Here is a 55,565-nt window from a genome sequence, read left to right on the forward strand (position 1 = left end):
CCGCCACCGTCAATCCGACCACGTCATGGCGGTCGTCGGCAAAGGCCATCAACAGCGCCAATGCATCGTCAACGCCCGGGTCGGTATCAATCAGCAACGGTATCTTCTTGCTCATCTTCTGCTTCACTCTGGTTGGCAATGGAGTCTGTCATCTCAACCATGACAGTGGAAGCACACGATCAGGCCGATGCGTCATGCCGATGCATAGCGCACCGCGCCGCCAATCCAGCGGCGAACGATGCGGTCGGCCAGCTCCGGGGACTCAACCAGCAGCCGCTCGGACAGGGCATGCACCATCGGCAGCATGCCGGCATCGCGGGCCAGGTCGGCCACGCGGAACTCGGCCAGACCGGTCTGGCGCGTCCCCAGCAGTTCGCCGGGACCGCGCAGTTCCAGGTCCTTCTCGGCGATCAGGAAGCCATCGGAGGTATGCCGCATGGTTTCCAGACGCTCACGCGCCATGTTGGACAGCGGCGCCTGGTACATGAGCACGCAGCTGGACGCCGTCGCACCGCGCCCCACGCGCCCGCGCAGCTGGTGCAGCTGGGCCAGGCCAAGACGCTCGGCATTCTCGATGATCATCAAGGAGGCATTGGGTACATCCACGCCAACCTCGATGACGGTGGTGGCGACCAGCAGGTCGGTCTGGGCGGATTTGAAGGACTGCATCGCCGCTTGCTTCTCGGCCGCCTTCATCCGCCCGTGCACCAGGCCGACGCGCAGTTCCGGCAATTGCGCGGACAACGCTTCGAAGGTGTTCTGTGCGGCCGTTGCGACTACTTCATCACTTTCATCGATCAGGGTGCACACCCAGTAGACCTGCCGCCCCTGCTGGCAGGCGACGCGGATGCGTTCGACCAATTCGGGGCGGCGCTCGGCACTGATGACGATGGTCTGCACCGGTGTGCGCCCCGGTGGCAGCTCGTCGATGGCCGACACGTCCAGATCGGAATACGCAGCCATCGCCAGGGTGCGGGGAATCGGCGTGGCGGTCATCACCAGTTGATGCGGCACGATGCCGGCGCTGGCGCCCTTGTCGCGCAAGGCCAGACGCTGGTGCACACCGAAGCGATGCTGCTCATCGACGATGGCCAGCGCCAGATCGTTGAACACCACCGCCTCCTGCATCAGGGCATGCGTCCCCACCACCACCTGCGCATGGCCGGACGCGACCTCCTCCAGCACCTTGCTGCGCGCCTTGCCGGTGACCTTGCCGGCCAGCCAGGTCACGCGCACGCCCAGTGGCTCCAGCCATGCACGCAGATTGAGCAGATGCTGCTCGGCCAACAGCTCGGTCGGCGCGGCCAGCGCGACCTGCTTGCCGCGCTCCACCGCCAGCATGCCCGCCAGGGCGGCGACCACGGTCTTGCCCGAACCGACATCGCCCTGCACCAGACGCAGCATCGGATGTGCGCGCGCCAGATCCTTGCGGATCTCATCGAACACACGCTGCTGCGCGCCGGTGAGCCGAAATGGCAGGGACTCAAGCAGGGCTTTCACCAGCCCGTCGCGGCCACGCAGGGACGGGGCGCGATGCTGCTGCAGGGCGATGCGCTGCCGACGCAGGCTGAGATGGTGGGCGAGCAGTTCTTCCATCGCCAGACGCTGTTGTGCCGGGTGCGTGCCGGCTGACAGTGCCGCGATGTCGGCGCCCGCCGGCGGGCGGTGCATGGCCAGCATCGCGTCATGCAGCGATGGCAGGTTGAGATCGGCCAGCAGCGCGGGCGGCAGCAGTTCCAGTGTGGCAGCGTCGGGCAGCCGATCCAACGCCTGACTGATCAGCTTGCGCAGACTGGCCGGGCCAATGCCCTCCACCGCCGGATAGATGGGATCGAGCACATCGCCGAGTCCGGCATCTTCGCCATCGCCCAGCACGCGGTAGCTGGGATGGACGATCTCCAGACCATGCTGACCCGGGCGTGGCGTGCCGTAGCAGCGCAGCCGCGTGCCCACAGCGAACTGTGCCACCTGCGCGGCCCGGAAATGGAAGAAACGCAGTACCAGCGTGGCGCCGGAGTCGTCGCTCACCGCAACGCGCAGCACCGGGCGATAGCGGAAGCCGCGCTCCACCGCTTCAACGCGGCCTTCCACCTGCGCCGCAATGCCAGCCTTCAAGGCACGGATGGGCAGCAGCGTGGTGCGGTCCTCGTAACGCAGTGGCAGATGCAGCCACAGATCCTGCAGCGTGGTCAGCCCCCGTGCTTCCAGCTTGGCGGCCACCCGCGGCCCCACGCCCGTCAGATGACTGAGAGGTTCGGCAGACAGATCAAGGGAAACGGCATCACGGCGGGCAGACATGCGACAAGAATGCCGTCCCGGACACAAAACAGAAACCCCGACGCCCTAAGACGCCGGGGTTTCCTTTCCCCAACAGTGTTGAAAGCCTGAGGCCGGGCAGTCTGTGATTGCGCCGGGAAGACTGCCCTCACCCCAACCCCTCTCCTGCTTGCGGGAGAGGGGCTCAAGCGGCATTGCGTTAGAACTTCACCGTCATTTCCAGGCCGTAGGTGCGCGGATCGGTGATGGTGGCGCCAACCACGCCCAGCGGATCGTGTCCGTAGGTGTTCAGGCCGCGCACGTACTGCTTGTCGAACACGTTGTTGGCATACACCGCCCAGTTCCAGTGCTTCAGCGGTGAGGTCCAGCCCACGCGTACGTCGGTGCGCTGTTGTGATTCACCAATGTTGAGCACCTTGCTGATACCGCAATCGCCCTGCAGGTCGGAACCGGCGTTGCAGCGGGTGGCGCCGCGATAGGCCTGGCGCAGCGAGAAGCGCAGCTGACCATTGCCGCCCAGATCAGCCACGTACACCGCGCCAGCGGACGCAGTGAAACGCGGCTCGCCGGTCGGAGCCCCGTCCAGATCAACGCCTTCCGGCGTCACGTAGTTCTTGTACTTGGAATCTATCCATTCGGCCGCCGCATCCAGAGTGAGGCCCTCGGTGACCTTCCAGCGCATGTCGAAGTCCACGCCGGTGGCCTCCAGATCGCTGGTATCGAACACATAGACCGGGATATCGACCGGGTTGGTCGGATCCGGATCGATCAGGCGGATCGCCTGGCGGTTGTCATATTGGTAATGGAAGACGGAGACGTTGTAGGAGAAGCGATCGAAGCTCTGCTTCAGGCCGATTTCCAGGTTCCAGACGTCCTCGTTCTCGAAGGCCGGGCCGATCTGCAGCGCATTGAAGCCACCGGCCTTGTAACCCTTGGCCAGTGAGCCGAACACCATGGTGTCGTCATTGAGGTGGTAGTCGACAACGAAGCGCGGGCTCCAGTCACTCCAGCTCTTCTTGTCGCGTACCAGCTTGCCCTTGTTGACCATCGCCGGTGGATCGATGAAAGCCATGTCAAAGGTCAGCAGCTCGCGGGTGATCGGAATACCCATGCCGGCCAGTGCCTGGAAGAAGCCCAGTGCCTCCAGCGCGCCAAGCTTGGCCTCCAGCCCCGGTGCATTGCGCGGCGTATTGAGCCAGCTGAAGTCCTTCTCGTCACGGGTGTAACGCAGGCCGAAGGTCAGGTTGAGGCGATCGGTGGCTTTCCAGATCACATCACCAAACACCGCATAGGAGGTGGTGTCCAGGGTGTTGTTGAAGCGTTCGTTCCACTTCTCGCCGACCAGTGAAATCGGAATGCCGTTCATCTGCGCCAGCATCGAGGTGAATCCGAACAGGCTGCCATCTGGTGTCGGCGCGATGCCCATGTTGCGCACGATGTTGTCCACCGCCTCGGTATTGGTATTGACCTCACTGGTCTGCCGCGCGTCCTCGTTGAAATAGCTGGCACCGGCCACCCAGTCGAAGCGCTCGTTGCTGCCGGAGAACTTGAACTCCTGGTAGAAGGTCTCGTTGTTCTCGGTATTGACCGAGTCCACATACAGGTCGAAACGGTTGGTGCCGTCTTCCTCGGTGTGGTTGGTGGAGTCGTATTGACGCCAGGAACTGGTGGAAGTGAAGTTGCCCCACGTCAGCGCGTGATCGACGATCAGACTGACACCGTCGAAGGTGCGCCATTCGGCGTTGTCGGCATCGCTGTACGTCTTGACCTTGCGCGGGTCGAGATAGTCATCCGGATCCACCGGCACCGGTGGCCGCTGCGGGTAGGCCGGCAGCGCCACGATGCCAGTTGTAACGCGGCCATTCTGGTCCAGGCTTTCATGGTCCCAGGTGACATAGGCCGTTGTGTTGTCGCCGAAGCGGGTCTGCCAGGCAGCGCGCGTGGCCCAGACATTCTCGCCGCCCAGGTCCTTGCCGGTGGCACCATCCTGGAACCAACCATCACTGTTGTTTATCAAGGCATTGAAGCGCAGCGCGGAATTCTCACCGGTGGGGATGTTCCACATCGCATCGGCGTACTTCTTGCCGTAGTTGCCCACACGTACGGTGGCGCGCGCCTCGGTCTCGGCCTGTGGCCGGCGGGTGACCAGTGAGATCGCGCCGGCAGCGGTATTGCGGCCGAACAAGGTACCCTGCGGCCCCTTCAGCACCTCGATCCGCTCCACATCGACGAAGGGCAGCAGCACGCCACCGCCACGCCCACCATAAACACCATCGACGAAGATGCCCACTGCCGGGTCGGTACCGATACCGAAGTCGTCGGTCTCCACGCCGCGCAGCCGGAACGAGGGCTGGGTTGGCTGCACCGCGCTGATCACCAGGCCAGGCACGAGCGAATCGATGTCACCGAGGTTCTCGGCGGCCACGTCGCTGAGCAGGTTCTGGTCCACTACCTGCAGTGCAATCGGCACATCCTGTATTTCCTGCTGCCTGCTCTGCGCAGTGACGGTGATCCGATCCAGTGTGGTGGCCGCATCCTCCGTGGCCGACTGCGCCATCGCCGTCCCGCTCGCTCCCAACACCATCAGCCCGGCAATCGCCCGCTGCACGCCTGTTACCAGACTCCGTTGTTTCACTCGCATCGCCTCTCTCCCAAAGCAGTGGGTGAAAGCCGGCTCAGATGGCCGGCGGTCCCGTCTTGTTGACCGGCACCGCGCCGGCCGTCGTATCGCAACTTCCTTCCAGCGCGTTGATCCATTCGCGGATCAAAGCCACGCCTTCCTTGTGAACTACCGCCCTGCCCACTTCCGGCATCATCACCGCCGCATCATCGCTGTCCATGCGGTAGGCGATGATCGACGCATCGGCGTCGCCCGGCAGCACGTCATACAGCCGATTGCCGGTGCCCTTGCCTGCCGCGATGGGCTGCTTGCAATGGCCCAGCTTGAGAAGGTCATTGGTCGGCGCATCCAGCCACAACCCCGACGTGATGGCGGGGCCGGTGCGGCTGTGGCAATGGCCACAATTCACGTCCAGATAGGCACGCGCACGCGCTTCCAGCGGCGCTTGTGGGTTGGTGGCATCGGCCAGATGCGGCAGTTGTGCAGCGGCCGGCACACCCGAGAGATAGCCCACCCGCGCCAGATGCGCCAATTGGTTCTCGCGCCCGTCGGCATAATCGAAATCGCGATTCAGGTGACGCGCCTTCGGCCCGATCGGCAACAGCTTGCGCGAACGGTTGTCGGTGATGTGGCAGCCGCCGCATTGGTTCTGGTCCGGTACCTGATACGAGAACGCTTCGCGCGCGCCGGCGTCATCCACCAGCTCCAGTTCCACGGTTGCGCCGGTGCGCTGGAGCGTGGCCGCCGTCTGCTCGCGGTTCCACACATAGGGCAGCGCCACCCATCCTTCCTTGCGATGCACCAGCAGCCGGGTTTCGATCAGCCGCACCTTTGACAGATCCAGGCTTTCATCCTGCAGCACCGACTGCGACGGCGGCGTGCGCGCGACCGACTTGCCGTCCGCAGCGCCAGTGGCCGGCAGCGGGTAGTAGAAGGTCTTGCTGAGAATGGTGCCGACCGGGAAGTCAAAGGCATGCTCGGGTTGATAGCCAGCGGCTTGCCCCTTCGGCATCCACACCGTACGCAGCTTGTGCGCGTAATCGCTGAACAGCGGCGTGTTCAGGTCGTACGGCACCACGCCTTCATTGAGCCGCAGCTTGCCGCCATCGATGCGCAGCACATGCCACTCATCCAGCGTCGGCGGTTGCCCATCGGCGAAAAATTGCACCGGCGGCTTGCTACATCCAGCCAGCGCCAACAGCAGCCCGGCCAATACCCCCATCCGCACCATCAACTTCTGCATGCCAAGCCCTCAACCACGCTTGAGGTCGATGGCCGGCAGACGCGGCAGCTCGCAGTCGAACGGCTTGGCATCCTTGCTCGGGTTCTTGTAGCCCCCCGGACCATCGGCGTTCACCACCCCATTGACGTTGCGCAGGCAGATCTGCGGGCCGGTCTTGACGCCATCCACCATACGTTCCTTGTTGTAGTAGCCATCCCACAACACGTCCGGGAAGTTACCGGTCAAGCCATACATCGCCACTTTCAGCGCCTTCAGGTCGAACCCGTCCGGTGAATCGCCACCACCGGACAAGGTGTTGTTGTGCACGTAGATGCGCTCGGGGTACGGATCGAAGTTTGGCGATGCGCTGCTGTCCTTGTAGCCGGTGGAGTACACGCTGGAGATGATGATGTTGGTGGTGGCGTTGTCACGCACCTCGTTGTCGAAGACCTCGATGTCATCGTTGGAGTTGATGACGATGCCCGACCCCGCCGGCACGCTGGCCACCGGCGTGCCCTTGGCACCGAAGTTGGCGTGGTTGTTGGCGATGACCTTGTTGTTGAACACGCGGATGTTGGCGCCCTGCTGCGACAGGCCCGGCATGTTGAACACCAGGATGCCGCCGGTGTTGCCGGTTGCCACGTTGTCGTACACGTCGGCATTGCGGGTGTTTTCCACCTCGATGCCGGCCACGTTCTGCTCGGCGCGGCTGTTGCGCACGATCACGCCGTCGGACTGGCCGACGTAGATGCCGGCGTCGGAAGCGCCGATGGAGATGGTGTTCTCGATCAGCACGTTTTTTGTCAGCACCGGGTAGATGCCATAGGCGCCGTTCTTGGTGCTGGGCCCGCCGGTCCACTGCACCTTGATGCCACGGATGGTGATGTGTTCGGACTCGCTGATCTTCAGCCCGTCGCCCTTGGAATCCTCGATGGTGAGGTTCTCGATGGTGAAGTTGTCGCCATTGACCAGCAGGCCCTCGGCACCGGCCTTCTGACCCTTGAAGCTCAGTACGGTCTTGTCCATGCCGGCACCACGGATGGTGACGCCGTCGGCGCGCAGGCTCAGGCTGCGCTCGAACTGATGCTTGCCGGCGGGGATGTCGATCACGTCGCCCGGCTTGGCATCAAGCAGGCGTTCCTGCAGCGTGGCCGCAAATGCCCCGTCCGCCGCAGCGACCTCCGGGCCCTGTGCCGCCTGCTTCTGGCAGCCGGCCGCCAACACACTCAATGTGGCGGCAATCGCCAAGGTAATGCTGCGCTGCATGAATCCTCTCCCCATACGCCTGCAGATGGTGGGATGCAGTCTGGGCTTCAGGAAGTGTTCACGCGAAGGGCAAGACCGGCATACTTGGGGGGGTAAAGCGGACAAGCTTGAGGGGGCTTCGATGCATCGGAAATCAGGAAATGGCGACCGGCTGTCCATCGCCAACGTTCCAACCAACATGCTGTGCGGGCTGCTACTGCTCGCCGCCGAGTACAACGTCAACAGTGAAAACTGGCTGGCGGGGCAACGCCTGAGCATTGAGCAACTCAACGATCCGCTGACCCGTATTTCCTATCGGCAGGCGATCGAGGTGATCCGCCGCGCCTTGCCCACCCTTCCCATCGACGGCGTTGGCCTGGCCATGGGCGGCAACCAGAACGGCGGCAACTTCGGCCTGTTGGGTTTGGCCATGAAAACCGCACCCACCTTCGGCGATGCAGTGCGGATCGGGCTGGATTACCAGCGCAATCTCGGCCCATTGATGGCGCTGTGTCTGGAAGACCAGGACGATCAGACCCTGGCCGTCATCGCCACCGCACCGGAAGAGGCGCATGACCTGCTGCCGTTCCTGTGCGAGGAGATGTTCTCCAGCATCCTGATGTTGGGCCGCGAACTGGCCGGTGACACGTTCGCCCCGTTGCGACTGGAGCTGGGCTATCCGACGCCACCGCACGCGGAGAAGTACCGCACGCTGTTCCGCTGCGACATTCAATTCGAACAACCCCGCCACGCGATGGTGTTGGGACGGCACTGGATGGAATTGCCCTTTGCCAGCTACAACCCGGTGACCTCGCAGCAGGCCTTGTCATTGTGCCGCGCGCAGTTGGCCACGCTGTCATCGCGCGGCGAAACCACCGCGGCGGTGGAACGCCTGCTGCGTCCACAATTGCGCGACAACCCACAGATGAGTGAGGTAGCGCTGGCCCTGCACCTGAGTGAACGCACCCTGCGCCGGCAGTTGGCCGACGAGGAAACCAGCTTCAGCGAAGTGCATGACCGCGTGCGCAGCGAACGTGCGCTGGAGCTGCTGCAGGACGCCGAGCTGGCGATTTCCGCCATCGGCAATCAGCTGGGTTTCAACGACGCGCGCGAGTTCAGGCGCGCGTACAAACGCTGGACCGGACAGACGCCGAGCGAGACCCGGCGCCATCTGGCCTGATGCCCGATCAGTCGAGGATCATCACCGCATCGACTTCGAACGCGGCGCCCTTCGGCAGGCCCGACACTTCGATGGTGGAACGGGCCGGGAACGGCGCCTGGAAGTACTCCTGCATCACCGCATTGACCTTGGCGAACTCGCCCAGGTCGGTCAGGTACAGGCCCAGGCGGACCATCTTGTCCAGCGAACCGCCGGCTTCTTCGGCCACGGCCTTGAGGTTGTCGAACGCACGGCGGGCCTGCGCGGTCACGTCGCCGGCGACGATGTCACCGGTGGCCGGGTCCAGCGGGATCTGGCCGGAGAAATACACGGTGTTGCCGGCGCGCACGGCCTGCGAATACGGGCCGATGGCGGCCGGGGCGTTGGCGGTGTTGATGATCTGGCGGGACATGGACAGCTCCACTGGGGAAAAGGTTGGCCATTGTAGCGCCCGCCCATGGCACCGACCGGCACCGGGCCCTGCCAATCATGCACATGGACAAATCTTCACCACCCTCTGGAGAAGCCCGCCCCGCAAAGGCCCGCGCACCTTATCCACAACTTCTGCGCCGGGTACCGCACATGCATTGTGGAAAACCGTGCCTGCCAGATGAAAGCCCGGCCAACGCTCCTTGCAGGAGCGGCTCAAGCCGCGAGGCTGACGATTCTGTCGCCATCGATCAATCTGCGATTGCGGGTGATCCGGCGATCGCGGCCTTCATTGGCTTCGCGGCTTAAGCCGTACTACAAAACCAGCGTCACCCCAGCCCGCGAAGCTTTCGCAAGCAACTGGATAAATTTTCACCACACTTTGAAGAGCCCCGCCCCGCAAGGGCTGCCGGCGGTTATCCACATCTTGTGCGTGCATTGCCGCACATCGATTGTGGAAAACATGCGGGCGCCGCGCGGCATTCGCAGGTCCACCGGAAGAGCGCCGCCATGCGGCGCTGGAGTACTGGCGCAGCAACCGCCTGCCAAGCATGGCTCGGCAATGGATCAGCTAAGCCTTCCGCGCGGCCGACTTACTGCCGGCGCACTGACTGCACCACCGACAACCTGCGCAGGCGACGCATCACTTCCGCCAGGTGATTGCGGTCACGGACCTGGATGTTGAAGCACAGCACCGCCGCATTGAAATCGCGGTCCAGGTAATCCACGCGCTCGATGTTGGAATGGCTCTGCGCGATGGCCGCAGCCAACTGCGCCAGCACGCCGGTGCCGTTCTCCACTTCCACCACCAGTGCGGTGTCGTAGTCGCCGACCACGCTGGTGTCCCAGCCAATCGGCACCCAGCGGTCCGGCGTCTTGCGCAGCTCGGCCAGGTTCGGGCAATCCAGACGGTGCACCACGATGCCCTTGCCGGCCGTGTGGTAACCCATGATGTCGTCGCCGGGAATGGGCTGACAACAGTTGGCGAAGCTGACCACGCCACGCTCGCTGCCGTTGATCAGGATCTTCTCCTGCATGCGGCTGGCGTGACCGATGCCGCCGCGCAGTTCGGCATGGGCCATGAGCGCCTGCGCAGCCTGCGTCGGCATCCAGTTGCCCAGCGCCACGTCGGCCAGGAACGCTTCCAGACGCGGATAACGGTGTTCGTTGAGGAACGCATCCAGACGCCCCTTGGGCAGGCGTTCGATGGAGCTGTCCATCGCTTCCAGCGCGCGGTCGAGCATGCTGTGGCCCAGCTGCACCGCGTCTTCGTGTTCGAGCTGTTTGAGCTGGTGGCGGATGGCGGTGCGCGCCTTGCTGCTGACCACGAATTCCAGCCACTGCGGCTTGGGCGAGGCCGAGCGCGCGGTGATGATCTCCACGCTTTGCCCGCTCACCAGACGCGTGCGCAACGGCACCAGTTTCTTGTCCACGCGCGAGGCCACCGCGCGGTTGCCCACATCGGTATGCACCGCATAGGCAAAATCCAGCGCGGTGGAGTTGCGCGGCAGCGCCAGGATCTTGCCCTTGGGCGTGAACAGATAGACCTCGTCAGGGAACAGATCGACCTTGACGTTGTCCAGGAACTCCAGCGACGAACCGGCGGTGCGCTGCGAGTCGATCAGGTCCACGATCCACGCATGCGCACGGCTCTGCGCACTGTTGGGCGTGTCACCGCCGAATTTGTAGGTCCAGTGCGCGGCCACGCCGCGTTCGGCGATCAGGTCCATTTCCTCGGTGCGGATCTGCACTTCGATCGGCGAGCCATACGGCCCGAACAGCACCGTGTGCAACGACTGGTAACCGTTGGCCTTGGGAATGGCGATGAAGTCACGGAATCGCCCGTCCAGCGGTTTGAACGTGGCATGCACCGCGCCCAGTGCGTGATAGCAGTTGGGCACGTTGCGCACGACCAGGCGGAAGCCAAAGACATCCATCACCTGGTCGAAGCTTTTGTTCTCCTCGTGCATCTTGGTGTAGATGCTCCAGGGCGTCTTGATGCGACTGATCAGGCGGTGCTCCAGCCCTTCGCGCGCCAGACGCTGCGACAGCTGCACTTCCACCTGCGCCATCGACTCACGCCGCACCACCGGCTGGCTGCGGATGTGCTTCTCGATGATGGCGTGACGCCACGGATACAGCGCGCGGAAGCCCAGGTTCTGCAACTCGGACTTGATCAGGTTCATGCCCAGGCGCTGGGCGATGGGCGCGTAGATGTCCAGCGTTTCCAGGGCGATGCGGCGCCGCGCCTCGGCACTCTGCGCGCCCAGGGTGCGCATGTTGTGCAGGCGGTCAGCCAGTTTGATCATGATCACGCGCAGGTCGCGCGACATCGCCAGCAGCATCTTGCGGAAGCTCTCGGCCGCCGCTTCCTGCCGGTCGCGGAACTTGAGCTTGTCCAGCTTGGTGACGCCATCCACCAGGTCGGCCACGGCCTGACCGAACTCGCCGGCCAGCTCCTCGCCGGTGAGCGGGGTGTCCTCGATCGTGTCGTGCAGGATCGCAGCGATCAGCGCTTCCACATCCAGGCCGAGCTCGGCCAGGATGCGCGCCACGGCGACCGGGTGGGTGATATAGGGCTCGCCGGACTTGCGGGTCTGGCCCGCATGCGCGGAGGCGCCGACTTCCCAGGCACGACGCAGCAACGGCAGCTGCTCGGCGGGCAGGTAGCTGGCTGCGCGTTCGAGTTGGAGTACATAGTCAGGTACCGCCCCGCCCGCTGGCGTGGCTACCTGGGCGGTGGGGCCTGGGTTCATGCCGGAAGACTATTCCAGCGGGCGTACTTCGGCAAACCCTACAAAGCAGAACAGCCCGCACAAGGCGGGCTGTTCCAGACATCCAGTGACGCGTTTGATCTAGGCGATCACTCGTCGTTCTTGGACATGTCTTCGTCGGCGACCACTTCAGCGGCGGCCCACTCCAGCGCTTCACGCTCGATGCGCTCGCGCTCGGCCTTCTCGACTTCCTCGATCAAGGTGTTGTCGATCTTGCGGGCGGCGATTTCGCGCAGCGCCAACACGGTCGGCTTGTCCTCGGTTTCGCTGTTGTCGATGGTCGCCTGGACACCATTGGCCAACTGGCGGGCGCGCTTGGACGCCATCATGACCAGCTCGAAACGGTTGTTAACGACTTCCAGGCAATCTTCTACGGTAATGCGGGCCATGCGGGCTCCCGGCGACCTGCACGGCCGCTCGAACGAATGAGGGAAAGGGGACGGATTGTAGGGGCTGGCCCGGTCGGAAATCAAGTCGACGCCTGAACAGGCCCTTGCGAATCAATCGCTTGCTTGGCTTTCCGGGTCCAACAACGAGGCAATCAGCTGGGCATGACGCTGTTGTTGGGGTTCCCGACGCAGGCGGCTGGCGGCGAAAATCGCGCACATTTCGCCTACGGCGGTGTCGAAATCCTCGTTGACGATGACGTAGTCGAACTCGTCGTAATGCAGCATCTCCTCACGGGCGGCGGCCAGGCGCTGGGCCATGACGGCCTCGCTGTCCTGCCCCCGCTTGCGCATGCGCTCATCCAGCGCCTGTCGCGATGGCGGCAGGATGAAGACGCTGACCGCGCCAGCCACCTTGTCACGCACCTGTCGGGCGCCCTGCCAGTCAATCTCCAGCAGCACGTCCTTGCCCGAGGCCAGCTGCGGCTCGACCGACTGCCGGGCGGTGCCCTTCCAGTCGCCGTGCACCAGCGCGTGTTCGAAGAAATCACCGGCAGCGATCATCCGCTCGAACTCGGCGGCGCTGACGAAGTGGTAGTGCTTGCCATTCTCCTCGCCCGGGCGCATGGCCCGCGAGGTGAAGGAGATGGACAGGGAAATATGCGGATCGCGCGCCAGCGTGGCGTTGACGATGCTGCTTTTGCCAGCCCCGGACGGGGCGGCGACGATGTAGAGAGTTCCGCGCATGGAACCGCTGGGCCACTTGAAATGGCAGCGAAGGATATCACGCGGTTGGCGGGGGCCCGTCCGAACCGTCATGGGCGGGCATTGCTGGAAGCTCGATGCGGCAGCCTGGGCCGGAACGCGGAAGCCCCTGCGCTCCTGCAGCAAGTTGATGGGAAGTATCCCTTCTCCCGCCTGCGGGTTAGGGATTGTTGCTTACGAGTCATTGACTCGTCCAAGACTGAACGCCCAGTGCCCTGCGCTGGGCTGGGGCGCGGAGCGAGGTGCCCCGGAGGGGCGGATGCGGGAAGCCTCTGGCTTTGGAAGCTAAAAGCTGCCCTCACCCCAGCCCCTCTTCCGCACGCGGGCGAGGGGCTTCGATCCTGCACAGAACCGGAAAAGGGCTCGGCTCCTGCACTCGGCTCGGCGCCTGCGCGGGCAGCAACACCCGGCACGCGCTTACTCGATGTTCTGCACCTGTTCGCGGATCTGGTCGATCAGCACTTTCAGCTCCACCGAGGCGTTGGAGGTGCGGCTGTCCACCGACTTGGAGCCCAGCGTATTGGATTCGCGATTGAACTCCTGCAGCAGGAAGTCCAGGCGGCGACCGACCGGCTCGCGCTGCTTGAGCACACGGCGGATTTCGCTGATGTGGCTGTTCAAACGGTCCAGTTCTTCGTCCACGTCGAGCTTCTGCAGCCACATCACCAGCTCCTGCTCGGCGCGGCCCGGGTCAACCGGATGCGGCAGGTCGGCCAGGCGGGCAGCCAGCTTGGCGCGCTGCCCTTCCCGGATCAGCGGGATCAGCTCATGCACCTCGGCGGCGATGCGCTCGATGCTGTCCACGCGCTCGCTGATGGCCGTGGCCAACTTGTCGCCTTCACGCTCGCGGGAATCCACGAAGCCATTCAGCACCTCGTCCAGCAGGGCCATCGCCTCAGCCTGCAGCGCGGCGGCGTCGGTGGCCTCCGTGCGCAGCACGCCGGGGTACTGCAGCAGTTCGGTGAACTGCACCCGCATGCCCGGAAAGCGTGAGTGCAGGCGCAGGGCCAGATCGCCCAGCTGCTCGACCAGCGCGTTGTTGACGTTCAGCGTCGCAGCCGCCTCAGGCACCCGCAGGCGCATCACCAGATCCAGCTTGCCGCGGCTGATCCGCCCGGCCACGCGTTCGCGCAGCTGCGGCTCCAGCGCGCGCAGTTCTTCCGGCAGCCGTACCCCCACTTCCAGGAAACGGTGGTTGACCGAGCGCATCTCGCAGCCGAGGGTGCCCCAGGGCGTGACACGTTCACCGCCGGCATAGGCAGTCATGCTTCGAATCATGTGGAATTCCGGTGCGTTGCAAAGGGCGAATGGTACCCTAGGCGCCCCCGGACGCTGGCCAATTGACCGCCCGGGCGCCCCCTGCACACCTTCGCAATCCGGACTTCCCATGACCTTTTCCCGTCCCAGCGGCCGCCAGGCCGATCAGCTGCGCACCGTCACCATCGAACGCGCCTTCACCCGCCATGCCGAAGGCTCGGTGCTGGTGAGCTTCGGTGACACCCGCGTGCTGTGCACCGCCAGCATCGAAAACCGCGTACCGGGTTTCCTGCGTGGCAAGGGCGAGGGCTGGGTCACCGCCGAATACGGCATGCTGCCGCGCGCCACCCACACCCGCTCGGACCGTGAAGCGGCGCGTGGCAAGCAGGGCGGCCGCACGCTGGAAATCCAGCGCCTGATCGGCCGCACCCTGCGCGCCTGCATCGACCGCAATGCGCTGGGCGAGCGCACCATCACCCTGGACTGCGATGTGCTGCAGGCCGATGGCGGCACCCGTACCGCGGCCATCACCGGCGCCTATGTGGCACTGGTGGACGCGGTGAACGTGCTGCTCAAGCGCGGCGACATCAAGCGCAACCCGATCTTCGGCGCGGTCGCGGCGGTGTCGGTCGGCGTGTACAAGGGTGAGCCGGTGCTGGACCTGGATTACGCCGAAGACAGCGATTGCGATACCGACATGAACGTCGTCATGAACGACGGCGGCGGCTTCATCGAGCTGCAGGGCACCGCCGAGGGCCATGCTTTCCGTCGCGATGAACTGGACGCGCTGCTGGTGCTGGCCGAAAAGGGCATCCGCGAGCTGTTCGACGCCCAGCAGGCGGCATTGACGCAGGCATGAGCCGGCGCATCGCCCTGGTCACGCTGGTAGTCGCCGACTACGACGAGGCGATTGCCTGGTACACCGGCAAGCTGGGCTTCCAGCTGCTGGAAGACATCGACCAGGGCCGCAAGCGCTGGGTCGTGGTCGGCCCGACCGACAACCGCGCCGCCGCGCTGTTGCTGGCCCGCGCCAGCGACGAGGAACAACGCAGCCGCATCGGCAACCAGACCGGCGGCCGCGTCGGCTTCTTCCTGAACACCGATGACTTCTGGCGCGACCACGCCGCAATGATCGAACGCGGCGTGGAATTCCTCGAAGCGCCACGCGAAGAACCCTATGCCACGGTCGCGGTGTTCCGCGACCTGTACGGCAACACCTGGGATTTGTTGGAGCCCACGCAATGAAACTGGTACTGGCCAGCGGCAACGCCGGCAAATTGAAGGAACTGCAGGCCATGCTCGCCGACCTGCCGCTGCAGATCGTGCCGCAGGCCGAGCTCGGCGTCGGTGATGTGCCGGAAACCGGCCTGACCTTCGTCGAGAACGCGCTGATCAAGGCACGTCATGCCTGCGAGGTCACCGGCCTGCCCGCGCTGGCCGACGACTCCGGCCTGATCGTTGACGCACTGGACGGCGCCCCCGGCCTGTACAGCGCACGCTACGCCGGCAGCCCCACCGACGATGCCGCCAACAACGCCAAGCTGCTCGACGCGCTGCGTGATGTCCCGGTCGACCGTCGCAGCGCGCGTTTCTATGCGGTGATCGTGCTGCTGCGCCATGCCAGCGATCCGCAACCGCTGATCTGCGAAGGCAGCTGGGAAGGCCACATCATCGATGAGCTTCGCGGCAGCAACGGCTTTGGCTATAACCCGGTGTTCTTCGATCCGGTGCACGGCCTGACTGCCGCGCAGATGGAGCCGACGCTGAAGAACACCATCAGCCACCGCGCCATCGCCCTGCAGCAACTCAAGCAGCAGCTGATCCAACGCAGATTCGATTGACCAGGGAGATCATCGGATGACGGTACGTCGCTACAGGACCCGCATGGCACTGGTGCAATTGGTGGCCATTGTGGGTGGCATCAGCGGTGCGATCCTGGGAGGCCTGCTGGCCTATGACGGCGAACAGTCCTGGCTGGCGCTGCCACTCTGGGCGCTGGGCTGCGCGGCGTTCTTTTCACTGATTGCCGCGCCGATCATCTGGCAGCGTGTCGTGCTAGATGAACGCGCCGGTCATCTGCGTTACCACAACATCGCCACCCTGCATCGTTGGCGCCAGGTGTCACTGCCCGACGTACTCGAAGTGCGCTATGACAACTTCGCCGACAAACGCAAAGCCATGGTCTCCGGCCTGTATCTGCACATGCGCAATGGCAGCCGACCGGCACGCCACCGCCTGATGGACAACGAGATCGGCAGCTATCAGGGGGCCTCGCCATTGTTCCGTGATGTCGCAGCGAGCGTGCTGCGAGCGCAACCGCGCTCACTCGTCGATCCGATTCTGCTGACGGGGCAATGACGCCAGCGTCACCACCGCTTCCCCCTTCTTCGTCCATCCTGTCGCCCATGCCGCACTCCCACGACCACTGCAACCACCTGCCCGGCGAAGCCTGTTCGGGCGATCACGGGCATGCCACCGGCCCGCAGCTGGTTCCGCCGCCGCTGGCGCTCTACGTGCATCTGCCATGGTGCGTGCGCAAATGCCCGTACTGCGATTTCAACTCACATGCGGCCAAGGGCGAGCTGCCGTTCGATGCCTACATCGATGCATTGATCCGCGACCTGGACCAGGACCTGCCGCTGGTCTGGGGCCGGGTCGTCAGCAGCGTGTTCTTTGGTGGCGGCACACCCAGCCTGTTCCCGCCCGAAGCCATCGATCGCTTCCTGCAGGCGGCCAGCGCACGGCTGCGTTTCGCGCCGAACCTGGAAGTGACGCTGGAGACCAACCCGGGCACTGCCGAGCATGGCCGCTTCGACCGCTACCGCCAGGCCGGCGTGAACCGCATCAGTTTCGGCATCCAGACCTTCAACGATGAGGCGCTCAAGCGCCTGGGCCGTATCCACGACAGTGGCGAAGCCGAGCGCGCGGTCAAGCTGGCGCAGGACGCCGGCTACCGCAACTTCAACATCGACCTGATGTACGCGCTGCCGCAGCAGACGCTGGCCCATGCCGAGCACGACCTGGAACGTGCCTTCGCGCTGGACCCCACCCACATCTCGCACTACCAGCTCACGCTGGAGCCGAACACGGTGTTCTTCGCGCGACCGCCGCAGGGCATTCCCGACGAGGACAGTGCGTGGGATATCCAGGAGCACTGCCAGGCCCTGCTCGCCCAGGCCGGTTATGGCCACTACGAAGTCAGCGCCTACGCGCGCGATGGCTACCAGTGCGCGCATAACCTCAATTACTGGCGCTTCGGCGACTATCTCGGCATTGGTGCCGGCGCGCACGGCAAGATCAGCTCCGGCGCCGAGCAGCATGTGCTGCGCCGCTGGAAGCACAAGCACCCGCAGACCTTCATGGACACCGCCGGCACGGCGGCGTCCATCGGTGGTGACGATGTCATCAGTGCGGACCGGCTGCCGTTCGAGTACATGCTCAACCTGCTGCGACTGCACGAAGGCTTCAGCCTGCGCGATTTCGAATCCCGCACCGGATTGCAACGCAGCGTGCTGCAGCCGGCATTGGACACGGCAGTTGCCCGTGGCTGGCTTGCAAACAGCAAGGACCTCTGGGTACCGACGGACCTTGGTCGCCGTTTCACCAACGATGTAGTGGAATTATTCTTGGCGTGAGCACACCACCAAAGTGGTGATCACATCACAAAAATGATAGAACTCGCCCATTAAGGGGGAAGGAATCAGGATGTCAGGCACTGCACCACGCTCATCCAGCCAGGCGATGGCTCGGGTCGCGGCTACGCCGGCGCCTGCCCGCGTACGTCAACTGTTGGAAAGTACGTTCCAGGTCGCCGATGAAGTCCTGCGCACCCCGCTGCAGCTGACCGCCATCGACTTCGAGCGCGCCTTGTTCAAACGCGCGGAGATGGCCCACAACAGCCAGGCCCAGTCCGATGTGTATGCTCAGCTGCGGGTGCTGCGTGAACACGCCGAGCAGCTGCCCGACATCTTCCTGGATGCCCTGGCCGGGCAGCTGGCGGCATTCAAGGAGCCGCCCAAGCCCAGCGCCGAAGCCCATGCGGCCACGTTCAAATCGATGACGCTGGTCGAAGACACCGATATCGACCGCGACATCGTGCTGCACGAAATGGCGCGGCGCGAATCCTTCCGTGTCACCAGTCCGTTGCTGCTGCTGGGACAACGTTTCGCGGTGCTGGCGGCGCAGCCGGCGTTCGATCCCGAGCGCCTGCCGCTGGGGCCCTATGCACTGTGCCGGGCCCTGCGTGATTGCGGCGAACAGATGCAACTGAACCTGGATGCCCAGCTGGTGCTGTACCAGGTGTTTGATCGGTTGGTGATGGCCCGACATGCCGAACTGATCGATCGACTGAACATCCTGCTCGAACGCGAGGGCGTGCTGCCCGGTCTGGTTTACCGCCCCCACCTGCCCCGCCCCTCCGCACCCCGTGGCGCCGGCGCTGCAGGCAGTCAGGCCGATGCCGGTGGCACGGCGGCCCGCGCAGGCCAGACACCACTGACCAGCTGGCAAGGTCAGGCCCCGGCCGCATCCTGGGCCAACATTTCCAATGAACTGCAGGGCGTCATCCAGCCCAGCACGAACGGGCACGGCACCGCCCCGGTGGCTTCGCCGTCGGCAGCCACCAGCAGCGGGCCCAGCCCTGCGGCTAGCATGGAAAGCCTGCACACCCTGCTGGATGCCGCCCGCCACGCGCTGACGATGGCGGGCAATGGCGCCGGTGGTTCGGCCGGAACAGGTGTCGCCGGGGTCGCCGCTGTTGCGGGTTCCGGCTCCGCCGGAATGATGGGCGCTGCCGGCGCAGGTAACTCACTGCCGCACCCCGGCGCCGCGCAGGCGCAGCCCGGCATCGGCCCTGCCCCGGGTACCGGCACGGGTGCCCCGGCGATGCCGGTGTCCAGCCAGGTGGCGATGAACGTTTTGGGCAAGCTGCAGGCGCCGGCCGCGTCGTCCGGCAGCCGTCACAGCATTGCCGACATCCGCGACGCGCTGCTGTCGCAGGTCAAGGCCGAACATGGCCCGACCGCGACACTCTCGATGCAGGATGCCGACACGATGGACCTGCTGGGCATGCTGTATTCCCAGCTGCAACGCGAAGTCCGCAGCGAAGGCCCGGCCGCCGACCTGCTGCAGCGCCTGCAGGTGCCGCTGGCCCGCGCCGCCATCAGTGATCAGGAATTCTTCCTGCGCGACCAGCACCCGGCGCGCGAGCTGCTCAATGCCGTTGCCGAATCCGGCGCGGTCTGGCTCAGCGACGAAGACAGCGACCCGCTGTTGCTGCTGAAGCTCAAGGACGCGGTCAACAAGGTAGTCACCGACTACCAGGGCGACGAAGCGGTCTTCGTCGAAGCCAACGATCACATCCAGGGCCATCTGCGCGCGGCGGCACGCCGTGCCGAAATGGCCGAACGCCGCCAGGTGGAAGCCGCGCGCGGCAAGGAGCGCCTGGAAGCGGCCAAGCAATTGGCCAACCACACCATCGACGAGCTGTGCCACAGCACCGAGCCACCGAAGTTCGTACAGACGCTGTTGCGCAAGGCTTGGGCCGACGTGCTCACCCTTACCTTGCTGCGCCAGGGCGAAGGCTCCAACGAGTGGCTGCAGCGCGAGCAGGCGACCCGCCGCATCAGCGAGATCACCGGCATGGCGCCCGGCGGTGCCGCCGATGCCGCTTTCGGCGAAGAAATCGAACAGGCGCTGCTGCAGGTGGGCTATCACCAGGACGAAGCGGCGGCGATTTCGCGCCGGCTGTCCACGCCCGGTGGTGAAGATTCCCTTGTGTCCCGCACCGAGCTGGCCGCCAAGCTCAAGGCGCGCGCGCGTCTGGGCGAAGCCGGCGAACCCGACGAGGAAGAGGGCCGCCGCAAGAAAGCCCAGCCGGCGCGCAACGACGAGGAAGAAGCACACCACCGCCAGCTGCGCACGCTGCCGTTCGGCACCTGGTTTGAATTCACCGTCAACCAGCAGGGCGACAACCGCCGCCAGCGGCTGTCGTGGTACAGCCTGATCACCGACAACGCGCTGTTCGTCAACCAGCGCGGCCAGAAGGTCTCCGAGCATTCGCTGGATTCATTGTCGCGATTGATGGCCAAGGGCCAGCTGCGCATCGTCACCGAAGACCGTGGCCGCCTGATCGACCGTGCCTGGCAGGCCACCGTGCGCGCCCTGCGCTCGATTGCCGGGCAGGCCTCCAATGCCGGGGACTCCGCATGATCACCAACACCCGCCGCGCGCCACGACTGCAGGTCCCCGAAATGGTGGCGGTACGCGATCAGATGACCGGCGCCCAGATCGGCAGGCTCGGCAACATATCCGAAACCGGCATGCTGCTGATCACCTCCGTGGCACTGCAGGAAGATGCCCTGTACCAACTGCAGTTCGCCATTGCCGACGGCCGTGGCGGGCAGTTGCAGATCGACGTCGGCGTCCACCTGCTGTGGTGCGAACCCACGCATGCGCCAGACCAATCGTGGGCCGGGTTCCGTTTCCTGACCCTGGACAAGGGCCAGCGCGAGCAGCTGCAACGCTGGATCGAGGACCGGCTACCGCCAGCCTGAGTGCCGAAAACGGCACAGCGGCAGGCGGCCGATTGCGGCAAAATCGCAGGCTCCGCATCACGCACCTGCAAGCGAGCCACTGCGATGAACCAGCAAGATCCCGGCACCCTGTATTCCCAGCACCTGGGCGTGCTCACCGAACGCGCCGACACGGCACTGGCGCGCGCCGGGTTCGACCATCTGGTCATCCCCAGTGGCACCCAGCATTACCAGGTGTTTGACGACCGCGACTATCCGTACGCGGTCAATCCGCAGTTCAAGACCTGGCTGCCGCTGACCAAGCTGCCTTACAGCTGGCTGATCCACACCCCCGGCAAGCGGCCGACCCTGGTGTTCTACCAGCCGTTCGACTATTGGCACGTGGTGCCGGACGCCCCCAGCGGCTGGTGGGTGGAGCATTTCGACATCCACATCATCCGCAAACCGGAAGATGCACTGGCCCTGCTGCCCAAGGACCCCAGCCGCTGCGCCATCCTCGGCGAAGCACAGAGTGCGCTGGGCGGCTATGTGCCCAACAATCCCGATGTGGTCATCAACCATCTGGATTGGCACCGCGGCTACAAGACGCCCTACGAAATCGCGCTGATGCGCCAGGCCCAGGCACATGCCGTGCGCGGCCATCGCGCCGCCGAAGCTGCATTCCGTGCCGGCGCCAGCGAGTTCGACATCCACATGGCGTACTGCAGCGCCGTCGGCCAGGATGCCAATGAGCTGCCCTACGGCAACATCATCGGGCTCAATGAGCATGCGGCCGTGCTGCATTACACCGACCTGGGCAAGCAGGCACCGCAGCCACTGCGCAGCTTCCTGATCGACGCTGGCGCATCGGCCCATGGCTATGCCAGCGACATCACCCGCACCTATGCCAGCGCTGGTCATGACGAATTCCAGGCATTGATCGATGCCGTCGATAGCGCGCAGCAGAAGATGTGTGCGGCCGTGCGCGCGGGCTTCGACTACAAGCAGCTGCATGTCGATGCGCACCTGTCGCTGATGGGCATCCTCAAGGATTTCGGGGTGATCAACGTCTCCCCGGAAGCGGCCCTGGCCACCGGCGTCAGCGCGGCACTCTTCCCGCATGGCATCGGTCATCTGATCGGCGCGCAGGTACACGACGTGGCCGGTTTTGCCGCAGGCGAGCATGGCGGTCGCGTCGAGCGCCCGGCCGGGCACCCGTACCTGCGCATGACCCGTGTATTGGAACCGGGCATGGTGGTGACCATCGAACCGGGCCTGTACTTCATCGACATGCTGCTGGATGAAGTGAAGCAGGCTGGCAACGCCGCCAGCGTGAACTGGAACCGCGTGGATTTCTTCCGCCCTTACGGCGGCGTGCGCATCGAGGACGAGGTGCTGTGCACCGACGGCGAAGCCGACAACCTCACCCGGCCGGCATTCGCGGCGCAGGCGTGACTCTGTGGCTGCGCAGCAAGTGAAGCCAGCAACGCGATGATGTACCGGGATGCGCAATGCACCCGGGGTAGATGACAAGCATGGGCACCGGGCGGAGCTTTGACTCCGCCCTTTCATTTGTCCGGCATCTCCATTCCCCTGCACTTCCCAGATGCGCTGACGCTTGTTCGGCCCCTCCCCTGCAGAGGAGGAACAGCTGAGAAATCCGGAATGCACGAGAAGGCGAAGCAAGGCAAAAGCAGAACATCGACCATGAAAAACCCCCGGGAAGCCGATGCTCACCCGGGGGTTCACCCAAACAGCGCAGATACCGAACGCCTCAACGCTCGGCCATGAACGCCTCGATCTCGTCGGCGCTGCGCTCCAGCGCACCGGTCAATACCCGGTGGCCCTCCCCGGTGATCAACACATCGTCCTCGATGCGAATCCCGATGCCACGCCAACGTGCCTCCACGCTGCGGTCATCCGGCGAGATGTACAAGCCCGGCTCGATGGTGAATACCATGCCCGGCTCCAGCAGCCGCGACTCACCGGCCACCCGGTAATCACCCACATCGTGCACGTCCAGGCCCAGCCAATGCCCGGTCTTGTGCCGGTAAAAGCGCTGGTAATGACGCTCGAGGATGTTTTCTTCCAGGTCGCCTTTCAGCAAGCCAAGCTGCAACAGGCCTTCGGTCAATACCTCGACCGCCGCCAGATGCCCCTCTTCGTAGGCGATGCCCGGCTGCGCCTGTTCCAGCGCAGCAACCTGCGCGGCCAACACCAGGTCATGCAGCGCGCGCTGTTCCGGCGTGAAGCGGCCATTGACCGGGAACGTACGGGTGATGTCGCTGGCGTAGCCGAGATACTCCGCACCGGCGTCGATCAGCACCAGGTCACCGTCACGGCTGCCACTGCGGTTGTCGCGATAATGCAGCACGCACCCATTGGCGCCGGCACCAACGATGCTGTTGTATGCCGCACAGGCATCGTGCCGACGGAACTCACGCTCAAGCTCGGCCTGCAGCTCGTATTCGTGGATGCCTGCATGCGCAGCACGCATCGCCGCACGGTGTGCCCGCACGCTGATGTCGGCGGCGGTCTGCATCAGTGCGATTTCATCGACCGATTTGTACAGCCGCTGCTCGTGCAGCAGATGCCCCAGCTCCAGGAACTCATGCGGCGGCTGTGCGCCGTGACGCACCTGCGAGCGCACGCGATTCACCCAGCCGATCAGCTTGAGATCGAAGTCCGCATCGCGGCCGAAGTGGTAATAAACGCGCGAACGCCCTTCCAGCAGGCCCGGCAGGATTTCGTCCAGGTCCTCGATGGGATACGCATCGTCCATGCCGTAATGCGCCACCGCGCCATCCTGACCTTCGCGCGGGCCATCCCAGGCCTCGCGGTCCGGATCGCGCTCGCGACAGAACAGGATCGCCTCTCCGTGGCGCCGGCCCGGGATCAGCACCAGCACCGCCTCCGGCTCCTGGAACCCACTCAGGTACCAGAAATCCGAATCCTGCCGGTAGGGGTAGAACGTGTCATGGCTACGCACGCGCTCAGGTGCAGCCGGCAGTACCAGAATGGCATCGTCACCGGCCGCTTCCATCAGTTGCCGGCGGCGACGCGCGTACTCGGCGGGGGTGATCCCGGAAAGACGCTTCATGCGGTCCCTCAGTTGAGGCTCTGACGGTGGCGCGAGCCCATCACGCAATCGCCGTGCAGCAACAGCGCGGCAACGCGGACAAACTCTTCAATCTCGGCCAATGCATCTTCATCCTCGTCGGCACTGTCGAACTGGTCGCTGGAGGCCTGCGCCAGACGGGCCAGATCCTGCAGCGCCTCTTCGCCTTCTTCGCTCAGCGCCGGGCGCTTGCCCGAGGCCAGGCCGAAGCCGCCGAGGAAGGCACGGCACCACTCAAACAGTGCATCGGTGCGCGCCTGCAGCGGTTCCGACGCATCGGCCAGCACCAGCTCGAAGGCGAAATCGCGGTCTTCCAGCTGCGCCACGGTGGCCTGGCGCAGACGATCCAAGGCACTGCCAGGCTCCGGGGTCTGCATGTTGTCGTCGGCCAGCACCTTGGCAGGCCAAGCCTGCAGGTCGGCACCGCCACCGGCCAGCCAACCGGTCAGGCCGCCGTGGAGTTCAGCCGGGGAAGCACCCAGGCCCAGCGACTGGCTGGCCTGGACAATGTCGTTGATGACAGGGAGTTCGCTCATGTGACGGTTCTGTAAAGCGGGAAAGGGTCGCAACCATGGCCAACATGGTGACGGCCGCACAGTGTAGCAATCGGGCTGTGCCATCCGCCTTGACCACCCCTCCCCGCCATGCCTATCGTGCCGTCCATGGATGCCTTCGACCCCGCCGGCCAACTGCTTGCCCTCGTTTCCCGTCTCGAGCTGTTGCTCGAGCGCAACCAGCGGCTGGCCGATGAGAACCGGAGCCTGCGCCAGCAGCAGGAACAATTGATGAATGAACGCTCGCAGCTGCTGGCCAAGAACGAGCAGGCCCGCTCGCGGGTCGAAGCGATGATCACCCGACTCAAATCGTTGGAGCAGCACACGTGAGCCACAACGAACCGGTCAGCGTCCGCATCCTCGACCGCGAGTACACGGTCGGTGTCGAAACCGCCGAACGCGACAGCCTCAACGCCGCCGCGCGCATGCTCGACGCGAAAATGCGCGAGATCCGTGGCAGCAACCGCATGGCGGCCGTGGACCGGGTGGCGGTGCTGGCCGCGCTCAACCTGGCCCATGAACTGCAGCAGGTCCGTGACGAACAGGCCGCGCAGCAACAACGCTTCCAGGCTGCGTTGAACGAGCTCAACCAGCGCCTGGACATCGCCATCGACAACGCGCGTTGATCCAGCTGAGTGGCTCAGGCAAGTGAATTGGACACATGCCTGAAAAGGCTCCCCGCACCGGCACAACCGGCTATACTTGCCCCGCGTTCTCTGCTGTGAACGACGGCGTGTGCAAACATTCGCCTTGTCCCTTAATTACGACCACGGGGGCGCGACGGAGCCGGGTGTGCAAGTCCGCCTTGTAGCGGGAAGCCCGATGGCCCCCCAGCGTTCCCACTTGAACCCCGGGTTCAAGGTCGTTTCGCACGCATCGTCACCGCGGAGAATGCAATATTCCAGAACGGCGCCTAACGGCGCCGTTCTTTTTTGTCGTTCTCCCTCCGGGAGAAGGTGTCCGCAGGGCAGATGAGGGTTCGAGCCAAACCCGGCGAGAACAGGCTGCACGAGGCTGCCCCGCCCCCTCTTCCCAACCCCTCTCCCGGTGGAAGAGGGGCTTTGCAACCTGATTCCGATACGCTGTGCCGATGACTGACGATCCCCGCCAACTGCTGCGCCAACGGCTGCGTCAACGCCGCCGCGACCTTCCGGCCGCCGAGCGCATCGCCGCCGCCGAAACCCTCGCTTTACACCTGCTTACCCTCCCCTTTGCCGAGGTCAGCGGCCACGTTGCCGGCTATTGGGCGATGGACGGGGAAATCGCGCTGCATCGCTGGCAGATGCAGCTGCCGCCGCAGCAGACGTATTGCCTGCCGGTGCTGCACGGCAAGCTGCTGCGCTTCGCGCCATGGCGGCCGGGTCAGGCGCTGGTCAGCAACCGCTACGGGATTCCCGAGCCGGACGTGGACCCGGCACAGGCATTGCGACCTGAGGAAATGGCGCTGGTGGTCGCGCCGCTGGTGGGCTTCGACCCGCACGGCCGGCGGCTGGGCATGGGAGGCGGCTGGTATGATCGCAGCTTCGCATTCCGGCAGCGCCAGGCCGCGCCGCCGTGGTTGGTCGGGGTCGGTTTTTCCGCCCAGCAGGTACCCTCACTGCCCGTCGAAGACTGGGACGTGGCGGTCGATGCGATCTGTACCGAGCAGGCCACTCTCTACCCGGAACCGTTGAACGCATGACCGCCCGCAAGCGCTATTGGCTGATGAAGTCCGAACCGGACGCCTTTTCCATCGACGACCTGCAGCGTGTAGGTACCGAACCCTGGAACGGCGTGCGCAACTACCAGGCGCGCAACTTCATGCGCGATGGCATGAAGGTCGGTGACGGCATCCTGTTCTACCACTCCAATACCAAGGTGCCCGGCATCGTCGGCGTGGCCACGGTGGCCAGTGAGGCCTACCCGGACGACACCCAGTTCGACCCGGAATCCGACTACTACGATCCCAAGAGCACGCACGCGGAACCGCGCTGGATGCTGGTGGACGTGGGCTTCGAGCGCAAGCTGGCGCAGGTGATCGCGCTGGACGAAATCAAGCTGCATGCCGAGCAGTTGGGCGAAGGCTTCCCGTTGACCGCCAAAGGCAACCGGCTGTCGGTCTTCCCGGTCACCGCCGCGCAGTGGAAGCTGCTGCTGTCGCTGGAAAAGAAATCAAGCTGATCCCTTGGCAGCGGCCTCGGCCGCGAAACCGATACCGCTGGAAGACCCGGCCGAATCCGCAGTTGCACGCACCATCGCCACAGAGCCGGTTCGTGCGTGCCTGGCGGGCCACCCCGCTCCTACCGCCACACGTAATTCCTCCAACCATCGAGTCCCACCATGTCTGAAGCCAAGCGCCTGGCCGCCGAAAAAGCCATCGAGTACGTCGAGAAGGGAATGATTGTCGGTGTCGGCACCGGCTCCACCGTCGCCTATTTCATCGAAGCGCTGGCCCGCATCAAGGACCAGATCGAAGGCGCGGTTTCCAGCTCGGACCAGAGCACCACACTGCTCAAGTCGCACGGCATTGAAGTGATGGACCTGAACCACGCCGGCACGCTGTCGCTGTACGTGGACGGCGCCGATGAGTGCGATGGCAACAAGAACCTGATCAAGGGCGGCGGTGCCGCGCTGACCCGCGAGAAGATCATCGCCGAGGCCAGCAAGAAGTTCGTCTGCATCGTCGACCCGAGCAAGCAGGTCAAGGTGCTGGGCAAGTTCCCGCTGCCGGTGGAAGTAATCCCGATGGCACGCAGCCTGGTGGCCCGCGAAATCCTGGCCCGCACCGGCGGCCAGCCGGTATGGCGCGACGGCGTGGTTACCGACAACGGCAACGTCATCCTCGACATCCACAACCTCGCCATCACCGATCCGGTGAAGTTGGAGCTGGAACTCAATCAGATCCCCGGCGTGGTCTGCGTGGGCCTGTTCGCGCGCCGTCCCGCCGACGTGGTGATTGTCGGCGGCGAGCCGCCGCAGGTGCTCTGAAGCGAAGGAACCCACCGAAGCCGAGGAATGGGTGAAGAAGGGCAAGGGGTGAAGTCACATCCGCTTATTGCCCCGCCATTTCCCGCTCCCGCTTCTTTCCTCCGGCGTTCCCAAGCAGCAACCCGCAGTGAGAGACCCGGCGCCAGCCCTCTCTCACTGCTCACTCCGATTTACCTACTCCTCGCTCCCAGGCCCCGCCCATGTACTTGCTGCGTTCACTCCTGCTGATCTCCCTGCTCGCCCTTGCCGGTTGCGCCAGCGCCGATGGCAGACACTGGGTCGAATTGGCCGGCAGCCGCTACCAGGTGGAACTGGCACAGGACGACGAGACCCGCGCCCGTGGCCTGATGTTCCGCGAGCAGATGGATGCCGATCACGGCATGTTGTTCATCCACGACCGTCAGGAACCTCAGGCGTACTGGATGAAAAACACCAAGCTGCCGCTGGATATCCTGTACTTCGACACCGATCGTCGCCTGGTCAGCCAGCAGCGCGACGTGCCGCCATGCTCGGCCGGCGACATGTGCCCGCCCTACCCCAGCTTCAAGCCAGCGCGTTATGTGCTGGAACTCAATGCCGGCCAGGCCACCAAACTCAACCTGCAGGACGGCACCGAGCTGATCTTCGGCCCGGGCATCCCCAAGGCCGATTGAACCTGCGCCACATGCCGCTCCGCGCCGGCCTTGAACCGGCGCCGCTTTGCCCGCAGTCTTGAGTCCATGTCCGATACACGCCTCACCCTGCCGATCTGGGATGAACTGGCCAGCCTGTCCGACGACGCGCTGCCCCTGCTGCCGACCGCGCTGCTGATCGCCAGCGACGAATACCCCGAGCTGGACCCCGCCGCCTACGACCGGATGCTGCAGGCCCACGCCGACCATCTGCGCGTGGAAGTGGAAGCCACCGGCGAATGGCCGCTGAAGATCGCCGCGATCAACCACCACCTGTTCAATGAACTGGGCTACAGCGGCAACAACGACGAGTATTACGACCCGCGCAACAGCTATCTCAACGAAGTGTTCGAGCGGCGCCTGGGCAATCCCATCTCGCTGGCACTGGTACAGATGGAAGTGGCGCACCGGCTCGGCCTGCCGCTGGAAGGCATTTCCTTCCCGGGCCATTTCCTGGTGCGGCTGCCGGTGGAAGACGGCGTGCTGATCATGGACCCGTTCAATGGCGGCCGCCCGCTGAGCGTGGACGAACTGCGCGAACGCGCCCGCAGCAACCTCGGCGGCGAAACGCCCGATGACACGGTGCTGGCGCAGATTCTCGACCCGGCCCCGCACCGGGCGATCCTGATGCGCATGCTGCGCAACCTGCACGGCGTATATGTCGAACGCGGCGAGTGGGACCGCGCCGCACGCAGCGCCGACCGCATCCTCAAGCTCGCCCCCAAGCAGGCCGACGCCGTGCGCGACCGTGGCTTGGCTTATCTCGAACTGGAGCATCTGGCAGGCGCCCGCGCCGACTTTGCCAGCTACCTGAAGATGGAACCGGAAGCGGCCGACGCAGGCAGCGTCCGCGATCGACTGATCGAACTTGGCGGCGAGCGACCAAGGCTGCATTGACGCGCTGCTGCTTCGAAGCGCCTCTGCCTCCGCCGTCCGGGATTTCATCCCCGCCTACGGCTGTGCAGGAGCGGCCTCGGCCGCGAAGCCGCTGCAACACCCGAAGCCGGGGGGAAACGCCATCATCTCGAAGCGATCAGCCGCCATCTCGGCGGCTTCATTTCACGCTTCGGATATGAGCCGCTGCCAGCCGTCGCGGCCAAGGCCGCTGCTGCATATGCCGTCACGCCATGCTTCTGGCGTCACTCCAGCTCGATCATCTCGAAATCGTCCTTGGTCACGCCGCAATCCGGGCAGGTCCAGGTATCGGGCACCTCTTCCCAGCGCGTGCCCGGGGCGATGCCTTCTTCCGGCAAGCCGTCGGCTTCGCGGTAGATGAAGCCGCAGACAACGCACATCCAGTTGCGGAAGGTGGAGGCCGTGGCGTCGGACATCGGGGATAATCGCCGGATAAAGAAACGGCGTTGATTGTCACATTCCCGCCGCCGTACCGGTAGCCATCCATGCCCCATACCTCCATCGCCCCACGCGGCGTTTACCTGATCACCCCGGACGAAACCGACAGTACGCGCCTGCTGGAGCGGGTGAAACCGCTGCTGGCCGGCACCACCTGGCTGCAATACCGCAACAAGGCGGTCGATGCACCGACCCGTCTGGCGCAGGCGCAGGCCCTGCAGGCGTTGTGCACCGAGGCCGGTGTGCCGTTGATCATCAATGACGATGCGGCACTGGCCCAGGCGGTGGGTGCGGCCGGCGTTCACCTGGGGGAAGACGATGGCGACATCGCCGCTGCCCGTGCCCTGCTCGGCCCGCAGGCGATCATCGGCGCCTCCTGCTACGACGAGTTGGGGCTTGCCCAGCGCGCGGTGCAGGCCGGTGCCAGTTACGTTGCCTTCGGCGCGTTTTTCCCCAGCCGCAGCAAGCTGACGCCGCGTCGGGCATCCCTCGGCCTGCTGCGACAAAGTGCCGCACTGGGCGTACCACGGGTGGCTATCGGCGGGCTGACGCCGGACAATTCCCGGCCCGTCGTGGACGCCGGCGCGGACCTGATCGCGGTGATCAGCGGCGTGTTTGCCGAGGATGACCCGGTGGCTGCGCTGCAGGCGTATCGGCGTTGTTTCCACATTGATTGAATTCACCTGACTGCTGAAAGGCACGGCTTTTCCCTTCTCCTGTCAGCGGGAGAAGGTGCCCCGAAGGGGCGGATGAGGGGAGCTTCTTGCGTTTGTTCGCTGGAAGCTCCCATCACCCCAACCCCTCTCCCGCAAGCGGGAGAGGGGCTTTGAATCCGCGCGCTTCAACGCTGTTGGAACCTTACAGAGGAGTTACCCATGAACCACGCCCAATCCCACGCCTTGTTCGAGCGCGCCCAGAAGCTGCTGCCCGGCGGCGTCAACTCGCCGGTGCGCGCGTTCAAGTCGGTCGGTGGCGAACCGTTCTTCGTGCAGCGCGCCGACGGTGCCTACCTGCATGACGTGGATGGCAATGCTTACATCGACTACGTCGGTTCGTGGGGCCCGATGATCGTCGGCCACAACCACCCGGCCGTGCGTGAAGCGGTGCAGCAGGCGATCGGCAATGGCCTGTCGTTCGGTGCGCCCTGCGCGGCGGAAGTGACCATGGCCGAGACCATCACCGCACTGGTGCCGTCGTGCGAAATGGTGCGGATGGTCAACTCCGGTACCGAAGCCACCTTGTCTGCAATCCGCCTGGCGCGTGGCGCCACCGGCCGCAACAAGATCGTGAAGTTCGAGGGCTGCTACCACGGCCACGGCGACTCGTTCCTGGTCAAGGCCGGCAGCGGCATGCTGACCCTGGGCGTGCCGACCTCACCGGGCGTGCCGGCCGGCCTAAGCGAGCTCACCCTCACCCTGCCCTACAACGATTTCGACGCGGCCACCGCGCTGTTCGAGCAGCAGGGCGCTGACATCGCCGGCCTGATCATCGAACCGGTGGTCGGCAACGCCAACTGCATCCCGCCGCGCGAGGGCTACCTGCAGCATCTGCGTGCGCTGTGCACGCAGTACGGCACGCTGTTGATCTTCGACGAAGTAATGACCGGCTTCCGTGTCGCCCTTGGTGGTGCGCAGGCGCATTACGGCATCACCCCGGACCTGACCACCTTCGGCAAGATCATCGGCGGCGGCATGCCGGTAGGCGCCTATGGCGGCCGGCGTGAACTGTTGTCGCAGATCGCGCCGGCCGGCCCCATCTACCAGGCCGGCACGCTCAGCGGCAATCCGGTGGCGATGGCGGCGGGCCTGGCGATGCTGAAGTTGATCCAGCAGCCGGGCTTCCATGACCGCCTCAGCGCTGCTGCCGCGCGCCTGTGTGCAGGACTGGAAGCTGCTGCAGCAGACGCGGGTGTGGCTGTGACCACTACCCAGGTCGGCGCGATGTTCGGCCTGTTCTTCACCAATGAAAAAGTGGAGACCTACGCGCAGGCAACGGCATGCGACATCCCCGCTTTCAATCGCTTCTTCCATGCGATGCTGGAGCGCGGCGTGTTCCTGGCCCCGTCGGCGTATGAAGCCGGCTTCCTGTCCAGCGCGCATGATGATGCGGTGATTGAAGCCACGCTGGCGGCAGCGCGCGAGGCGTTCAAGGTGGTTGCGGCGGGTTGATCTGCTGCGTTTCCCGCACATGAAAAAGCCGGCTTGATGCCGGCTTTTTTGTCTGCGCCAAAGCCTGCCCTCATCCGCCTGGCAGACGCTGGAACTTCATTCCCGCCTGCGCAGCCGGCTTAACCGAAAGCCAGCTTGCCCTTCATCATTCCCCAGTGGCCGGGGAACGAGCAGAAGAAGGTGTAGTCACCACCGCGCGTCAGCTTGCTGGTGGCAAAGCGCACCTGCGTGGTCTGCCCACCGCCGATCATCGGCGTGAACGCGATCACCCGCGCGTCGTTCTTCGGCAGATAACTGTCGGCCAGAGTCGAGCGCATGCCCGCTGTCGCCACCGGCTGGAAATCCGGCGTGCGGGTCAGTACCCAGTTGTGTCCCATCGCGGTGGCCGGCATGCGCCCGGTGTGCTTGAGGGTGAGATTCACCTGGGTGCAGTCGGCCGCCACACGGATCTCCGGCGCCGAGAACTGCATGCGGTCATTGCCCTCGATGGTGACCGCGCAGGTGCGGGCCATGGCCGGGGCCGCAGGCAACAGGACGACAAGGGCCAACAACAGACTGGAACACTTCACGCCGAACTCCGGTAACTAGCAGTGTCCCGATTCTAGGCAACTGACCCATAACGGCGCATGTGACGGGTTGTCGCAGGGATGCGCCGCCGCCGCGCAACACCGATACTTGTCTGCTTCCCACGCACGTTCAACCGATGCCCGTACTGCACGCCCTGCTGCTTGATTTCGACGGCCTGCTCGCCGATTACGACCATCGCCGCTTCCTGTTGCAGCTGGCCGATGCGGCCGGCTGCGACACCATGCAGCTGGATACCGCCCTGCGCACCGAACACATCGAACTGGCCCATGCGCGCGGCGAGCTCGATGGCACACAGCTGCTGCAGGCGTTGAACAGCCGGCTCGGCGTCAGCTTGCAGGCAAGCGACTGGCAGCGCGCGCGACTGACCGCAACCTCGGTGCGACGGGACTGCATCGGCATACTCGACCAGCTCCGCACCGATGTCTGCCTCGCCGTGCTGACCAACAACGGCTTGCTGACGCTGCCGGTACTCCAGCAACTGCTACCGGGCCGCACGGTGCTGTGCAGCGCCATGCTGGGTGTACGCAAACCCGACCCGGCCGCCTATCACGCTGCCTGCAGCGCATTGCAGTGCGATCCGGCACGCACGCTGTTCGTCGATCACCTGTTCCGCAATGTGCAGGGCGCGCGTGCCGCCGGCCTGCAATCGGATACCGCGTATCACGCGCAGTCGTTGCGGCGCCTGTTGCGTCGCCAGCACCTGCTGCGCTGACGCAGGCGTTCGCGGCGATTGAAGTTCATTTGATCTCCGCTGGCGACACTGGGCTCCCGTTCCCCGGAGCCCGCCATGAATCCCCTGTCACGTGTACTTCTCACTGCCAGCGTCTGCCTGCTGGCAACATCCGCCACCCCGTTGCTGGCCGCACCCTCAACCGACAAGGTGCTGATCGTGGTCAGCGGCGAAGGCAAGGACGCCGGCAAGCAACGCCCTGGCTATGAATTCGATGAACTGTCGCAGGCCTGGGGGGTGTTCAAGGCCAACGGCCTGGAAGTCGAGATTGCCAGCCCCAAGGGTGGCCCGGTCGAAGCGGACAAGTACAACCCGGCCGAGCCCTTCAACGCGGCCCTGCTGGCCGACAAGGAAGCCATGCGCAAGCTTGCCGACACCCAGGCAACCAGCACGCTGGAAGCCGATGACTACGCGGCGATTTACGTGGTCGGAGGCAAGGGCGCGATGTTCGACCTGCCCCGCGATGCCAGCCTGCGGCAGTTGGCAGGCCGCATCTGGGACAACGGCGGCATCGTGGCCGCGGTCTGCCACGGGCCGGCGGCGTTGGTGGATGTGCGCCTGGCCGATGGCAGCCTGCTGGTGAACGGACGCAAGCTCACCGGCTTCAGCAATGAGGAAGAAGCCCTGTTCGGCAAGAAATGGGCAGCGGAGTTTCCGTGGCTGCTGGAAGACACGATGCGCCAACGGGGCGCGCAATGGTCCGAAGCGCCATTGATGATGCCCAAGCTGGTGGTTGATGGCCGCTTGATCACCGGCCAGAACCCCTATTCAACCTATGCCGTCGCCGAGGCCATCGTGCGGGCCACCGGCCGTACGCCCGTAGCGCGCAAGCCATCGCGCGACGAGCTGAGCATTGCGCTGGTTGAACGCCTGCTGGCGGGCGATGCGCAGGGCCCGCGTGATGCACTGGCCACCGAACCTGGCCGCTACCACATCGATCTGATCGGCATCCTTGGCTACTACCAGGCGCAGGCCGCCACCGACGATGCCGCGCTGGAGCAGGCATTGCAGGTGATGGACCTTGCCCTGCCACACATGCACGAGCCACAGCTGAAACTGGCCGCGGCCGAAGCACACCTCAAGCTCAAGCGCCCGCAGCAGGCACGGGCGCTGGTACTGAAGGCACTGGAAACAGATCCCAAGCTGGAACAGGCTCAAGCCCTACTGCAACGGATTGATGGCTGAACCATGCCCCTGCCTGCGCTGCGCATTCTGGTGATCGAGGACAACCGCCTGCTGCGTGACAACCTGCAGGCGCTGTTCGCCGCGCATGGCTTCCACAGCGAGTTCGCCGCAGACGGCCGCAGCGGCCTGCAGTCGGCGCTGGCCGCACCGCCGGACGTGCTGGTGCTGGACCTGGGCTTGCCCGGCATGGATGGCCTGCAGGTATGCCAGCAGCTGCGTGCCGATGCCGACCGCCACATCCCGATCCTGATGCTGACCGCGCGTGATGCGCTGGATGACCGTCTGCGCGGCTTCCGCAGCGGTGCCGATGACTACCTGGTCAAACCTTTCGCCGGCGAAGAACTGGTTGCGCGCTGCATCGCCCTGTCGCAGCGCCACCGTGCCGGGCAGACACACGTGCTGCGCATCGGCAGCCTGCATATCGACCGGCGCAGCCACAGCGTTCATCGCGACGGACAACTGCTGGAGTTGCACCAGACCAGCCACGACATCCTGCTCGCGCTGGCCGAGGCCTGGCCGCGCACGCTCACCCGCAGTGAGCTGGTGCAGCGGTTGTGGGGCGATGCTCCGCCCGACTCTGATCCGCTGCGCACCCACCTTTACCTGCTGCGACAGGCCTTGGACAAACCCTTCGCCACGCAGATGCTCAAGACCGTGCATGGCGTCGGCTTCCGGCTTGAATCCGACGAGGCACCTACTTCATGAGCCACACCAGCACGCCACCACGAAGGCATCTGCGCAACCGGCTGATGCTCGCCTTCGCCGGCTTCACGCTGGTGGTGGCTGCCCTGTTCGGCCTGTACGTGGCCGTGTTCGCTTACGCGGTGGAGGACATGTTCTTCAACGGCCTGCTGGACCGTGAAGCCGGCGAGCAGATCGAACAGCATGCACGCACCGGCCAATGGAAGGCACCGCGTGAATCGTGGATGCAGGTGATCGCGTCGCCCGACCAGCTTCCCGACGGCATCGCCGGCACACTGGCTGCCGAACCACGCCGCACCGAGTTTCCCGGAGCCGACGGTCGCCACTACCACTTAAAACGCCTGCAGCCCGCAGACGCCGGCAAGCCTGCCTGGCTGCTCGCCGAAGTCAGCCAGCTGCTGGTGGTGCGACCCCAGCGCGCGGCGCTGTTGCAGCTGTTGGCGTGGACGGGCGTGGCGGTGATCAGCCTCGCGCTGCTGCTGGGCTGGTGGTTGGCCCGGCGTACCACCGCACCGCTTTCGAAGCTGGCACAGCGGGTGGACCAAACCGATCCGCAGCACATGCCGGACACCTTCGCAGCGGATTTCCCAAATGATGAAGTCGGCTTGCTGGCAGAACGCCTGCAGGCGCTGATCGCCCGTATCCGCGCGTTCGTCAGCCGCGAACGCGAATTCACCCGCGACGCCAGCCATGAGCTGCGCACGCCACTGACCGTGATACGCAGCACCACCGAGCGACTCGCACGTGAGCCGGGGCTTTCGGCCAGTACCCGACAGGGCCTGGCCCATATCCAGCAATCGACCCTGCAGCTTGAGCAGACGGTGACCATGCTGCTGACGCTCGCGCGCGAACAGGCATTGCCTGCTGATGGCCAGCCCCTGCGCGTCCTGCCGATGCTGGAGCGGGTTGTCATCGAGCAATCACCGCTGCTCGATGGCAAGGACATCCATCTCGATCTCGACGTTCCCACACAGACCACCAGCACGCTGCCCGCAGCGGTGCTGCAGGTACTGTTGGCCAACCTCATCGGCAATGCGTTCGCCCACACCGATGCGGGACAGATCCGCGTGACCGTCGAAGCGCAGCGGTTGTGCATTTCCAACCCCGGCACGGCGATCAGCAACGACGCGTTGCGCCCCTTCGTCAAGGACGAAGCCAGCAGCGGTTTCGGTCTGGGCCTGGCCATCGTGCGTCGCCTGTGCGACCACCACGGCATCGACCTGGTCATCGACAACACCGGACAACTGACGACGGTCAGCTTCGCGCTTGCCACAGAGCCTGCGCCATGACGATGAAATGGCCACGCCTGCTGGCCGGGTTTCTGCTGTGGACTGCAGTGGCCACAACAACTTCCGGGGCCACAATTGAAGGCACATCACTACAGGCCGACATGCAGCAGCTGCTGCGCGAGGAAGGATGGGAAGGCGCCGTCTGGTCGACCGTGGCGGCCGATGGCAGCGTCATCAGCGGCGCTGCCGGCGTCAGCGACGCCCGCACCCGCGCGCCGATGCTGGCCTCCAGCCGTGTGCATGTCGGCTCGGTCACCAAGACGGTGCTGGCCGTTGGTGTGCTGCGTCTGGTCAGCAGCGGCCGGCTGTCGCTGGATGCGCCGGTGAGCGAGGTCTTACCTTCCCTCCGCTTCGACAATCCCTGGGAAACCACTCATCCGGTGCGTGTGCGCCACCTGCTGGAGCACACTGCCGGGTTGGAGAACCTGAAGCTGTCGCAGTTCTTCAGCCTTCAAGCCACGACGGATACGCCGTTGGCCACGGGCTCGGGAACCGACAAGGGTGTTCTGTCGGTGCTGAGCCGGCCAGGCAGCCGCTTCAGTTACTCCAATGTCGGTTACACGCTGCTCGGGCAGGTGATCGAAGCGGTTGCCGCTGAGCGTTACGAAACCTGGATGGACCGCGAAGTGCTCGCGCCCCTGGCCATGCACGACAGCACCTTCGCGTTCACCGCGCAGTCCGGGCCGTCCGCGGACGCGCGGCTGGCGATGGGCCACTTCGAACAGGCCCACCCCGCACCGGCCGTACCCACTTACCTGCGCCCTGCCGCCCAGCTGACCACCACCGCAGCGGATATGGCGCGCTTTGCCGTGTTTCTGCTCGGCGATGGGACCGTGCATGCGCAGCCATTCATCAGCCCCGAGCTGATGGCAGCGATCACCCGGCCGGGTGATACCGAAGCGGCGCGCGCGGGGCTGCCGCTGGGGCATGGATTGGTGCTGGTCGGCCGTGACCGGCACGGCGTGGTCGGCGCCTGCCATCCGGGCAACACGGTCGGCTTCTGGGCAATGCTCTGTGTGTTTCCTCAACACCGCGGTGCGTTCTTCGTTGCGACCAACACCGACAACGAAGACGCCGACAACGAACGCCTCAATCGTCGTCTGGCCGATGCCTTGGCGCTGCCGAAGGCCGCACCAACGAGTGCTTCGAAGCCAGGGGAGCACTCGCTTTCCGATTGGTCTGGTTTCTACGTGCGCGCACCGGCACCCATGCCCGCAATCGCACCCTTGCAGGCGCTGACCGATTTCATTCGTGTGGATGAAGTCGGCAACACGTTGCGTCTACGCACTTTGTCTAAGGATGCGCAGTTGCTCCAACCGATGGGCGGCAACCTGTTTCGCGCAGACGGCCGCACCCTGCCCTCGCATGCATTGCTGATCGGTGATGACGGCAAGCGCGTGCTGAGCGATGGATTGCGCAGCCATGTCCGCGTTCCGAAATGGCAGATCGCTTTGCCGGCGCTGCTGCTGGCGATCGCCTGCGCCGCGCTTGTCATCCTGCTGGTACTGGGGTTTGCACTCGCACTTCGACGCCGGCTGCATTGGCGGCACCCCGCGTTCGCGCCATTGCTGGCCTGCACGGCGCTGTTGTTGCCGTGGCCGTTCTTCCTTCAACAGTCGTTGCTGCAGCTTGGCGACAGGACCGTGGCCAGCTCCCTGCTCGCGCTGCTGACCTTGGCCCTCCCGGTGGCGTTGCTCGCTGGTGTTGCGTTGGGGACGCGCCAATGGCGCGAAGGGAGTCGCAGCTTGCGGGCCGCGACGCTGTGCATCGCCATGTCGCTGCCCGGTGTCCTGCTGCTGGTGGCGTGGGGATTGCTGCCGCTGCGGTTGTGGTCGCTGTAACGCGATCAGGAAACGGGAAACCCTCCGCTCCTCGCCTGACGGAAGAAGCCGGCAGCCCGCACATTCACTCACCGGCACGCACGCCCAACAAAATGCCCCCGACGCATCCGGAAAACCGGAGGCATATCGAGGGCGGTATTGAGCCCGGGCGCGGCGCTTGCCCGAGCTTTGACGTTCAGGATTACTTGCGCGACGCCATGTACGCGGCAATCGCCTCACGCACGCGCTTGAGGCCTTCGGCAACTTCTTCGTCGGTGATGTTCAATGCCGGCACGAAGCGCAGCACGCTGGTGCCGGCCTGCAGGATCAGCACCTGCTTCTCGGCAGCCAGGTCCAGCAGCGTGCCGATGTCGGCCACGTAATCGGGCTTGAGCACCGCACCAAGCATCAGGCCCATGCCACGCACCTGCTCGAACACGCCGAACTCTTCGCCGATGGCTTCCAGACCAGACTTCAGCGCGGCTGACTGACGCACCACGTTGGCCTGGATCTCATCGGACGACAGCTTGCGCAATGCCACGCGCGCAACCGCAGCGGCCAGCGGGTTGCCACCGAAGGTACTGCCGTGCGCGCCCACGCCCATCACGTCGGCCACCTTCGGGCCGGCCAGCATCGCGCCGATCGGGAAGCCGCCGCCCAGCGCCTTGGCCAGGGTGACGATGTCCGGGGTCACGCCCCAGTGCCAGTGCGCGAACAACTGGCCGGTGCGGCCCATGCCGACCTGGATTTCATCCAGCACCAGCAGCGCGTCGTGCTGGTCGCACAGCTCACGGGCGCGGCGCATGAACTCGGCGCTGGCCGGCATCACACCGCCCTCGCCCTGCACAGGCTCGAACATCACCGCGGCCACGTCGCCGCCGGCCATCGCCGCCTCGAGCTGGGCCACGTCATTGAAATCGACATAACGGAAGCCACCGGGCAGCGGCTCGTAGCCTTCCTGGTACTTGGGCTGTGCGGTGGCGGTCACTGTGGCCAAGGTGCGGCCATGGAAGCTGCCGCGGAAGGTGACGATGAAACGCTTCTCCGGGCCGCGGTCCTGCGTGCTGGCCCACTTGCGCACCAGTTTGATGGCCACTTCGTTGGCCTCGGCACCGGAATTGCACAGGAACACGCGCTTGGCGAAGCGCGAAGCATCCACCAGCTCCTGTGCCAGGTGCAGCGGCGGCTCGCTGTAGAACATGTTGCTGGTGTGCCACAGCTTCTCGGCCTGCTCGAACAGTGCGGCCTTCAGGTCCGGATTGTTGTGGCCCAGGCTGCACACGGCGATGCCGGCAGCCAGATCGATGAACTCCCGCCCCTGCGTGTCCCACAACCGCGCACCCTGGCCTCGCTCCAGCACCAGCTGGCGCGGGCGGTATACCGGCAGGTAGTAGTTGGAAAGGGACAGCAACGGTTCGGCGACAGCAGTCATGGCGTTCCGGATTCGGGTGGGAATGAAGGCCGCATTGTCCCCCATTCCACCGGCTGCGGCACAATGCCGCCCATGCGACTTTTCTCTGCCCCCCAATTGAACCCGGCCAGCGAAACCGGCTGGCGCCGCCGCTGGTTCGACATCATCCACCGCACCGACACCCCGCCCTCGCGCCGCTTCGACCTGCTGCTGGTCTGGGCCATCCTCGCCAGCGTGCTGGTGGTGATGGTGGACAGCGTGCAGCGCATCCATGCGTCATGGGCCACCGGCTTCTATATCGTCGAATGGGGCTTCACCCTGCTGTTCACCGCCGAGTACGTGCTGCGTCTGCTGGTGGTGCGGCGCCCGCTGCGCTATGCGTTCAGCGTCTGGGGCATCATCGACCTGCTGGCGATCCTGCCGTCCTACATTTCCTTCTTCATCCCCGGCACGCAGAGCCTGCTGGTGGTGCGCGTGCTGCGCCTGCTGCGGGTGTTCCGCATCCTCAAGCTCACCCGCTACATCGAGGAAAGCGGCGAGCTGATGCAGGCGTTGTGGCGCAGCCGCCGCAAGATCCTGTTGTTCCTGTCGATGGTGGTGACCATTGCGATCATCGCCGGCGCGCTGATGTACGTCATCGAAGGCCCGCAGTACGGCTTCAGCAACATCCCCACCAGCATGTACTGGGCCGTGGTGACGATGGCGACGGTGGGCTTCGGCGACATCGTCCCGCACACCACGCTGGGCCGCTTCATCACCTCGGCGTTGATCCTGATCGGTTACAGCATCCTGGCCGTGCCCACCGGCATCTACACCGCCGAGCTGGCCGGAAACATGCTGCGCGAACGCCGCCACGACACCCGCGGCTGCACGGTCTGTGGCCACGAAGGCCATGAAATCAAAGCGCACTACTGCAATCGTTGTGGGCATGAACTGCCCGAGCATATCGATCCCTGATCGGTAGCCGCAGAAACGGCTTCAGCCGCGAAACCGACGATATCCACGATGCCGACCACCTCCGCTATCGCAGGCGGATGTGGTCGACATCGTCTTGGTCGGAAGTGTTTCTCGCTCCGCGGCTGGAACTGCGCCTGCGAGCCACTCCTGCCGCGCGGTTTCAGTCCAGGAACAGGTCCGGCAACAGCGGCCGCGAGGGGTCCATCGCGTAACCGCTCAGATCGGTGATGCCGGCCTGTGCCAGTACTTCGTCATCGATCAGGAACTGGCCGCTGAAGCCGGCAGCCGGGCGCGTCAGCACCGCGTGCGCGGCATCCGCCATGATTTCCGGACGACGACAACCGGCCACATCAACGCCGGGAATCATGTTGATCGCATCGGTAGCGATCACCGTACGCGGCCACAGCGCATTGACCGCCACACCCTGCGGCCCGAATTCCGCCGCCAGCCCCAACGTGACAAAGCTCATGCCCATCTTGGCCAGCGTGTAACCGGTATGCGGCGCCCACCATTTCGGATCCAGGCTCGGCGGTGGCGCCAGCGTCAGGATGTGCGGATTGGGGGCCTGCAGCAGATACGGCAGGCACGCCTGCGCGCACAGGAAACTGCCACGTGAGTTGACCTGCTGCATCAGGTCGAAGCGCTTCATCGGCGTGTCCAGCGCACCGCGCAACCAGATCGCCGAAGCATTGTTGACCAGGATGTCGATGCCACCGAACGTATCCACGGCGGCGGCCACGGCGGCATTGACCTGGTCTTCCTCACGGATGTCGCACTTCAGCGCCAAGCCCTGGCCACCGGCCGCATTCACCGCTTCGGCAGCACTGTGGATGGTGCCCGGCAACTTGGGGTTGGGCACCGACGACTTGGCCGCGATGGCCACATTGGCACCATCGCGCGCGGCGCGCAGCGCAATGGCCAAACCGATGCCACGGGAGGCACCGGTGATGAAAAGGGTCTTGCCCTGCAAGCTGCTCATGCCTACTCCGACCACATGGATATCAATCCGCATTATGCCGATGCCGGCGGGTTTTGGCGGTCGGCGGCAATATCCGGCCCGCGACATTTTCTGTTCATGCGACATGCCGATACTGGGGGCGCTCTTTTTCAGGATCCTGCAATGAAACCCCTGCTTTACACCGCCCCGCTGCTTCTGGCCCTTTCACTTGGCGCCTGCCAGAAGCCCCACACCGCGGCGGAATCCTCCCCTGTCACCAAGGATGTGACTGCGCAGACCACCGGCCTGGGCGAGACCGTGACAAAGATCGACGCCCGCGCCGTCTGGCAGGGTTCGCTGGATGCCTGCCGCGAAGCCACCACCGCAGCCGATGCCTGTCTGATCAACACCCTGCGTACCGGCGGTGCGTCGCCCTCTGCGATCAACGCGGCACGCACGTTGTCCGCGCAGGGCAAACCCGGTTACATCAGCGCGTGGCAATCGATTGAAGGTATCGGCGTGGCCACGCTGGAGTTCCCATTCCGCGCCAATACCAACCAGGGCACCTGGCTGGTGGATGCCGCCGGCAAGACCGTGGACGTGGATGAGCAGGTGCTGGATGAAGGCGTGCGCAACCTGCCCGAGTACAAGGCATTCATCGACAAGCATCCGGAGGCCAGTCCCTTCGCGCCGGCCGAGGCCAGCGGCAGCGACGCCCTGCCCGACGGCGGCGTGCGTCTGCGCTACACCACCCCGCTGCGCAACTGTCATGCCTGCGCCGACGAAGGTCAGGTCACCATCGGCTACGACTTCGATGCCAAGCGCAGCTTCAAGGGAAAGCAGCTGGTGGAACTGCGCTAGACAGGTGATCGGCACGCCGGCAGCCCGAACGCGCCCCCGGTGAACGTTCAAGATGAGCGGGAGTGCGCCCTGCGCCTCCCGGCCCGCTACGCGGGCTGATCCCTGCAATGCGGCGTCGCCATGTAGCGTCCGTATCGCTCCAACAGGCGCGGCACGATGGCGCGGTGCAAAGGCGCCACCGGCAGCATGTACAGCCGACCAAATGGCCGGTGCAGGTGAACCACGGTCGCCAATGTGAGCTCACGGCTTTCAGCACCCGGACCGAGCTGCAATGACAGCGCCACCCGCAGGTGACGGTCACTGTCCTCCAGCACGACACCATCCGTCGCCAATACCTGCGCGGTGAAGATCCCCAGCCGGTCCCCAACCGCCAGCGCGACGGGGGCAACGGCCGGCACACTGCGTCCTTCATCCCCAGCATGCGCATGCCCCTGTTGCGCATGCGCATCAAACCATCGAACCAACCCGGCACCTGCCGGGCGATGTCGAGATACGCCTGTACCGCACTGATCGGCCGGTAAGGCAGGCAGATCCGGGCAGCATGGGCAAAATGACTGCCCGCCAGCACCGGATGCAGCAACGCGCCCGACTCGATCTCCACCGTGTCTGCCCGCACAGGACCACTCATGGCTTCGGCCCCTGCCCTTCGTTGTCTTCCCAATGCAGGATGCGACGGGTGACAAAACGGTAGACCGGCTTGCCGGTGGCGAACCACAGCTCGCGTACCCAGGAGTGGCGCTTGAGCACACGCAGCTCCACCGGGGTCAACGACTCCCGGCAGTACATGCGCTTGTGTTTGAGCAGATGCCGTAGGTCCTCGCGCGCCAGCAGCCGCATCCAGCGCGAACGCGGGTTGCCGCAGACCGCCAGCTGGAAATCGATCAATGCCGGCGAGCCATCTTCGCGCACCAACCAGTTGGCTTCCTTGGCCAGGTCGTTGTGGGCGATGCCATGCCGATGCACCCGCTGCAGCAGCCGGCGCGCGGCTCGAAAGTAAGCAAGGTCGCCCCTGGGCGGCCGCTGGTACATGGCCGCCCCCTCCATGTAGCTGCGGTCCAGCCAATGGCCGTCCCAGGCCAGCAGCTGCGGGGTGGCCTCCATGCCATCGAGCTTGGCCAGCGCCCGTGCCTCACGCCGGGCCAGCCACCAGGCCGGCAACCGCAACCACAGCGGCGTGGCGCCGAGGTCACGCCGCACGAAACGGCCGTGGGCGCCCTCGACCAGCAGGATGCGACCAAAGCTGTCTGCCTTCAGCGCGGTGAATGATGTCTCTGGAATGGGTTCTGCCATGGTCACATTCTAGGCGGTGCCATTGATTCCACGGTCTTCATGCAGCGCTCCGGCAGGTGAACAAGCTACTTTCCAATCGAAATGAACCTGCAGCGCATCTGCCGGTCTGACTGAACCCTGCCTCTATAATCGACCGATGAATTCCTGGATCGACACCACGCTGACGTGGATCGCTGCTCATCCCGTCCTGGCCGGTGTCGCGATTTTCGCCATCGCCTTCTGCGACGCCGTCATCATTCTGGGCGCCATCGTGCCGGCATTGCCGTTGATGATCGCCGTGGGTGTGCTCATCGGCATGGGCGAGCTGTCCGGCCCGTATGCGGTGGCCTGCGCCACGATCGGCGCCTTCGCCGGCGACGGTTTGAGCTACTGGGTGGGCCGGCGCTGGGGTGACCGCCTGCGCGGCGTGTGGCCGTTCAGCCGCTACCCGCAACTGCTCGACCGCGGCGAACTCCTGTTCCGCCGCAATGCCTTCAAGAGCATCCTGCTGGCCCGCTACGTCGGCGCCATCCGTCCGTTCGTGCCGGCAATCGCCGGCATGGCGAACATGCCATTCATCAACTACCTCAAGGCCAGCGGCATCGCCTGCCTGTCCTGGGCGGTGCTGTTCCTGTTGCCGGGCTGGGCGCTGGGCCAGGCCTACGACGCCGTGGCGGCGGTAGCCGGCCATCTGTTCCTGGTCATTGCCCTGCTCGGTGCGATTCTGGGCCTGGTCTGGGCCATCGTGCTCTACAGCTATCGCTGGTCCGCCGCACGCATGGATGGCTGGCTTGCACGCGTGCTGCGCTGGTCACAACGTCATCCGCGGCCGCTGGGGCGCGCATTGAGTGACCTGTTCGACCCCAAGCGACGCGAATCGGTGCCGTTGGCGACACTGGCACTGATGCTGCTGCTGCTGGGCTGGGGCTGGTTTGTGCTGTTGATGGTGGTGGTGGGCCACGGTGAGCCGCTGGCGCTGGACCTGGCCGTACACCAGCTGATGCTGGCCCTGCGCAACCCGCTGGCCGACTACCCGATGGCCGCGCTGGCATCACTGGGCGACTGGCAGGTGCTGCTGCCGGCCATCGCTGCCGGCATGGGCTACCTGGCCTGGCGTCGACGCTGGATGGCGGTCGTGCATTGGCTGGCCGCACTGGCTTTCGGCCTGGCCCTGACCAAACTGCTCGGCACCACCGTGGACGTGGTGCGGCCACCGTCGGCCAGCAGCGGCTTCGGTTTCCCGTCGGTGGCGGTGACCATGGCCACCATCACCTTCGGCTTCTTCGCCGTACTGATCGGCCGCGAGCTGCCCGGCCGCACCCGCGTGTGGCCTTACCTGCTGTCCGGCGTGGTCGTCACGGTCATCGGGTTTGCCCGCATCTACCTGGGCGCGCACTGGCTGAGCGATGTCATCGGCGGCATGTTGTTCGGCATCTTCTGGCTGCTGCTGCTGGGCGTGGCCTACCGGCGCCGCTTCAACCGCTCGTTCTGGGTGAAGCCGGTGGCATGGCTGTTCTATGGCGTGTTCGTGCTGGCGGCACTTTGGTACGCACCGCGCAACGTGCCGGCCAAACTGGCCAAGTTCGAACCGGTGGCCGAAGCAACCCGGTTGATGGATGCCAGCCAATGGTGGCAGCTCGGCTGGCGTGAGTTGCCCGCGCGGCGCAATGAATTCGATGACGACCAGCGCTGGCCGCTGGACGTGCAGGTGGCCGGTCCGTTGGCACCGTTGCAGCAGCAGTTGGAGCGCAACGGCTGGACCCGGCAGCCGCAGGCCGGCTGGCAACAGGCGCTGGTGATGCTTGACCAGAAGGCCACGCCGCAGGAAGTCCCGGTACTGCCAGCCACGCTGGACACCAATGTCGAGGCGATGCTGATGCTGCGTCCGGGCACGCGTCCGGATGAGATGTATGCGCTGCGCCTGTGGCCCTCGGCAGTGCGCCTCCAACCAGGACAGGACCCGGTGTGGCTGGGCAGCGCGCAGACCCTGCGCTATCAACGCCACCTGAAATTGTTCGGCATGTGGCGCCCGCTGCGCGGCGTCGACCCGGCATTGGATGCGGTCAAGACCTCCCTGGACGGCATGCACAGCCAGCAGCAGACCCAGCCGGAAACCGGCTTACCGCTGTTGATGATCCGCAGCGGGGAGAAGCCGGCGCAGTAATGCTGCCGGTCGCTGCAGCCCCGGCTGGCGCAATGCGCCCGGGGCTCGGCCAACTGCGATGCGCTCAGGAGCGCTGCCTGCCTTTTCCCGATGCTGCGGTGATGCCGCTGTTACAGGTCTTCTTCCTGCGGCACATCGAGCTCGGGAATCCACTCCAGCAGCAGGTCCAGACGTCGATGTGGATCTGCTTCCTTCAGCAGCACCAGCCGTTGTTGTTCCTGCAACGGCAGTAGTCCGGCAAGCCGCCAGCCTACCCAGGCCGCCTGATCCAGTTGAGCCGGGCCAGCGGAGGCATGCTCGCCACCGACCTGTTCGAGAATGCGTTCAAGCAAGGTTCCCAGCAACCCATGCTCAGGCCGCAGTTCATCGTCGCTGTCGCGATCGCACCACTCCACGTCGGCATCCACAAGCCCGTTGCTGCGCACCCGCGTTTCCAGCACATGGAAGCGGCGACCGCCGCGCAGGCGCAGCACCAGCACGCCGTCGGCGCCGACATCGAAATCCTCGATTGATGCCTCCACGCCCCACGTCGCGGGGATGGCCGGCGCACCCACTTCATCACCTTCCAGAATCAGACAGACACCGAAGGTACTGCCAGTGCGACCACACTCGCGCACCAGATCCAGATAGCGCGGCTCGAATACGCGCAGGCCCATGGCCGCGCCCGGCAGCAACGTCGAATGCAGCGGAAACAATGACAAGCTTTGCAGTTCGTTCATCAGAGACAAGAACAGGTGGACCGCGATGATGTTACCGCAGCCCACCGGTGCGTATCCCTGCAGCAGCTGCATGCTGCGGACGCTATCTGCATCGCACCTCACGCAGTGCTTCAATCGTCAGCGTTGCGACTTTCGCCGCATCTGCATGCAGATGCATCAGCCCTGCAACTGCGCCAGGAACCGGCGTGGCGCGCCATCGAAGCCGCCGTTGGACATGAACACCACATGGTCGCCATCGCGCACCACGCTGCCCAACTGCGCCAGCAAGGCATCCGTATCGGCCACCGCCTGTGCATCACCACGCACCGCGGCAATCACCTTGGCCGCATCCCACGGCAATTCCGGCCGTGCCAGGAACACCACTGCATTGGCGATATCCAGCGACGGCGCAAGCGCATCGGAATGCGCCCCCAGCCGCATCGAATTGCTGCGCGGCTCCATCGCCACCACGATGCGTGCATCACCGACCTTTGCACGCAGACCTTCCAGCGTCGTGTGGATGGCCGTGGGGTGATGGGCGAAATCGTCGTAGATGGTCACGCCCTGCGCCTGGCCGATCACTTCCATGCGGCGCTTGACGCTGTGGAAGCGGGCCAAGGCCGGTGCCACGCTGGCCACATCCACGCCCACCGCGTTTGCCGCGGCAAGTGCTGCCAGACCATTGAGCACGTTGTGCCGGCCCAGCAACGACCACTGCACCGTCGCAATCTCGGCCCCTCGATGCAGCACGGCGAATGCACTGCCGTCCTGTTGAATCAGGCGCGCACTCCACTCCAGTGATGGATCGAAGCCGAACCGCTCCACCGGCGTCCAGCACCCCATCGCCAACACTTCGGCCAGATGCCTGTCCTCGCCATTGACGATCAAGCGCCCACGGCCCGGCACCGTACGCACCAGATGGTGGAACTGGCGCTGGATCGCAGCCACGTCCTGAAAGATATCGGCGTGGTCGAATTCAAGATTGTTGAGGATCGCGACCAGCGGCCGGTAGTGAACGAACTTGCTGCGCTTGTCGAAGAACGCGGTGTCGTATTCGTCGGCTTCGACAACAAAAAGCGGACGATCCGCAGGGGTCGACGCCTTGTTCCCTTCTCCCTCCGGCAGAAGCTTGCGCCCCAACCTTGCGGAAACCCCGAAATCCTCCGCCACACCACCAATCAGGAAGCCCGGCTCACGCCCGGCGGCCTGCAGCAGGAACGCCAGGATCGTGGTGGTCGTGGTCTTGCCATGCGTACCGGCCACAGCCAGCGTGTCGCGGCCCGGCAGCACCTGCTCGGACAACCACTGCGCGCCGGAGATGTAGCGTCGGCCTTGGTCCAGCACCGCTTCCACGGCCGGGTTGCCGCGCGAGAGCGCATTGCCAATGACAATTTCGTCGCAGTCATCGCTGATATTGTCGGGCAGATACCCTTGCGACAACGTAATGCCCAGGTTTTCCAGCTGCGTGGACATCGGCGGGTACACCGCCTGGTCGCTGCCTTCAACCTGATGACCGAGTTCGCGGGCCAAGGCGGCCACACCGCCCATGAAAGTACCGGCAATGCCGAGAATATGGATCTTGCTCATTGCCTGATTGTCGCCGATGCAAACACAGACCGGTATCCGTGTAGGGCAAACCCATGCGTATGTAAGGTTATCCCCGATACCCTTACGACCACTTCACACACAGAATGCCCGTTGCCAGCCGCAACACCCTCCGGTCCTACTCCCCAAGAGGCCATCCCCAGGGAGCTCATGTTGCGGGGCTCTGAGCAAGCTCATCTGCTGGCATCTACAAACGCAAACGCCCGGCTTCATGCAATGAAGCCGGGCGTTTGCGTATGACCTGTAGTATCACCGCCAGTCACCGGCTGCGGGGTTACCCGCCGCAGCCTTGTTCCTTCAGTGCTTGATCGCCGCCAGGATGCGGGCCAGCACGTCGTCCAGCTCGCCTACACCGTCCACGCGGGCCAGCGTGCCCTTGGCGGCGTAGAAGTCGATGACCGGTGCGGTGGAGTCGTTGTAGACCTGCAGGCGCTGACGCACCGATTCCGGGTTGTCATCTGCGCGGCCCTGCTCCTGGGCGCGACCGGCAATGCGCTCGACCAGCAGTTCGGTCGGCACATCCAGCTGCACGATGGCGTCCAGCGGCTGGTTGAGCTTGGCCAGCAGTTCGCCCAGCGCATTGGCCTGGGCGACATTGCGCGGGTAACCGTCGAGGATGAAGCCCGTGGCGACGTCGGCCTGGGACAGGCGCGACTCCAACATGCCCAGCAGGATGTCGTCGGAAACCAGGTTGCCCGAATCCATCACGGCCTTGGCCTGCTTGCCCAGCTCGGTGCCGGCGGCCACTTCGGCGCGCAGCAGGTCACCGGTGGAAATGTGTGGAATCTGCAGTTCTTCCTTCAGGCGGGTTGCCTGCGTGCCCTTGCCCGAACCGGGCGGTCCCAACAGAACCAATCGCATTCCTGACTCCCATATGTTTTGAGTAAACGGGACGGACAGCGGCGTTAGACTCATGGGCCGATTCACGCTGCACCGCAATATGCGCAGCTTACCGCATCCGGCCAATGTCCCGGAAATGTCCCCCGCCCGGAGAGTCTTCCCATGTCCCAAGGCACTTTGCTTTACGCCCAGTCCGGTGGCGTCACCGCCGTCATCAACGCCACTGCTTCTGCTGTCATCGCCGAGGCAAGATCCAGGAAAATCAAGGTGTTGGCTGCCCGTAACGGCATCCTTGGCGCATTGCGCGAGGAGCTGATCGACACCTCCAAGGAATCGGCGGCCAACATCGCCGCGCTGGCCCATACGCCTGGCGGCGCCTTCGGCTCGTGTCGCTACAAGCTCAAGTCACTGGATGCGGACAGGGCCAAATACGAGCGCCTGCTGGAGGTGTTCAAGGCCCATGACGTGCGTTGGTTCCTCTACAACGGCGGCAACGACTCGGCCGACACCGCGCTGAAGGTCTCGCAACTGGCCAAGGAGTACGGCTACCCACTGACCTGCGTCGGTGTACCCAAAACCATCGACAACGATCTGGCCGTTACCGATACCTGCCCGGGCTTCGGCTCGGCCGCCAAGTACACCGCCGTGTCGGTACGCGAGGCGGCGCTGGACGTGGCCGCCATGGCCGAAACCTCCACCCGCGTCTTCATCTACGAGGCGATGGGCCGCCATGCCGGCTGGCTGGCAGCGGCTGCGGGGCTTGCAGGCGAGAACCCCGACGATGCCCCGCAGATCATTCTGCTGCCCGAACGTGCCTACGACGAAGCAGCCTTCCTGGCCAAGGTGAAGCAGGTCGTGGCCAGGGTCGGCTTCTGCGTGGTGGTGGCCAGCGAAGGCATCCACACAGCCGATGGCCGGTTTGTCGCCGATGCCGGTGGTATCAAGGACTCGTTCGGCCATACCCAGCTGGGCGGCGTGGCGTCGTATCTGGCAGGCCGGGTCAAAGCCGAGCTGGGGTTCAAGGTGCATTGGACCCTGCCTGACTACCTGCAGCGTTCGGCACGCCATATCGCTTCCAAGACCGATTGGGAGCAGGCGCAGGCCGTCGGCAAGGCGGCGGTGCAGTTCGCACTGAAGGGCCAGAACTCGGTGATGCCGGTGATCGTGCGCAGCTCCGATGCGCCTTATCGCTGGAAAATCGAAGCCGCGCCATTGTCCAAGGTGGCCAATCACGAGAAAAAGATGCCAGCCGGGTTCATCCGCAAGGACGGGTTCGGCATCACCGAGAAGGCACGCCGCTACCTGCAGCCGCTGATCCGTGGCGAAGCACCGCTGCCTTATGGGCGTGATGGATTGCCGAAGTACGTGACGTTGAAGAACGTGGCGGTGGCAAAGAAGCTGCCGGGCTGGGAGGGCTGAAGATCACCTGGCGCCTTGGATTTGTTCCTGCTCGTCATTCCCGCGCAGGCGGGAATGACGAATCGGGAATCTGCTTGATCTGTGATGAACCCCGAGTGCGCTGCCGTACCCGGTTTACAGGTTGAAACGCGCTCGTACAACAGCGTACCTGCCCGGCAAAGACACCGCCAACGCCCTGCACGCTCGCTGCCCATTCGTGGCGATGACTTCAGGCAGGTGTGCCGCTGCAGTCAGCGGCGCACCCTTCGGATCAACGTCCCTCGGCTGGCGGTGCACCATGTTGCGGAAAGTACTGATCGGAATGCTCGGCTTCCTCATCGTCTGCCTGCTGGGTGCGGCCGGTTATCGCTTCGGCCAACACCTGGCACAGCAGGACGACAGCGCCGACACAACACCGCGCCATTGAAGAACAACACTGCGCCAGCGTAGGCGCGCAGCAACTGTTCGACGCTGCGACAGCATGACCTCTGTCTGGGTATCAGACCCAGGACAGCACCTGCAGGCACATTCCAAAAACACCCGCCTGCCGCTACGATCGGCCATTCAGGCGGGGGGCCTCTCAACATGTCGTTAGTCATATTCCGCTGCGCCACGATGGCGCTGGTTCTGCACGCCACATGCAGCAGCGCAGCCGCCCAGCAACAAGTCTCACCGCCAGCCCTGTCAGCGGAGCAGGCAACCCTGACAGAAGTGACTGAAGCCGTTCCCGCGATTCCGTCGGGTACGCCTGTTTTCATTGAAATCGCCGAACCACTCGCATCCTCCACACACAAGCGCGGCGACATTTTCGCCATCACCCTGGCAGAGCCATTACTGCTCGACGGTGTTGAGCGGCTCCCCCGTGGAACCCGTGGGACTGGTCAAATCATCCACGCTGCTGCTGCACGCGGTGGTGGTGCCCCCGGCGAACTGCTGATCGCCGCACGTACGCTGGAAACGGCCCAAGGCCCGCTGCTGTTACGCGGTTTCAAGCTCGGCGCCAGCGGTGAGGACAACACTGGAATGGCACTTGGCGTATCGCTCGCCGCAGGCCCGTTTGCCATGTTCATCAGGGGCCGGGAGATCGTGATTCCCGCCGGGACGCGAGGCATCGCCAAAACCAAGACTGCGCCAACACCCGCTACAAGCGCACCGCCCGTTGCGGCGCCTGGCGCCGACATCGAAGTCCAGGGACAACCAAGTGCCGCAAGCGCTATCGACCAGGTTGCCGCCTCCCCGGGCAACATCGATGCAACTGCAGTACCCGCCGTTACATCCCAGCCGGAAACCCCGGTCCAACCCAAGGAGTAGTTCGATGCGTCTACGTTCGTGTGCATTGGTCCTTTCTGCCAGTCTGCTCACCCCGCTCGGCGTTTTCGCGCAACAAGTGCAGGCACCGCCGGTTACCGATGCCGCTGTCACCGCGCAGGAAGCGCCTCCGGCCGATGCACAGTCAGCCACCGCCCCTGAAGAAGCTGAAGCCGCCGACACCTCGGCCAAGCCAACGCAGGCTGCAGGTGCTGCCGTCGCCGACAGCCCTGTCGCAGGAGAGACCGCTGCACACAGTGGGCTGATCGGCCCTGCCCCCGCCGACAGGGCTCAGATCGTCTTCTTCCGTCCGTCAAAGTTCACCGGTGGCGCGATCGGCTTCAAGGTCCGCGAAGGTGAGCAGGAACTGGGCAAGCTGCGCAGCGGCAACTACTTCATCCATCTGGCTGAGCCGGGTACCCACGAATACACCGTCCACTCGGAGGCCAAAGACGTGCTGAGCATGGAAGTGGAAGAAGGCGAGACCTACTTCGTGCAGGGAACGATCACCATGGGTGTGTTCGCTGGCCGCCCCAACCTGTCACCGTCCGATGAAAACACCTTCAACGGCATGGCCGACAAGCTGAAGCTGCGCGAATAGGCAGCTCAGAGGGAGAGCAGTCTTGATCCTGCCGCACTCAGCGACAGGGTCTGCCTTCCATCTGCAGACGCGCCGAATACGCCGGCAGCGCAGCCAGGCGACCGGCAGCCGCCTGCGCCTTGGCGTCTTCCAGGTACACGCGGTTCTGGCCCTGCCCGTCCAGTGCCACCTGCTGGCCCGCCGGCTTGCGCCACACCTCGACCAATGCCTGCTGCGAACGGCAGGCCGCTGACGGAATGCGTACCACCTCATTGAGTTTCCAGCCGTTGGCTTCGCTGGGGTTGACCTTGGCGAACTCCAGGAACATGGCACGCGGCTGGCAGTGTTCACTGGTGCGCACGAGCTGCATGTCATAAGGCGCACCGGCATCACCGGTAAAGCGACCTTCGATGCGCGTGCAGGCTTCTGGAATCTGCCTCACGGTGTGCAACGCAGCATCGGCCTGCGCGCTGGCGGCCGGCCGTTCGATCTCCGGCTTGGGGTTGGCGGCCAGCAGCGGCAACGGCAGCGCGGCAAACAGGATCATGGGGAATGCGGCTTTCATCATCGGGAGTTCCGTATCGGCAGGCTGCCGACGTTGCCAGCGTGCGGCTGAACCATCGGGCAAGAGTGAACGCGGCTGGCGGCCGAGACAGCCGCCAGTCATACTCGAACCGCCTCAGAGTGTTTGAACACAGCGACACGTACCACAGCCGCATGCGGCCCGGGTCTGTTCCAGTGCTTCGATCTACCCGGCGTGTCCCCGCTTCATCCACAGCTGGATGGCATCCACCAACGCTGGAGGGGTCATGCTCGAACAGTACGGTCTTGTGCTTTCGCTTGTCTGCGCCGCTGTCGCCATCGTCTACGGCATCATCTCGGCCCAATGGGTCCTACGACAACCTGCCGGCAATGCCCGCATGCAGGAAATCGCCTCCGCCATCCAGGAAGGCGCGCGGGCCTACCTCAACCGCCAATACCTGACCATCGCGCTCGTCGGCGTGGTGTTGTTCGTACTGGTCGGTTTCTTCCTCAGCTGGTACACGGCGATCGGTTTTGCGATCGGCGCGGTGCTGTCCGGCGCGGCCGGTTACATCGGCATGAACGTGTCGGTTCGCGCCAACGTGCGCACTGCCGAGGCGGCCCGCAACGGCATGAGCGCGGCGATGGATGTGGCATTCCGGGGCGGCGCCATCACTGGCATGCTGGTTGTTGGCCTGGGCCTGCTCGGCGTGGCTGGGTATTACCTGATCCTGCAGCGCATGGGGCTGAGCCAGGCCGATAACCTGCACGCGCTGGTGGGCCTGGCATTTGGCAGCTCGTTGATTTCGATCTTCGCGCGACTGGGCGGTGGTATCTTCACCAAGGGTGCGGACGTGGGCGCGGATCTGGTCGGCAAGGTGGAAGCCGGCATCCCCGAAGACGACCCGCGCAACCCGGCAGTGATCGCCGACAACGTCGGTGACAACGTCGGCGACTGCGCCGGCATGGCAGCCGATCTGTTCGAGACCTACGCGGTGACGGTGATCGCCACCATGCTGCTGGGCGGGATGATGATGGACGAGGTCGGCCGCAACGCGGTGCTGTACCCGCTGGTGCTGGGCGGTGTGTCGATCATCGCATCGATCATCGGCGCCTTCTTCGTCAAGGTGAAAGCCGGCGGTTCGATCATGGGCGCGCTGTACAAGGGTGTGATCGTCTCCGGGGTGCTGGCGGCCATCGCCTTCTGGCCGGTGACCACGCAGCTGATGGCCGATTCCAGTCATGGCGCCACCAACCTGTACGTCTGCGCCTTGATCGGGCTGGTGCTGACCGGTTTGATCGTGTGGATCACCGAGTACTACACCGGCACCCAGTACAAGCCGGTGCAGCATGTGGCGCAGGCGTCCACCACGGGCCATGGCACCAACATCATCGCCGGCCTCGGCGTGTCGATGAAATCTACCGCATTGCCGGTGATCGCGGTGTGCGTGGCGATCTGGCTGGCACACCATTTCGGCGGGCTGTACGGCATCGCCACCGCCGCAACGGCAATGTTGTCGATGGCCGGCATGATCGTCGCGCTGGATGCGTATGGGCCAATCACCGACAACGCCGGCGGCATTGCCGAGATGGCCGATCTGCCGCCGGAAATCCGCAACATCACCGACCCGCTCGATGCGGTGGGCAACACCACCAAGGCAGTGACCAAGGGCTATGCGATCGGGTCGGCCGCGTTGGCTGCGCTGGTGCTGTTTGCCGACTACACGCACAACCTGCAGATGGCGCATCCGGGCGAAATCTTTGCCTTCGATCTGTCCGACCACACGGTGATCATCGGCCTGTTGATCGGCGGCCTGATTCCGTACCTGTTCGGTGCGATGGCGATGGAAGCGGTCGGCCGGGCGGCGGGCGCGGTGGTGGAAGAAGTCCGCCGCCAGTTCCGTGAGATCCCCGGCATCATGCAGGGCACGGCCAAACCGCAGTATCACAAGGCCGTGGACATGCTGACGCGTTCGGCGATCAAGGAAATGATTGTGCCTTCGCTATTGCCGGTTGCTGTGCCGGTGGTGGTTGGGCTGCTGCTCGGGCCGAAGGCATTGGGTGGCTTGTTGATCGGCACCATCGTCACCGGCTTGTTCGTGGCCATATCGATGACCACCGGCGGCGGTGCCTGGGATAACGCCAAGAAGTACATTGAGGATGGTCACTTCGGCGGCAAGGGCAGTGAAGCGCACAAGGCGGCGGTGACCGGCGATACGGTGGGTGATCCGTACAAGGACACGGCGGGGCCGGCGATCAACCCATTGATCAAGATCATCAATATCGTCGCGTTGTTGCTGGTGCCGTTGCTGTAATCAAAACCAGTTGCGCACCGCACACTCGCCCCTCCCCCGCTCGCGGGGGAGGGGCTCTTGTATCCCGCATTGGCTGCGTGGAAGGTGCATGGAACGTCCCGACAACCAGAAGCAGTTGTCGTTGCGGCGTAAGCCGCGAAGCCGATGTGTCATCAGCCACCCATGATTCGTGGCATGAGAACAACACTACTCAGCGCGGGCGTTTCACCGCATACACCCTGCCGTCGTTGCCGCCACCGCAATAGAACAGCTCGCCGCCATCCGCTTCCAGTCCACTGACACTGATCCCGTCTGGCATCTGCAGGCGCTCAAGCACCGCGCCGGTATCGGCCTGCAGGCGACGGATGTCACTCTGCCCTGCCTCACCCGTGGCATGCCAAAGTTCCCCGTCCACCCAGGTCACGCCGGTGACGAAGCGGTCGGACTCGATCGTGCGCAGGATCTTGCCGTTGGTCGGATCGATCTGATGAATTTTCCGCTGCCGATACTGCCCCACCCACAGACTGCCTTCTGCCCAGGCCATGCCGGAATCCGTTCCGCCGCCCGGCGCGGGAATCGAAGCCAGCACTTCACCGCTATGCGGATCGACTTTGTCGATGCGCGCTTCGGCGATCTGCCAAAGATAGGTACCGTCGAAGGTGGTACCGGCATCGCAGGGCACCGCCAACGTGCGCACCGGCTCACCATTGCGCGGGTCAAAAGCCACCAGCGCCGCGCCAGTGGCAGCCCAGACGTTGTGCCCATCGAAGCTGACGCCATTGATGGTATCCGAGCCGGCAAACGGGCCGTATTCGCCTACCACCTCGGCGGGTCGAACCTTGCTAGTCGCCGCTGTAGGAGTGAGGGTTTCCGTATTCATCGCTGCATTCTCCTGGCATGTCCGCGATTGGCTGCCTGTCACCGACACTA

55 protein-coding genes and 1 other RNA gene (2 of these 56 cut by a window edge) are annotated in these 55,565 nt (G+C 64.8%); 32 read left to right on the forward strand and 24 right to left on the reverse strand.

What is annotated here, in order from left to right; genetic code table 11:
* The 5 genes from ABB26_RS06555 to ABB26_RS06575 form a co-directional block, all read right to left on the reverse strand.
* Positions 1–115, reverse strand: the 5' portion of a protein-coding gene (locus tag ABB26_RS06555) for a nucleoside hydrolase (protein WP_057632881.1). The gene continues 821 nt to the left of window position 1, outside the view; 115 of the gene's 936 nt are visible here — the first part of the coding sequence; it begins with the start codon at positions 113–115; its stop codon lies beyond the left edge, outside the window.
* A gap of 77 nt (positions 116–192) precedes the next feature.
* A complete protein-coding gene (recG, locus tag ABB26_RS06560; RefSeq protein ID WP_057632882.1) occupies positions 193–2,298 on the reverse strand; it encodes an ATP-dependent DNA helicase RecG in 2,106 nt (701 codons plus the stop codon).
* Between the two features lie 178 nt (positions 2,299–2,476).
* A complete protein-coding gene (locus tag ABB26_RS06565) occupies positions 2,477–4,918 on the reverse strand; it encodes a TonB-dependent receptor (RefSeq protein WP_083490713.1) in 2,442 nt (813 codons plus the stop codon).
* 34 nt (positions 4,919–4,952) lie between these two features.
* The gene (locus tag ABB26_RS06570; RefSeq protein WP_057632884.1) at positions 4,953–6,140 is read right to left on the reverse strand and encodes an SO2930 family diheme c-type cytochrome; all 1,188 of its coding nucleotides are present in this window, start codon (positions 6,138–6,140) and stop codon (positions 4,953–4,955) included.
* Between the two features lie 9 nt (positions 6,141–6,149).
* On the reverse strand, positions 6,150–7,385 hold the full coding sequence (locus ABB26_RS06575; RefSeq protein ID WP_057632885.1) for a parallel beta-helix domain-containing protein: 1,236 nt from the start codon (positions 7,383–7,385) through the stop codon (positions 6,150–6,152).
* A 121-nt stretch (positions 7,386–7,506) separates the two neighbouring features.
* On the opposite strand from ABB26_RS06575, the gene ABB26_RS06580 reads away from it, so the two are divergent.
* A complete protein-coding gene (locus ABB26_RS06580) occupies positions 7,507–8,544 on the forward strand; it encodes an AraC family transcriptional regulator (RefSeq protein ID WP_057632886.1) in 1,038 nt (345 codons plus the stop codon).
* 7 nt (positions 8,545–8,551) lie between these two features.
* Here the strand turns inward: ABB26_RS06580 and ABB26_RS06585 are convergent, their stop codons facing one another.
* From ABB26_RS06585 to ABB26_RS06605, 5 genes are all read right to left on the reverse strand, one after another.
* Positions 8,552–8,935 (reverse strand): RidA family protein, encoded by a 384-nt coding sequence (locus ABB26_RS06585; protein ID WP_057632887.1) that lies wholly within the window; start codon positions 8,933–8,935, stop codon positions 8,552–8,554.
* 610 nt (positions 8,936–9,545) lie between these two features.
* Positions 9,546–11,708 carry a RelA/SpoT family protein gene (locus ABB26_RS06590; RefSeq protein WP_057632888.1) on the reverse strand — a complete coding sequence of 721 codons (2,163 nt, stop codon included), beginning with the start codon at positions 11,706–11,708 and terminating at the stop codon, positions 9,546–9,548.
* Positions 11,709–11,815: 107 nt separating this feature from the next.
* On the reverse strand, positions 11,816–12,115 hold the full coding sequence (gene rpoZ / locus ABB26_RS06595) for a DNA-directed RNA polymerase subunit omega (RefSeq protein ID WP_057632889.1): 300 nt from the start codon (positions 12,113–12,115) through the stop codon (positions 11,816–11,818).
* A gap of 111 nt (positions 12,116–12,226) precedes the next feature.
* Entirely contained in the window at positions 12,227–12,859 is a 633-nt protein-coding gene (gene gmk, locus ABB26_RS06600; protein WP_057632890.1) for a guanylate kinase, read from the reverse strand.
* Between the two features lie 435 nt (positions 12,860–13,294).
* Complete coding sequence (locus ABB26_RS06605) at positions 13,295–14,155, reverse strand: YicC/YloC family endoribonuclease (protein WP_057632891.1); 861 nt, start codon at positions 14,153–14,155, stop codon at positions 13,295–13,297.
* A 109-nt stretch (positions 14,156–14,264) separates the two neighbouring features.
* Here ABB26_RS06605 and rph point away from each other — a divergent pair, with 109 nt between their 5' ends.
* The 8 genes from rph (at position 14,265) to pepQ (ending at position 22,101) form a co-directional block, all read left to right on the forward strand.
* Positions 14,265–14,993 (forward strand): ribonuclease PH, encoded by a 729-nt coding sequence (rph, locus tag ABB26_RS06610; RefSeq protein WP_057632892.1) that lies wholly within the window; start codon positions 14,265–14,267, stop codon positions 14,991–14,993.
* Positions 14,990–15,379: a VOC family protein gene (locus ABB26_RS06615; RefSeq protein ID WP_057632893.1), complete on the forward strand. Its 390-nt coding sequence runs from the start codon at positions 14,990–14,992 to the stop codon at positions 15,377–15,379. The genes rph and ABB26_RS06615 overlap by 4 nt, the downstream gene beginning before the upstream one ends.
* Positions 15,376–15,975, forward strand: a complete 600-nt coding sequence (gene rdgB, locus ABB26_RS06620) for an RdgB/HAM1 family non-canonical purine NTP pyrophosphatase (protein ID WP_057632894.1) — start codon at positions 15,376–15,378, stop codon at positions 15,973–15,975. The genes ABB26_RS06615 and rdgB overlap by 4 nt, the downstream gene beginning before the upstream one ends.
* Before the next feature lie 16 nt (positions 15,976–15,991).
* Positions 15,992–16,492, forward strand: coding sequence for a hypothetical protein (locus ABB26_RS06625; RefSeq protein WP_057632895.1), 501 nt, complete (start codon positions 15,992–15,994; stop codon positions 16,490–16,492).
* 47 nt (positions 16,493–16,539) lie between these two features.
* Positions 16,540–17,769: a radical SAM family heme chaperone HemW gene (gene hemW, locus ABB26_RS06630; protein WP_057632896.1), complete on the forward strand. Its 1,230-nt coding sequence runs from the start codon at positions 16,540–16,542 to the stop codon at positions 17,767–17,769.
* 70 nt (positions 17,770–17,839) lie between these two features.
* Positions 17,840–20,344 carry a DUF1631 domain-containing protein gene (locus ABB26_RS06635; RefSeq protein ID WP_057632897.1) on the forward strand — a complete coding sequence of 835 codons (2,505 nt, stop codon included), beginning with the start codon at positions 17,840–17,842 and terminating at the stop codon, positions 20,342–20,344.
* Entirely contained in the window at positions 20,341–20,688 is a 348-nt protein-coding gene (locus ABB26_RS06640; RefSeq protein ID WP_057632898.1) for a PilZ domain-containing protein, read from the forward strand. Before ABB26_RS06635 ends, ABB26_RS06640 begins: the two co-directional genes overlap by 4 nt.
* Positions 20,689–20,772: 84 nt before the next feature.
* A complete protein-coding gene (pepQ, locus tag ABB26_RS06645; RefSeq protein ID WP_057632899.1) occupies positions 20,773–22,101 on the forward strand; it encodes a Xaa-Pro dipeptidase in 1,329 nt (442 codons plus the stop codon).
* Between the two features lie 319 nt (positions 22,102–22,420).
* Here pepQ and pepP read toward each other — a convergent pair whose 3' ends face one another.
* Entirely contained in the window at positions 22,421–23,746 is a 1,326-nt protein-coding gene (gene pepP / locus ABB26_RS06650; protein WP_057632900.1) for a Xaa-Pro aminopeptidase, read from the reverse strand.
* 8 nt (positions 23,747–23,754) lie between these two features.
* Positions 23,755–24,300, reverse strand: a complete 546-nt coding sequence (locus ABB26_RS06655) for a YecA/YgfB family protein (protein ID WP_057632901.1) — start codon at positions 24,298–24,300, stop codon at positions 23,755–23,757.
* Positions 24,301–24,426: 126 nt separating this feature from the next.
* Here ABB26_RS06655 and ABB26_RS06660 point away from each other — a divergent pair, with 126 nt between their 5' ends.
* From ABB26_RS06660 to ABB26_RS06690, 8 genes are all read left to right on the forward strand, one after another.
* Complete coding sequence (locus ABB26_RS06660) at positions 24,427–24,648, forward strand: TIGR02449 family protein (RefSeq protein WP_057633002.1); 222 nt, start codon at positions 24,427–24,429, stop codon at positions 24,646–24,648.
* On the forward strand, positions 24,645–24,944 hold the full coding sequence (locus tag ABB26_RS06665) for a cell division protein ZapA (protein ID WP_057632902.1): 300 nt from the start codon (positions 24,645–24,647) through the stop codon (positions 24,942–24,944). Before ABB26_RS06660 ends, ABB26_RS06665 begins: the two co-directional genes overlap by 4 nt.
* An 84-nt stretch (positions 24,945–25,028) precedes the next feature.
* A non-coding RNA gene (gene ssrS, locus ABB26_RS18575) (6S RNA) lies at positions 25,029–25,213 on the forward strand.
* A 195-nt stretch (positions 25,214–25,408) separates the two neighbouring features.
* Positions 25,409–25,999 (forward strand): 5-formyltetrahydrofolate cyclo-ligase, encoded by a 591-nt coding sequence (locus ABB26_RS06670; protein WP_057632903.1) that lies wholly within the window; start codon positions 25,409–25,411, stop codon positions 25,997–25,999.
* Positions 25,996–26,478, forward strand: coding sequence for an EVE domain-containing protein (locus ABB26_RS06675; RefSeq protein ID WP_057632904.1), 483 nt, complete (start codon positions 25,996–25,998; stop codon positions 26,476–26,478). Before ABB26_RS06670 ends, ABB26_RS06675 begins: the two co-directional genes overlap by 4 nt.
* 159 nt (positions 26,479–26,637) lie before the next feature.
* On the forward strand, positions 26,638–27,285 hold the full coding sequence (rpiA, locus tag ABB26_RS06680) for a ribose-5-phosphate isomerase RpiA (RefSeq protein WP_057632905.1): 648 nt from the start codon (positions 26,638–26,640) through the stop codon (positions 27,283–27,285).
* Positions 27,286–27,485: 200 nt separating this feature from the next.
* The gene (locus ABB26_RS06685) at positions 27,486–27,938 is read left to right on the forward strand and encodes a DUF192 domain-containing protein (RefSeq protein WP_057632906.1); all 453 of its coding nucleotides are present in this window, start codon (positions 27,486–27,488) and stop codon (positions 27,936–27,938) included.
* Between the two features lie 66 nt (positions 27,939–28,004).
* A complete protein-coding gene (locus tag ABB26_RS06690) occupies positions 28,005–28,853 on the forward strand; it encodes a SirB1 family protein (protein WP_057632907.1) in 849 nt (282 codons plus the stop codon).
* Positions 28,854–29,095: 242 nt separating this feature from the next.
* Here ABB26_RS06690 and ABB26_RS06695 read toward each other — a convergent pair whose 3' ends face one another.
* Positions 29,096–29,287, reverse strand: coding sequence for a rubredoxin (locus ABB26_RS06695; protein ID WP_057632908.1), 192 nt, complete (start codon positions 29,285–29,287; stop codon positions 29,096–29,098).
* Between the two features lie 69 nt (positions 29,288–29,356).
* On the opposite strand from ABB26_RS06695, the gene thiE reads away from it, so the two are divergent.
* Both thiE and hemL read left to right on the forward strand, forming a co-directional pair.
* Positions 29,357–29,986 carry a thiamine phosphate synthase gene (gene thiE / locus ABB26_RS06700; RefSeq protein WP_057632909.1) on the forward strand — a complete coding sequence of 210 codons (630 nt, stop codon included), beginning with the start codon at positions 29,357–29,359 and terminating at the stop codon, positions 29,984–29,986.
* A gap of 198 nt (positions 29,987–30,184) precedes the next feature.
* Complete coding sequence (hemL, locus tag ABB26_RS06705; RefSeq protein ID WP_057632910.1) at positions 30,185–31,477, forward strand: glutamate-1-semialdehyde 2,1-aminomutase; 1,293 nt, start codon at positions 30,185–30,187, stop codon at positions 31,475–31,477.
* A gap of 119 nt (positions 31,478–31,596) precedes the next feature.
* On the opposite strand, the gene azu is transcribed toward hemL, so the two are convergent.
* Complete coding sequence (azu, locus tag ABB26_RS06710; protein ID WP_057633003.1) at positions 31,597–31,989, reverse strand: azurin; 393 nt, start codon at positions 31,987–31,989, stop codon at positions 31,597–31,599.
* Between the two features lie 191 nt (positions 31,990–32,180).
* Here azu and ABB26_RS06715 point away from each other — a divergent pair, with 191 nt between their 5' ends.
* The 5 genes from ABB26_RS06715 (at position 32,181) to ABB26_RS06735 (ending at position 37,812) form a co-directional block, all read left to right on the forward strand.
* Complete coding sequence (locus ABB26_RS06715) at positions 32,181–32,777, forward strand: HAD-IA family hydrolase (protein WP_057632911.1); 597 nt, start codon at positions 32,181–32,183, stop codon at positions 32,775–32,777.
* A gap of 75 nt (positions 32,778–32,852) precedes the next feature.
* Complete coding sequence (locus ABB26_RS06720) at positions 32,853–33,980, forward strand: type 1 glutamine amidotransferase domain-containing protein (protein ID WP_057632912.1); 1,128 nt, start codon at positions 32,853–32,855, stop codon at positions 33,978–33,980.
* A 3-nt stretch (positions 33,981–33,983) separates the two neighbouring features.
* Positions 33,984–34,685, forward strand: coding sequence for a response regulator transcription factor (locus tag ABB26_RS06725; RefSeq protein ID WP_057632913.1), 702 nt, complete (start codon positions 33,984–33,986; stop codon positions 34,683–34,685).
* Positions 34,682–35,971, forward strand: a complete 1,290-nt coding sequence (locus tag ABB26_RS06730; RefSeq protein WP_057632914.1) for a sensor histidine kinase — start codon at positions 34,682–34,684, stop codon at positions 35,969–35,971. The genes ABB26_RS06725 and ABB26_RS06730 overlap by 4 nt, the downstream gene beginning before the upstream one ends.
* Positions 35,968–37,812, forward strand: a complete 1,845-nt coding sequence (locus ABB26_RS06735) for a serine hydrolase domain-containing protein (RefSeq protein ID WP_083490715.1) — start codon at positions 35,968–35,970, stop codon at positions 37,810–37,812. The genes ABB26_RS06730 and ABB26_RS06735 overlap by 4 nt, the downstream gene beginning before the upstream one ends.
* A gap of 181 nt (positions 37,813–37,993) precedes the next feature.
* Here the strand turns inward: ABB26_RS06735 and ABB26_RS06740 are convergent, their stop codons facing one another.
* Complete coding sequence (locus tag ABB26_RS06740; RefSeq protein ID WP_057632916.1) at positions 37,994–39,223, reverse strand: acetylornithine transaminase; 1,230 nt, start codon at positions 39,221–39,223, stop codon at positions 37,994–37,996.
* A 72-nt stretch (positions 39,224–39,295) separates the two neighbouring features.
* Here ABB26_RS06740 and ABB26_RS06745 point away from each other — a divergent pair, with 72 nt between their 5' ends.
* Positions 39,296–40,159 carry an ion transporter gene (locus ABB26_RS06745; protein WP_057632917.1) on the forward strand — a complete coding sequence of 288 codons (864 nt, stop codon included), beginning with the start codon at positions 39,296–39,298 and terminating at the stop codon, positions 40,157–40,159.
* Between the two features lie 160 nt (positions 40,160–40,319).
* On the opposite strand, the gene ABB26_RS06750 is transcribed toward ABB26_RS06745, so the two are convergent.
* Positions 40,320–41,138, reverse strand: a complete 819-nt coding sequence (locus tag ABB26_RS06750) for an SDR family oxidoreductase (protein WP_057632918.1) — start codon at positions 41,136–41,138, stop codon at positions 40,320–40,322.
* Between the two features lie 141 nt (positions 41,139–41,279).
* Between ABB26_RS06750 and ABB26_RS06755 the strand changes: the two genes are divergently transcribed.
* Entirely contained in the window at positions 41,280–41,957 is a 678-nt protein-coding gene (locus tag ABB26_RS06755; RefSeq protein ID WP_057632919.1) for a hypothetical protein, read from the forward strand.
* Between the two features lie 86 nt (positions 41,958–42,043).
* On the opposite strand, the gene ABB26_RS19590 is transcribed toward ABB26_RS06755, so the two are convergent.
* Complete coding sequence (locus ABB26_RS19590) at positions 42,044–42,355, reverse strand: DUF2867 domain-containing protein (protein ID WP_338062615.1); 312 nt, start codon at positions 42,353–42,355, stop codon at positions 42,044–42,046.
* Positions 42,356–42,581: 226 nt separating this feature from the next.
* Positions 42,582–43,247: a protein kinase family protein gene (locus ABB26_RS06765; RefSeq protein WP_057632920.1), complete on the reverse strand. Its 666-nt coding sequence runs from the start codon at positions 43,245–43,247 to the stop codon at positions 42,582–42,584.
* A 136-nt stretch (positions 43,248–43,383) separates the two neighbouring features.
* Here ABB26_RS06765 and ABB26_RS06770 point away from each other — a divergent pair, with 136 nt between their 5' ends.
* Positions 43,384–45,390, forward strand: coding sequence for a bifunctional DedA family/phosphatase PAP2 family protein (locus ABB26_RS06770; RefSeq protein ID WP_057632921.1), 2,007 nt, complete (start codon positions 43,384–43,386; stop codon positions 45,388–45,390).
* Positions 45,391–45,500: 110 nt separating this feature from the next.
* On the opposite strand, the gene ABB26_RS06775 is transcribed toward ABB26_RS06770, so the two are convergent.
* The 3 genes from ABB26_RS06775 to ABB26_RS06785 form a co-directional block, all read right to left on the reverse strand.
* Positions 45,501–46,109: an LON peptidase substrate-binding domain-containing protein gene (locus tag ABB26_RS06775; protein WP_057633004.1), complete on the reverse strand. Its 609-nt coding sequence runs from the start codon at positions 46,107–46,109 to the stop codon at positions 45,501–45,503.
* Between the two features lie 156 nt (positions 46,110–46,265).
* Positions 46,266–47,675, reverse strand: a complete 1,410-nt coding sequence (gene mpl, locus ABB26_RS06780; protein ID WP_057632922.1) for a UDP-N-acetylmuramate:L-alanyl-gamma-D-glutamyl-meso-diaminopimelate ligase — start codon at positions 47,673–47,675, stop codon at positions 46,266–46,268.
* Between the two features lie 315 nt (positions 47,676–47,990).
* Positions 47,991–48,554 (reverse strand): adenylate kinase, encoded by a 564-nt coding sequence (locus ABB26_RS06785; RefSeq protein WP_057632923.1) that lies wholly within the window; start codon positions 48,552–48,554, stop codon positions 47,991–47,993.
* Positions 48,555–48,695: 141 nt separating this feature from the next.
* On the opposite strand from ABB26_RS06785, the gene ABB26_RS06790 reads away from it, so the two are divergent.
* From ABB26_RS06790 to ABB26_RS06800, 4 genes are all read left to right on the forward strand, one after another.
* A complete protein-coding gene (locus ABB26_RS06790) occupies positions 48,696–49,952 on the forward strand; it encodes a 6-phosphofructokinase (RefSeq protein ID WP_057632924.1) in 1,257 nt (418 codons plus the stop codon).
* Between the two features lie 277 nt (positions 49,953–50,229).
* Positions 50,230–50,358: a hypothetical protein gene (locus ABB26_RS19540; protein WP_275452813.1), complete on the forward strand. Its 129-nt coding sequence runs from the start codon at positions 50,230–50,232 to the stop codon at positions 50,356–50,358.
* 188 nt (positions 50,359–50,546) lie between these two features.
* Complete coding sequence (locus tag ABB26_RS06795) at positions 50,547–51,242, forward strand: hypothetical protein (protein WP_152982583.1); 696 nt, start codon at positions 50,547–50,549, stop codon at positions 51,240–51,242.
* A gap of 4 nt (positions 51,243–51,246) precedes the next feature.
* Positions 51,247–51,840, forward strand: coding sequence for a DUF2846 domain-containing protein (locus ABB26_RS06800; RefSeq protein ID WP_152982584.1), 594 nt, complete (start codon positions 51,247–51,249; stop codon positions 51,838–51,840).
* A gap of 37 nt (positions 51,841–51,877) precedes the next feature.
* Here the strand turns inward: ABB26_RS06800 and ABB26_RS06805 are convergent, their stop codons facing one another.
* Entirely contained in the window at positions 51,878–52,387 is a 510-nt protein-coding gene (locus ABB26_RS06805; protein ID WP_057632927.1) for a hypothetical protein, read from the reverse strand.
* Between the two features lie 241 nt (positions 52,388–52,628).
* Between ABB26_RS06805 and ABB26_RS06810 the strand changes: the two genes are divergently transcribed.
* A complete protein-coding gene (locus ABB26_RS06810) occupies positions 52,629–54,656 on the forward strand; it encodes a sodium-translocating pyrophosphatase (RefSeq protein ID WP_057632928.1) in 2,028 nt (675 codons plus the stop codon).
* 190 nt (positions 54,657–54,846) lie between these two features.
* Here ABB26_RS06810 and ABB26_RS06815 read toward each other — a convergent pair whose 3' ends face one another.
* Positions 54,847–55,515 carry a glutaminyl-peptide cyclotransferase gene (locus ABB26_RS06815; protein ID WP_057632929.1) on the reverse strand — a complete coding sequence of 223 codons (669 nt, stop codon included), beginning with the start codon at positions 55,513–55,515 and terminating at the stop codon, positions 54,847–54,849.
* A gap of 47 nt (positions 55,516–55,562) precedes the next feature.
* Positions 55,563–55,565: the end of a hypothetical protein gene (locus ABB26_RS06820; RefSeq protein ID WP_057632930.1), read on the reverse strand. It continues 1,218 nt past the right edge of the window; 3 of the gene's 1,221 nt are visible here — the last part of the coding sequence; its start codon lies beyond the right edge, outside the window; the stop codon is at positions 55,563–55,565.

It is taken from the genome of Stenotrophomonas humi, from assembly GCF_001431415.1.
GTDB classification, from domain to species: domain Bacteria; phylum Pseudomonadota; class Gammaproteobacteria; order Xanthomonadales; family Xanthomonadaceae; genus Stenotrophomonas; species Stenotrophomonas humi.

Bases quoted from the DNA above. Each gene is read 5' to 3' on its own strand.
- recG (WP_057632882.1), bottom strand. From the start codon at position 2,298: ATGTCTGCCCGCCGTGATGCCGTTTCCCTTGATCTGTCTGCCGAACCT.
- ABB26_RS06565 (WP_083490713.1), bottom strand. From the start codon at position 4,918: ATGCGAGTGAAACAACGGAGTCTGGTAACAGGCGTGCAGCGGGCGATT.
- ABB26_RS06570 (WP_057632884.1), bottom strand. From the start codon at position 6,140: ATGCAGAAGTTGATGGTGCGGATGGGGGTATTGGCCGGGCTGCTGTTG.
- ABB26_RS06575 (WP_057632885.1), bottom strand. From the start codon at position 7,385: ATGCAGCGCAGCATTACCTTGGCGATTGCCGCCACATTGAGTGTGTTG.
- ABB26_RS06580 (WP_057632886.1), top strand. From the start codon at position 7,507: ATGCATCGGAAATCAGGAAATGGCGACCGGCTGTCCATCGCCAACGTT.
- ABB26_RS06585 (WP_057632887.1), bottom strand. From the start codon at position 8,935: ATGTCCCGCCAGATCATCAACACCGCCAACGCCCCGGCCGCCATCGGC.
- ABB26_RS06590 (WP_057632888.1), bottom strand. From the start codon at position 11,708: ATGAACCCAGGCCCCACCGCCCAGGTAGCCACGCCAGCGGGCGGGGCG.
- rpoZ (WP_057632889.1), bottom strand. From the start codon at position 12,115: ATGGCCCGCATTACCGTAGAAGATTGCCTGGAAGTCGTTAACAACCGT.
- gmk (WP_057632890.1), bottom strand. From the start codon at position 12,859: ATGCGCGGAACTCTCTACATCGTCGCCGCCCCGTCCGGGGCTGGCAAA.
- ABB26_RS06605 (WP_057632891.1), bottom strand. From the start codon at position 14,155: ATGATTCGAAGCATGACTGCCTATGCCGGCGGTGAACGTGTCACGCCC.
- rph (WP_057632892.1), top strand. From the start codon at position 14,265: ATGACCTTTTCCCGTCCCAGCGGCCGCCAGGCCGATCAGCTGCGCACC.
- ABB26_RS06615 (WP_057632893.1), top strand. From the start codon at position 14,990: ATGAGCCGGCGCATCGCCCTGGTCACGCTGGTAGTCGCCGACTACGAC.
- rdgB (WP_057632894.1), top strand. From the start codon at position 15,376: ATGAAACTGGTACTGGCCAGCGGCAACGCCGGCAAATTGAAGGAACTG.
- ABB26_RS06625 (WP_057632895.1), top strand. From the start codon at position 15,992: ATGACGGTACGTCGCTACAGGACCCGCATGGCACTGGTGCAATTGGTG.
- hemW (WP_057632896.1), top strand. From the start codon at position 16,540: ATGCCGCACTCCCACGACCACTGCAACCACCTGCCCGGCGAAGCCTGT.
- ABB26_RS06635 (WP_057632897.1), top strand. From the start codon at position 17,840: ATGTCAGGCACTGCACCACGCTCATCCAGCCAGGCGATGGCTCGGGTC.
- ABB26_RS06640 (WP_057632898.1), top strand. From the start codon at position 20,341: ATGATCACCAACACCCGCCGCGCGCCACGACTGCAGGTCCCCGAAATG.
- pepQ (WP_057632899.1), top strand. From the start codon at position 20,773: ATGAACCAGCAAGATCCCGGCACCCTGTATTCCCAGCACCTGGGCGTG.
- pepP (WP_057632900.1), bottom strand. From the start codon at position 23,746: ATGAAGCGTCTTTCCGGGATCACCCCCGCCGAGTACGCGCGTCGCCGC.
- ABB26_RS06655 (WP_057632901.1), bottom strand. From the start codon at position 24,300: ATGAGCGAACTCCCTGTCATCAACGACATTGTCCAGGCCAGCCAGTCG.
- ABB26_RS06660 (WP_057633002.1), top strand. From the start codon at position 24,427: ATGGATGCCTTCGACCCCGCCGGCCAACTGCTTGCCCTCGTTTCCCGT.
- ABB26_RS06670 (WP_057632903.1), top strand. From the start codon at position 25,409: ATGACTGACGATCCCCGCCAACTGCTGCGCCAACGGCTGCGTCAACGC.
- ABB26_RS06675 (WP_057632904.1), top strand. From the start codon at position 25,996: ATGACCGCCCGCAAGCGCTATTGGCTGATGAAGTCCGAACCGGACGCC.
- rpiA (WP_057632905.1), top strand. From the start codon at position 26,638: ATGTCTGAAGCCAAGCGCCTGGCCGCCGAAAAAGCCATCGAGTACGTC.
- ABB26_RS06685 (WP_057632906.1), top strand. From the start codon at position 27,486: ATGTACTTGCTGCGTTCACTCCTGCTGATCTCCCTGCTCGCCCTTGCC.
- ABB26_RS06690 (WP_057632907.1), top strand. From the start codon at position 28,005: ATGTCCGATACACGCCTCACCCTGCCGATCTGGGATGAACTGGCCAGC.
- ABB26_RS06695 (WP_057632908.1), bottom strand. From the start codon at position 29,287: ATGTCCGACGCCACGGCCTCCACCTTCCGCAACTGGATGTGCGTTGTC.
- thiE (WP_057632909.1), top strand. From the start codon at position 29,357: ATGCCCCATACCTCCATCGCCCCACGCGGCGTTTACCTGATCACCCCG.
- hemL (WP_057632910.1), top strand. From the start codon at position 30,185: ATGAACCACGCCCAATCCCACGCCTTGTTCGAGCGCGCCCAGAAGCTG.
- azu (WP_057633003.1), bottom strand. From the start codon at position 31,989: ATGGCCCGCACCTGCGCGGTCACCATCGAGGGCAATGACCGCATGCAG.
- ABB26_RS06715 (WP_057632911.1), top strand. From the start codon at position 32,181: ATGCCCGTACTGCACGCCCTGCTGCTTGATTTCGACGGCCTGCTCGCC.
- ABB26_RS06720 (WP_057632912.1), top strand. From the start codon at position 32,853: ATGAATCCCCTGTCACGTGTACTTCTCACTGCCAGCGTCTGCCTGCTG.
- ABB26_RS06725 (WP_057632913.1), top strand. From the start codon at position 33,984: ATGCCCCTGCCTGCGCTGCGCATTCTGGTGATCGAGGACAACCGCCTG.
- ABB26_RS06730 (WP_057632914.1), top strand. From the start codon at position 34,682: ATGAGCCACACCAGCACGCCACCACGAAGGCATCTGCGCAACCGGCTG.
- ABB26_RS06735 (WP_083490715.1), top strand. From the start codon at position 35,968: ATGACGATGAAATGGCCACGCCTGCTGGCCGGGTTTCTGCTGTGGACT.
- ABB26_RS06740 (WP_057632916.1), bottom strand. From the start codon at position 39,223: ATGACTGCTGTCGCCGAACCGTTGCTGTCCCTTTCCAACTACTACCTG.
- ABB26_RS06745 (WP_057632917.1), top strand. From the start codon at position 39,296: ATGCGACTTTTCTCTGCCCCCCAATTGAACCCGGCCAGCGAAACCGGC.
- ABB26_RS06750 (WP_057632918.1), bottom strand. From the start codon at position 41,138: ATGAGCAGCTTGCAGGGCAAGACCCTTTTCATCACCGGTGCCTCCCGT.
- ABB26_RS06755 (WP_057632919.1), top strand. From the start codon at position 41,280: ATGAAACCCCTGCTTTACACCGCCCCGCTGCTTCTGGCCCTTTCACTT.
- ABB26_RS06765 (WP_057632920.1), bottom strand. From the start codon at position 43,247: ATGGCAGAACCCATTCCAGAGACATCATTCACCGCGCTGAAGGCAGAC.
- ABB26_RS06770 (WP_057632921.1), top strand. From the start codon at position 43,384: ATGAATTCCTGGATCGACACCACGCTGACGTGGATCGCTGCTCATCCC.
- ABB26_RS06775 (WP_057633004.1), bottom strand. From the start codon at position 46,109: ATGAACGAACTGCAAAGCTTGTCATTGTTTCCGCTGCATTCGACGTTG.
- mpl (WP_057632922.1), bottom strand. From the start codon at position 47,675: ATGAGCAAGATCCATATTCTCGGCATTGCCGGTACTTTCATGGGCGGT.
- ABB26_RS06785 (WP_057632923.1), bottom strand. From the start codon at position 48,554: ATGCGATTGGTTCTGTTGGGACCGCCCGGTTCGGGCAAGGGCACGCAG.
- ABB26_RS06790 (WP_057632924.1), top strand. From the start codon at position 48,696: ATGTCCCAAGGCACTTTGCTTTACGCCCAGTCCGGTGGCGTCACCGCC.
- ABB26_RS19540 (WP_275452813.1), top strand. From the start codon at position 50,230: ATGTTGCGGAAAGTACTGATCGGAATGCTCGGCTTCCTCATCGTCTGC.
- ABB26_RS06795 (WP_152982583.1), top strand. From the start codon at position 50,547: ATGGCGCTGGTTCTGCACGCCACATGCAGCAGCGCAGCCGCCCAGCAA.
- ABB26_RS06800 (WP_152982584.1), top strand. From the start codon at position 51,247: ATGCGTCTACGTTCGTGTGCATTGGTCCTTTCTGCCAGTCTGCTCACC.
- ABB26_RS06805 (WP_057632927.1), bottom strand. From the start codon at position 52,387: ATGATGAAAGCCGCATTCCCCATGATCCTGTTTGCCGCGCTGCCGTTG.
- ABB26_RS06810 (WP_057632928.1), top strand. From the start codon at position 52,629: ATGCTCGAACAGTACGGTCTTGTGCTTTCGCTTGTCTGCGCCGCTGTC.
- ABB26_RS06815 (WP_057632929.1), bottom strand. From the start codon at position 55,515: ATGAATACGGAAACCCTCACTCCTACAGCGGCGACTAGCAAGGTTCGA.